The 55,540-nt window shown below is 69.0% G+C and carries 55 protein-coding genes and 1 tRNA gene (2 of these 56 cut by a window edge); 33 read left to right on the plus strand and 23 right to left on the minus strand.

Going from position 1 to position 55,540, the window contains the following annotated elements:
• Both ACT4MF_RS06490 and ACT4MF_RS06495 read right to left on the minus strand, forming a co-directional pair.
• Positions 1–280, minus strand: partial view of a metal-dependent transcriptional regulator gene (locus tag ACT4MF_RS06490; protein WP_444682140.1) — the 5' portion only. It extends 161 nt beyond the left edge of the window; the window shows 280 of its 441 coding nt (coding positions 1–280); its start codon is at positions 278–280; its stop codon lies off the left edge, out of view.
• A 109-nt stretch (positions 281–389) separates the two neighbouring features.
• Positions 390–1,304, minus strand: a complete 915-nt coding sequence (locus ACT4MF_RS06495; protein ID WP_444682139.1) for an RIO1 family regulatory kinase/ATPase domain-containing protein — start codon at positions 1,302–1,304, stop codon at positions 390–392.
• Between the two features lie 239 nt (positions 1,305–1,543).
• Here ACT4MF_RS06495 and ACT4MF_RS06500 point away from each other — a divergent pair, with 239 nt between their 5' ends.
• On the plus strand, positions 1,544–2,413 hold the full coding sequence (locus tag ACT4MF_RS06500) for a lipoate--protein ligase family protein (RefSeq protein WP_444682138.1): 870 nt from the start codon (positions 1,544–1,546) through the stop codon (positions 2,411–2,413).
• 8 nt (positions 2,414–2,421) lie between these two features.
• Here the strand turns inward: ACT4MF_RS06500 and ACT4MF_RS06505 are convergent, their stop codons facing one another.
• Entirely contained in the window at positions 2,422–2,955 is a 534-nt protein-coding gene (locus ACT4MF_RS06505; RefSeq protein WP_444682137.1) for a peroxiredoxin family protein, read from the minus strand.
• 78 nt (positions 2,956–3,033) lie between these two features.
• Between ACT4MF_RS06505 and ACT4MF_RS06510 the strand changes: the two genes are divergently transcribed.
• The 4 genes from ACT4MF_RS06510 (at position 3,034) to ACT4MF_RS06525 (ending at position 6,255) form a co-directional block, all read left to right on the plus strand.
• A complete protein-coding gene (locus tag ACT4MF_RS06510; RefSeq protein ID WP_444682136.1) occupies positions 3,034–3,909 on the plus strand; it encodes a deoxyribonuclease IV in 876 nt (291 codons plus the stop codon).
• A 176-nt stretch (positions 3,910–4,085) separates the two neighbouring features.
• Positions 4,086–4,580, plus strand: a complete 495-nt coding sequence (locus tag ACT4MF_RS06515; protein ID WP_444682135.1) for a hypothetical protein — start codon at positions 4,086–4,088, stop codon at positions 4,578–4,580.
• A 40-nt stretch (positions 4,581–4,620) separates the two neighbouring features.
• On the plus strand, positions 4,621–5,427 hold the full coding sequence (locus ACT4MF_RS06520; protein WP_444682134.1) for a class I SAM-dependent methyltransferase: 807 nt from the start codon (positions 4,621–4,623) through the stop codon (positions 5,425–5,427).
• 99 nt (positions 5,428–5,526) lie between these two features.
• A complete protein-coding gene (locus tag ACT4MF_RS06525) occupies positions 5,527–6,255 on the plus strand; it encodes a 3-oxoacyl-ACP reductase family protein (protein WP_444682133.1) in 729 nt (242 codons plus the stop codon).
• Between the two features lie 42 nt (positions 6,256–6,297).
• Here the strand turns inward: ACT4MF_RS06525 and ACT4MF_RS06530 are convergent, their stop codons facing one another.
• The 4 genes from ACT4MF_RS06530 to polX all read right to left on the minus strand — a co-directional run bounded on the left by ACT4MF_RS06530 (position 6,298) and on the right by polX (position 10,579).
• Entirely contained in the window at positions 6,298–7,452 is a 1,155-nt protein-coding gene (locus tag ACT4MF_RS06530; RefSeq protein ID WP_444682132.1) for a pyridoxal phosphate-dependent aminotransferase, read from the minus strand.
• Positions 7,453–7,533: 81 nt separating this feature from the next.
• The gene (locus tag ACT4MF_RS06535; protein ID WP_444682131.1) at positions 7,534–8,178 is read right to left on the minus strand and encodes a DUF7095 family protein; all 645 of its coding nucleotides are present in this window, start codon (positions 8,176–8,178) and stop codon (positions 7,534–7,536) included.
• Positions 8,179–8,228: 50 nt separating this feature from the next.
• On the minus strand, positions 8,229–8,783 hold the full coding sequence (locus ACT4MF_RS06540) for a Mut7-C RNAse domain-containing protein (protein ID WP_444682218.1): 555 nt from the start codon (positions 8,781–8,783) through the stop codon (positions 8,229–8,231).
• Positions 8,780–10,579 (minus strand): DNA polymerase/3'-5' exonuclease PolX, encoded by a 1,800-nt coding sequence (gene polX / locus ACT4MF_RS06545; RefSeq protein ID WP_444682130.1) that lies wholly within the window; start codon positions 10,577–10,579, stop codon positions 8,780–8,782. The genes ACT4MF_RS06540 and polX overlap by 4 nt, the downstream gene beginning before the upstream one ends.
• An 88-nt stretch (positions 10,580–10,667) precedes the next feature.
• Here polX and ACT4MF_RS06550 point away from each other — a divergent pair, with 88 nt between their 5' ends.
• The 5 genes from ACT4MF_RS06550 (at position 10,668) to metG (ending at position 15,856) form a co-directional block, all read left to right on the plus strand.
• On the plus strand, positions 10,668–11,420 hold the full coding sequence (locus tag ACT4MF_RS06550; RefSeq protein WP_444682129.1) for a YIP1 family protein: 753 nt from the start codon (positions 10,668–10,670) through the stop codon (positions 11,418–11,420).
• Positions 11,421–11,492: 72 nt separating this feature from the next.
• Positions 11,493–12,104, plus strand: coding sequence for a dCTP deaminase (dcd, locus tag ACT4MF_RS06555; RefSeq protein WP_099254083.1), 612 nt, complete (start codon positions 11,493–11,495; stop codon positions 12,102–12,104).
• The gene (locus ACT4MF_RS06560) at positions 12,101–13,000 is read left to right on the plus strand and encodes a thiamine-phosphate synthase family protein (RefSeq protein WP_444682128.1); all 900 of its coding nucleotides are present in this window, start codon (positions 12,101–12,103) and stop codon (positions 12,998–13,000) included. The genes dcd and ACT4MF_RS06560 overlap by 4 nt, the downstream gene beginning before the upstream one ends.
• A 78-nt stretch (positions 13,001–13,078) precedes the next feature.
• Positions 13,079–13,531, plus strand: coding sequence for a pyridoxamine 5'-phosphate oxidase family protein (locus ACT4MF_RS06565; RefSeq protein WP_099254085.1), 453 nt, complete (start codon positions 13,079–13,081; stop codon positions 13,529–13,531).
• Between the two features lie 156 nt (positions 13,532–13,687).
• Positions 13,688–15,856, plus strand: coding sequence for a methionine--tRNA ligase (metG, locus tag ACT4MF_RS06570; RefSeq protein WP_099254086.1), 2,169 nt, complete (start codon positions 13,688–13,690; stop codon positions 15,854–15,856).
• 21 nt (positions 15,857–15,877) lie between these two features.
• Here the strand turns inward: metG and ACT4MF_RS06575 are convergent, their stop codons facing one another.
• Positions 15,878–16,309 carry a VOC family protein gene (locus tag ACT4MF_RS06575; protein ID WP_444682127.1) on the minus strand — a complete coding sequence of 144 codons (432 nt, stop codon included), beginning with the start codon at positions 16,307–16,309 and terminating at the stop codon, positions 15,878–15,880.
• Between the two features lie 158 nt (positions 16,310–16,467).
• Between ACT4MF_RS06575 and ACT4MF_RS06580 the strand changes: the two genes are divergently transcribed.
• The 3 genes from ACT4MF_RS06580 (at position 16,468) to ACT4MF_RS06590 (ending at position 19,585) form a co-directional block, all read left to right on the plus strand.
• Entirely contained in the window at positions 16,468–17,694 is a 1,227-nt protein-coding gene (locus tag ACT4MF_RS06580) for an MFS transporter (protein WP_444682126.1), read from the plus strand.
• A gap of 56 nt (positions 17,695–17,750) precedes the next feature.
• Positions 17,751–18,425: a 2,5-diamino-6-(ribosylamino)-4(3H)-pyrimidinone 5'-phosphate reductase gene (locus tag ACT4MF_RS06585; protein WP_444682125.1), complete on the plus strand. Its 675-nt coding sequence runs from the start codon at positions 17,751–17,753 to the stop codon at positions 18,423–18,425.
• A 236-nt stretch (positions 18,426–18,661) separates the two neighbouring features.
• The gene (locus tag ACT4MF_RS06590; RefSeq protein WP_099254090.1) at positions 18,662–19,585 is read left to right on the plus strand and encodes a coiled-coil protein; all 924 of its coding nucleotides are present in this window, start codon (positions 18,662–18,664) and stop codon (positions 19,583–19,585) included.
• A gap of 148 nt (positions 19,586–19,733) precedes the next feature.
• Here the strand turns inward: ACT4MF_RS06590 and ACT4MF_RS06595 are convergent, their stop codons facing one another.
• Complete coding sequence (locus ACT4MF_RS06595) at positions 19,734–21,263, minus strand: uracil-xanthine permease family protein (RefSeq protein WP_099254091.1); 1,530 nt, start codon at positions 21,261–21,263, stop codon at positions 19,734–19,736.
• 163 nt (positions 21,264–21,426) lie between these two features.
• Between ACT4MF_RS06595 and sppA the strand changes: the two genes are divergently transcribed.
• The 3 genes from sppA to ACT4MF_RS06610 all read left to right on the plus strand — a co-directional run bounded on the left by sppA (position 21,427) and on the right by ACT4MF_RS06610 (position 24,485).
• Positions 21,427–22,362 (plus strand): signal peptide peptidase SppA, encoded by a 936-nt coding sequence (sppA, locus tag ACT4MF_RS06600; protein WP_099254092.1) that lies wholly within the window; start codon positions 21,427–21,429, stop codon positions 22,360–22,362.
• A 78-nt stretch (positions 22,363–22,440) separates the two neighbouring features.
• Positions 22,441–23,568 (plus strand): DUF373 family protein, encoded by a 1,128-nt coding sequence (locus ACT4MF_RS06605; protein ID WP_099254093.1) that lies wholly within the window; start codon positions 22,441–22,443, stop codon positions 23,566–23,568.
• A 92-nt stretch (positions 23,569–23,660) separates the two neighbouring features.
• Positions 23,661–24,485 carry a shikimate dehydrogenase gene (locus ACT4MF_RS06610; RefSeq protein WP_444682124.1) on the plus strand — a complete coding sequence of 275 codons (825 nt, stop codon included), beginning with the start codon at positions 23,661–23,663 and terminating at the stop codon, positions 24,483–24,485.
• A gap of 39 nt (positions 24,486–24,524) precedes the next feature.
• Here ACT4MF_RS06610 and ACT4MF_RS06615 read toward each other — a convergent pair whose 3' ends face one another.
• Complete coding sequence (locus ACT4MF_RS06615; protein WP_099254095.1) at positions 24,525–24,983, minus strand: transporter; 459 nt, start codon at positions 24,981–24,983, stop codon at positions 24,525–24,527.
• 141 nt (positions 24,984–25,124) lie between these two features.
• On the opposite strand from ACT4MF_RS06615, the gene ACT4MF_RS06620 reads away from it, so the two are divergent.
• The 4 genes from ACT4MF_RS06620 (at position 25,125) to ACT4MF_RS06635 (ending at position 28,961) form a co-directional block, all read left to right on the plus strand.
• Complete coding sequence (locus tag ACT4MF_RS06620; protein WP_099254096.1) at positions 25,125–25,646, plus strand: helix-hairpin-helix domain-containing protein; 522 nt, start codon at positions 25,125–25,127, stop codon at positions 25,644–25,646.
• Positions 25,647–25,715: 69 nt separating this feature from the next.
• Positions 25,716–27,395 carry an anthranilate synthase component I family protein gene (locus ACT4MF_RS06625; protein ID WP_444682123.1) on the plus strand — a complete coding sequence of 560 codons (1,680 nt, stop codon included), beginning with the start codon at positions 25,716–25,718 and terminating at the stop codon, positions 27,393–27,395.
• Positions 27,392–28,051, plus strand: coding sequence for an anthranilate synthase component II (locus tag ACT4MF_RS06630; RefSeq protein ID WP_099254098.1), 660 nt, complete (start codon positions 27,392–27,394; stop codon positions 28,049–28,051). Before ACT4MF_RS06625 ends, ACT4MF_RS06630 begins: the two co-directional genes overlap by 4 nt.
• A complete protein-coding gene (locus tag ACT4MF_RS06635) occupies positions 28,044–28,961 on the plus strand; it encodes an aminotransferase class IV (RefSeq protein ID WP_444682122.1) in 918 nt (305 codons plus the stop codon). Before ACT4MF_RS06630 ends, ACT4MF_RS06635 begins: the two co-directional genes overlap by 8 nt.
• Before the next feature lie 415 nt (positions 28,962–29,376).
• On the opposite strand, the gene kdgK1 is transcribed toward ACT4MF_RS06635, so the two are convergent.
• Together kdgK1 and ACT4MF_RS06645 are read right to left on the minus strand one after the other, a co-directional pair.
• Positions 29,377–30,342: a bifunctional 2-dehydro-3-deoxygluconokinase/2-dehydro-3-deoxygalactonokinase gene (kdgK1, locus tag ACT4MF_RS06640; protein WP_444682121.1), complete on the minus strand. Its 966-nt coding sequence runs from the start codon at positions 30,340–30,342 to the stop codon at positions 29,377–29,379.
• Positions 30,343–30,483: 141 nt separating this feature from the next.
• On the minus strand, positions 30,484–31,530 hold the full coding sequence (locus tag ACT4MF_RS06645; protein WP_444682120.1) for an MBL fold metallo-hydrolase: 1,047 nt from the start codon (positions 31,528–31,530) through the stop codon (positions 30,484–30,486).
• Between the two features lie 224 nt (positions 31,531–31,754).
• On the opposite strand from ACT4MF_RS06645, the gene ACT4MF_RS06650 reads away from it, so the two are divergent.
• From ACT4MF_RS06650 to ACT4MF_RS06660, 3 genes are all read left to right on the plus strand, one after another.
• The gene (locus ACT4MF_RS06650; RefSeq protein ID WP_099255126.1) at positions 31,755–32,132 is read left to right on the plus strand and encodes a hypothetical protein; all 378 of its coding nucleotides are present in this window, start codon (positions 31,755–31,757) and stop codon (positions 32,130–32,132) included.
• Between the two features lie 424 nt (positions 32,133–32,556).
• Positions 32,557–34,812, plus strand: coding sequence for a phosphoribosylformylglycinamidine synthase subunit PurL (purL, locus tag ACT4MF_RS06655; protein WP_444682119.1), 2,256 nt, complete (start codon positions 32,557–32,559; stop codon positions 34,810–34,812).
• A 151-nt stretch (positions 34,813–34,963) separates the two neighbouring features.
• Entirely contained in the window at positions 34,964–36,130 is a 1,167-nt protein-coding gene (locus tag ACT4MF_RS06660) for an ABC transporter ATP-binding protein (RefSeq protein ID WP_444682118.1), read from the plus strand.
• Positions 36,131–36,184: 54 nt separating this feature from the next.
• Here ACT4MF_RS06660 and ACT4MF_RS06665 read toward each other — a convergent pair whose 3' ends face one another.
• Positions 36,185–36,334 carry a DUF7550 family protein gene (locus ACT4MF_RS06665; RefSeq protein WP_180271757.1) on the minus strand — a complete coding sequence of 50 codons (150 nt, stop codon included), beginning with the start codon at positions 36,332–36,334 and terminating at the stop codon, positions 36,185–36,187.
• Between the two features lie 35 nt (positions 36,335–36,369).
• Here ACT4MF_RS06665 and ACT4MF_RS06670 point away from each other — a divergent pair, with 35 nt between their 5' ends.
• Entirely contained in the window at positions 36,370–36,546 is a 177-nt protein-coding gene (locus tag ACT4MF_RS06670) for a DUF8150 family protein (protein ID WP_512053244.1), read from the plus strand.
• Between the two features lie 19 nt (positions 36,547–36,565).
• Here the strand turns inward: ACT4MF_RS06670 and ACT4MF_RS06675 are convergent, their stop codons facing one another.
• The 4 genes from ACT4MF_RS06675 to ACT4MF_RS06690 all read right to left on the minus strand — a co-directional run bounded on the left by ACT4MF_RS06675 (position 36,566) and on the right by ACT4MF_RS06690 (position 39,167).
• Positions 36,566–37,087 carry a PIN domain-containing protein gene (locus tag ACT4MF_RS06675; protein WP_444682117.1) on the minus strand — a complete coding sequence of 174 codons (522 nt, stop codon included), beginning with the start codon at positions 37,085–37,087 and terminating at the stop codon, positions 36,566–36,568.
• Positions 37,084–37,374, minus strand: coding sequence for a UPF0175 family protein (locus ACT4MF_RS06680; RefSeq protein ID WP_099255122.1), 291 nt, complete (start codon positions 37,372–37,374; stop codon positions 37,084–37,086). The genes ACT4MF_RS06675 and ACT4MF_RS06680 overlap by 4 nt, the downstream gene beginning before the upstream one ends.
• 305 nt (positions 37,375–37,679) lie before the next feature.
• Positions 37,680–38,432: a hypothetical protein gene (locus ACT4MF_RS06685; RefSeq protein WP_444682116.1), complete on the minus strand. Its 753-nt coding sequence runs from the start codon at positions 38,430–38,432 to the stop codon at positions 37,680–37,682.
• Positions 38,433–38,585: 153 nt separating this feature from the next.
• Positions 38,586–39,167 carry a DUF7344 domain-containing protein gene (locus tag ACT4MF_RS06690; protein ID WP_444682115.1) on the minus strand — a complete coding sequence of 194 codons (582 nt, stop codon included), beginning with the start codon at positions 39,165–39,167 and terminating at the stop codon, positions 38,586–38,588.
• 465 nt (positions 39,168–39,632) lie between these two features.
• Here ACT4MF_RS06690 and ACT4MF_RS06695 point away from each other — a divergent pair, with 465 nt between their 5' ends.
• From ACT4MF_RS06695 to ACT4MF_RS06720, 6 genes are all read left to right on the plus strand, one after another.
• A complete protein-coding gene (locus ACT4MF_RS06695; protein ID WP_444682114.1) occupies positions 39,633–40,241 on the plus strand; it encodes a hypothetical protein in 609 nt (202 codons plus the stop codon).
• Positions 40,242–40,262: 21 nt separating this feature from the next.
• Complete coding sequence (locus ACT4MF_RS06700; RefSeq protein ID WP_512053241.1) at positions 40,263–40,877, plus strand: hypothetical protein; 615 nt, start codon at positions 40,263–40,265, stop codon at positions 40,875–40,877.
• 176 nt (positions 40,878–41,053) lie between these two features.
• Entirely contained in the window at positions 41,054–42,628 is a 1,575-nt protein-coding gene (locus ACT4MF_RS06705) for a CARDB domain-containing protein (RefSeq protein ID WP_444682112.1), read from the plus strand.
• Between the two features lie 48 nt (positions 42,629–42,676).
• Complete coding sequence (locus tag ACT4MF_RS06710) at positions 42,677–43,582, plus strand: hypothetical protein (protein WP_099255116.1); 906 nt, start codon at positions 42,677–42,679, stop codon at positions 43,580–43,582.
• Between the two features lie 188 nt (positions 43,583–43,770).
• Positions 43,771–44,934, plus strand: a complete 1,164-nt coding sequence (locus ACT4MF_RS06715; protein ID WP_444682111.1) for a signal peptidase I — start codon at positions 43,771–43,773, stop codon at positions 44,932–44,934.
• A 4-nt stretch (positions 44,935–44,938) separates the two neighbouring features.
• Complete coding sequence (locus ACT4MF_RS06720; RefSeq protein WP_444682110.1) at positions 44,939–46,231, plus strand: DUF5305 domain-containing protein; 1,293 nt, start codon at positions 44,939–44,941, stop codon at positions 46,229–46,231.
• Positions 46,232–46,308: 77 nt separating this feature from the next.
• Here the strand turns inward: ACT4MF_RS06720 and ACT4MF_RS06725 are convergent, their stop codons facing one another.
• Positions 46,309–47,211 (minus strand): NAD-dependent epimerase/dehydratase family protein, encoded by a 903-nt coding sequence (locus ACT4MF_RS06725; protein WP_444682109.1) that lies wholly within the window; start codon positions 47,209–47,211, stop codon positions 46,309–46,311.
• 113 nt (positions 47,212–47,324) lie between these two features.
• Between ACT4MF_RS06725 and ACT4MF_RS06730 the strand changes: the two genes are divergently transcribed.
• A tRNA-Gln gene (locus ACT4MF_RS06730) sits at positions 47,325–47,397 on the plus strand.
• A 320-nt stretch (positions 47,398–47,717) separates the two neighbouring features.
• Here ACT4MF_RS06730 and ACT4MF_RS06735 read toward each other — a convergent pair.
• Entirely contained in the window at positions 47,718–49,106 is a 1,389-nt protein-coding gene (locus tag ACT4MF_RS06735; RefSeq protein WP_144050403.1) for a hypothetical protein, read from the minus strand.
• Positions 49,042–51,720 carry an AAA family ATPase gene (locus tag ACT4MF_RS06740; protein ID WP_444682108.1) on the minus strand — a complete coding sequence of 893 codons (2,679 nt, stop codon included), beginning with the start codon at positions 51,718–51,720 and terminating at the stop codon, positions 49,042–49,044. The genes ACT4MF_RS06735 and ACT4MF_RS06740 overlap by 65 nt, the downstream gene beginning before the upstream one ends.
• Before the next feature lie 368 nt (positions 51,721–52,088).
• Between ACT4MF_RS06740 and ACT4MF_RS06745 the strand changes: the two genes are divergently transcribed.
• Positions 52,089–52,568: a hypothetical protein gene (locus ACT4MF_RS06745; RefSeq protein WP_099255111.1), complete on the plus strand. Its 480-nt coding sequence runs from the start codon at positions 52,089–52,091 to the stop codon at positions 52,566–52,568.
• A 38-nt stretch (positions 52,569–52,606) separates the two neighbouring features.
• On the opposite strand, the gene ACT4MF_RS06750 is transcribed toward ACT4MF_RS06745, so the two are convergent.
• The 3 genes from ACT4MF_RS06750 to ACT4MF_RS06760 all read right to left on the minus strand — a co-directional run bounded on the left by ACT4MF_RS06750 (position 52,607) and on the right by ACT4MF_RS06760 (position 54,855).
• Positions 52,607–53,662 carry an actin-like salactin gene (locus tag ACT4MF_RS06750; protein WP_099255110.1) on the minus strand — a complete coding sequence of 352 codons (1,056 nt, stop codon included), beginning with the start codon at positions 53,660–53,662 and terminating at the stop codon, positions 52,607–52,609.
• Positions 53,659–54,156, minus strand: a complete 498-nt coding sequence (locus tag ACT4MF_RS06755) for a FlaD/FlaE family flagellar protein (RefSeq protein WP_444682107.1) — start codon at positions 54,154–54,156, stop codon at positions 53,659–53,661. Before ACT4MF_RS06755 ends, ACT4MF_RS06750 begins: the two co-directional genes overlap by 4 nt.
• Before the next feature lie 171 nt (positions 54,157–54,327).
• Positions 54,328–54,855 (minus strand): DUF7575 domain-containing protein, encoded by a 528-nt coding sequence (locus ACT4MF_RS06760; RefSeq protein WP_444682106.1) that lies wholly within the window; start codon positions 54,853–54,855, stop codon positions 54,328–54,330.
• A gap of 138 nt (positions 54,856–54,993) precedes the next feature.
• On the opposite strand from ACT4MF_RS06760, the gene ACT4MF_RS06765 reads away from it, so the two are divergent.
• Positions 54,994–55,540: the 5' portion of a pantoate kinase gene (locus ACT4MF_RS06765; protein WP_444682105.1), read on the plus strand. Its footprint extends 362 nt past the window's final position; the window shows 547 of its 909 coding nt (coding positions 1–547); it begins with the start codon at positions 54,994–54,996; the stop codon falls past the right edge of the window.

The raw sequence follows: 55,540 nt of genomic DNA on the forward strand, positions 1-55,540 counted from the left end.
CGTCGCGGAAGAACCACGACAGGACGACGTACGTCTCGTGGAGCGCCTCCGCGCGGTCTCGACCGGCGTCGGTGAGCGTCGCTCCCTCGTACGGCTCACGCGCGACGAGCCCGTCGGCCGCGAGTCGTTGGAGCATCTCCGTCGTCGCCGCCGGAGAGCGGTCGAGCATCTCGGCGATCCGCCCGGGCCGGATCGGCGGCGACGACCGGTGTTCCGCGATGTACAGCGCGAGGAGGTACCGGGCCGTCCGCGTGGATCCCGGCTCGCCGACGTGCGCCATGCTTTTAGGCTAGCCTAAAATTATAAATCGGTTACGGATCCGGAACGCCGCGGCGGCGGAGAACGAGTCTGAGGGCGACCGCGATCGATTCGATATAGCTGAATGTGGTTTATTTCTCGCCGAACGCCCGAATCGTGGCAAACGACCCGTCGACGATCGCGTCCGCGATTCCCTCGATGTCGGCGTCACGGGGCACCTCGTGGGGGTACTTCCGTCCGAAGTAGCGCAGGAGGTTCCCCACGTCGCGTTCGAGGAACTCGCGGGCGTTCTCGTGGTCGACGGGGACCGCCTGCGGCCAGTCAAAGATGGTGACGCCGCTCGCCGCGACCGCGACGTTGTGCTCGGACATGTCCGCGTGGACCCAGCCGTGGTCGTAGGCCGTGACCAGTTCACGGAGGACGAGGTCGAGGACGCCGATCGCCTGCTCGGGATCGAGCTTCGCGCGCGCGAGTTCGACGCCCTCGAACTTGTCCATCACGATGGCGTGACGGTTGTGGTCGACCGGACGCGGCACCGACACGTCGGGGTACAGCGCCTCCATCGCCTCGTACTCGCGTTCGGCCGCCTTGCGCGCGGTGTACAGCCACGAGACGTGGTCGCGGTCGGCGGTGTACTCGCGTTCGCGGTTCACCTCGCGGAAGTTGGTGTACCCCTCGCGGTGGTACTTCAGGGCGAGCGGCTTGAACGACTGCGCCTCGTACACGTCTCCCTCCTTGCCGAACCCCAGGGGTGAGCCCACGCCGTCGATGGTCTCGCGCTCGGAGAACGTCCGGAGCGCTAAGGCGTCGTACCCCTCGAAGGTGAGCTGGTACCCCTCGTACTGGATCGTCTTCCGTTCGATCAGCTCGCGGTCGAGACACCGGTCGATCCGGTAGTCGACCTCCTCGCGCGTCAGGTCCGCGTAGTCGGGGATCTTGTCCCGGCGGACCCATTCGGAGAAGCGCATCCCCTGCTCGACGCCCGAGAGGAGATAGAAGTCCTCGGGGTCGAGCTCGGCCATGTCGCCCGCGACGTTTCGAACCATACGCGCCCCTACTCCGGCGATTCCTAAAAGGGACGCGCGTTCGATGAGCGGCGGCATAAACCGTATCGCGCGATAGTAAATCGACGAGCGGGCGACATCGGACTGACGGGCGGGCGGTGTCGACCGCTCGCGCCCCCGAACGCAACCGCTTTCGGCCGGGGCGCCGACGTGGGACGTATGTACGCGGAGGGAGCGCTGAGCGGGGGGAGTGGCCGAGCGCGGAGCGCGGGTGGGAGACGGTGACCGCGCCGACGGGCGACTGGCGACTGATCCGCGAGGAGCCGCGACCGGGCCCGATGCAGATGGCACTTGACGAGGTCGCGGCGGAGACGGCGGCCGCCGGCGGACCGGCCACCCTGCGGACGTATCGGTGGGCCCCGAGCTGTCTCACGCTCGGTTACCGACAGGACCCGGAGACGGTCGACTGGGCCTTCTGCGAGCGCGAGGGGATCGACGTGACCCGGCGCCAGACCGGCGGCGGCGGGATCTACCACGACACGCGCGGCGACATCGCCTACTCGGTCGCCGTCCCCGCCGGCGACGTGCCGGGCGAACTGCTCGACTGCTACCACCTCCTGTGCGAGCCCGTCCTCGACGCGTTCGATCGGCTGGGAATCGATGCGAGGTACGTCGAGGAGGACGTCCCGGAGCTGTACCACCCGGCCTGTTACCTGCGGGAGCTCCACCCGGCACACGACGTGGTCGCCGGCGGCGCCGACGACGGCGCCGACGGGCGGCGGAAGATCGCGGGCAACGCCCAGTACCGGAAGCGGGAGGCCGTCATTCAGCACGGCTCGCTCACCTTCTCGGTCGAGGCGGCACGCCACCTCGGAACGTTCGCGGACCCGCCGGTGACGGCCGACGCGTTCCGCGACCGGGTGGTCGGGATGGACGAGCTCGCCGATATCGATCGGGCGGACGCGGTGGCGGCGGTGGAGGCGGCGCTCGTCGCCTGGGTAACGGGGGGGACCGACAACCGGGAGGGCCTCACCCTCGACCGCGACGGGTCGTGGACCGACGCGGAGCTTCGGCGCGCGCGCGAGCTCGTCGAGACGAAGTACCGAGACGAGGAGTGGGTCCGGACGCGTCCCGGACGCGACGCGTCGTAACAGAGGGGTCAGAACCCGAACGTGTCGGGGCCGTCGACGTCGAGGCGCTCCCGGACCGCCTCGTAGATCTCGCCGACCGGGGGGACATCGCGCGTCGGGTCGAGCCAGTGGTGGCTGAGCCATCGGTACCGAACGACGCGGTCCGCGTCGAGGAGGAAACAGGACCGGCGCGAGCGCTTCGTGACCCCGAGCGCGCGGTAGACCACGTCGAAGGCGGCGGCGATCTCGAGATCGGAGTCCGAGAACATCGGGAAGGTGAGGCCGAGCCGGTCGATGAACCGTCGGTGGAGTCCGACGCCCGACTTGCTGACGCCGACGACCTGCACCGCGTCGCCGGAGGAGAACCAGTCGAAGTCGCGGAACGCGCACCACTGTTCGACGCAGTCCGGACTGAAGTCGGCGGTGTAGAAGCACAGCAGCACGGGACCGTCGGAGAGCAGATCGTCGAGGGCGACGGACTCGACGTCGCCGTCGGGCGTGACGAGATCCCCGGCGACGTTCGGAGCGCGCTCCCCGACTGCGAGGCCGGGATCGTCGGTCATGGCCGGTGAGATACCGCCGGCCGTGAAAAGTCGCGCGGTTTTCGAAGGGGCTTTTCCCGACGCTCTCGTGGAGACGGTATGAGTCTCAAGGTCGGCGCCCACGTCTCCATCTCCGGTTCGAGAGCGTCCAACGATCCCGAAACGCCGCCGTACGGAAACATCGCGAACGCGGTGTTCAGACAGAAGCAGTTCGGCGGCAACTGCGGACAGATATTCACCCACTCCCCGCAGGTGTGGCAGGACCCGGACATCGGCGACGAGGAGGCCGAGCAGTTCCGCGAGGGGACGGAGCGAGAGCTGGAGGGGCCGTGGGTGATCCACACCTCCTACCTCGTCAACCTCTGTACCCCGAAAGACGGGCTCCGCGAGAAGTCGCTCGACTCGATGCAGAAGGAGGTCGACGCGGCCGACAAGCTCGACATCCCGTACGTCAACGTCCACCTCGGCGCGCACACGGGGGCCGGCGTCGAGGGCGGCCTCGACAACGCCGCCTCGGTGATCGACGACATCGACGTGCCCGACGGCGTCACGATCCTGATCGAGAGCGACGCGGGAGCGGGGACGAAGCTCGGCGGCGAGTTCGAACACCTCGCGGGGGTCATCGACCGCACGGAGACCGATATCGACGTGTGCATCGACACGGCCCACGCGTTCGCGGCCGGGTACGACCTCTCGACGCCCGAGGCGGTCGACCAGACGATCGCGGAGTTCGACGACGTGGTCGGGTTGGAGCACCTCAAGTACGTCCACCTCAACGACTCGAAGCACGCCTGCGGCACCAACAAGGACGAGCACGCCCACATCGGGGAGGGGCTCATCGGCGAGGCCGGGATGGAGCGGCTCCTCAACCACCCGGACCTGGCGGACGTGCCGCTCGCGCTCGAGACGCCGACCGAGGACGGGAAGAGCTTCGCGTGGAACATCGATCGCGTCCGCGAGCTGCGGGCGGAGTGAGCGGTCCGAGCGGTCCGAGCGGTTCGAGCGGAGTGTTCCCCACCGGGAACCGATTTCGGGGCAGAGTGACTGCTTGACCGGAGTGAGTCGTCACGGGGGCGAAGCGGGGGAGGTTCGTCGGATCGGGTGAAAACGTCCGACGCGCTTTTATGTACTCGGGGACGCGATCCACGGATATGACCACCACGAAGGCGCTGCTCATCGGACAGCGGCGTCGGTTAGCCCTCACGATGGTCGGGGGGTTCGCCGGCCTCGTGGCGCTGACGCTGGCGGTCGCGATCGCCGCCGAGCTCGCGGACATCCAGACCGCGGCGGCGGTGACGGACCGACTCGTCCCGCTGTTGGTGTTCTACGCGCCGGCACCGATCGCGGCCGCCGGGGCGTACGCACGCTGCGGGGGGCCGGCGTGTCTGGCGGTGGGCGTCGTGCCCGCCTTCGTGTTCGCCGCGCTCGTGGTCGTCGGCACCGTGTTCGGCGTTCCCGGCGTGGGCGGCGGCAACGCGCCGCTGGGCGGGGTGACGATGTCGTTCGCGCTCGTCGGGCTGAGCGGGGCGTTCGTCGGCTACTGCGCCGGGGTCACCGCGGCGCTCCTCGCGGACCTGGCTGGGATCGGCGGCGGCGACGGTGAGGAGGCCAACGGCGAGGATGCCGGCGGCCGACAAGAAGGCTGAGTTCCGTACGTTTATTCTCCCCTGCGCCGAACGCGGGGGCGTGCGACGATTCTCCGCGGAGTACCTCGAACACACCCGTCGCGGGATGTGGGCCGACGGCCGGGAGGCCCTCGCGGACCTCGAGCTGGCGGGCCGCCGCCGCGTCCTCGACGTCGGCTGCGGCACGGGAGAGCTGACCCGCGTTCTCGACGCGGAGGCGCCGCCCGACGCGACCGTGATCGGCGTCGACGCGGACCCGGACCTCCTGCGAGTCGCCCGCGAGGAGACCGGGCTCCCGTACGTCGCCGGCGACGCGACGCGGCTTCCGGTCCCGGACGGCGCGGTCGATCTCGCGGTCTGTCAGGCCCTCCTCATCAACCTCCCCGAGCCGACCGCCGCGGTCCGGGAACTCGCGCGCGTCTCCTCGGATCTGGTGGCGGCGATCGAGCCGGACAACGCCGCCGTGACGGTGAGCTCCACCGTCGACGCAGAGGAGCGCCTGGAACGAGAGGCGCGTGAGGCGTACCTGCAGGGGGTCGACACCGACGTGGCGCTCGGCGACCGCGTCCGCGAGGCGTTCGCGGCGGCGGGGGTCGGCGAGATCCGGACCCGGCGGTACGTCCACGAGAAGCGGGTCGCGGCGCCGTACGCGGAGCCGGCGCTGACCGCCGCGGCGCGGAAGGCCTCGGGCGCGGGGCTGGCCGATCACCGCGAGGAGCTGATCGCGGCGACCTCCGAGAGCGCGTACGACGACCTCCGGCGCCGGTGGCGCGAGATGGGCCGCGAGGTGGTCGACGCCATCGGGGACGACGAGTACGAGCGCGTCGAGCGCGTCCCCTTCGACGTGACGGTGGGACGGGTGGAGTGAGCGCCGGGCCGCCCCCGTTCGTCCGCCTCGTCGGCGGCCGGCCGCACGCGGACCGCCGCGTCCCGAAAAGCGAAGTCGGCACAGAGCGAGCGAAGCGACATGCCGGCCGCACTCGTTACCGGTTCGTCGAGGGGTATCGGACGGGCGATCGCGCTGCGGTTCGCCCGGGACGGGTACGACATCGCCGTCAACTACCACACCAGCGACGAGGCCGCCGAGGCGGTCGCCGAAGCCGTCCGCGATCGGGGGCACGAGGCCGTCGTCGTCCGCGCTGACGTCTCGGACGCCGACGCGGCCGAGCGGCTCGTCGAGACCGCCGCCGACGCGTTCGGCGGGCTGGACCACGTCGTCAACAACGCCGGGATCGACCAGCACGTGTACACCGAATCCCTCGCCCCGGACGACTTCGATCGGGTCATGGACGTCAACGTCAACTCCGCGTTCAACGTGACGAAGGCGGCGCTCCCGCACCTCTCGGAGTCAGACGACGGCCCCTCGGTGACCAACGTCTCGTCGATCCTCGCGCACACCGGCGCGCCGATCGAGTGTCACTACGCCGCCTCCAAGGGCGCGCTCCTCTCGCTCACCCGGAGCCACGCGAGCGACTTCGCGCCCGACGTGCGGGTGAACGCGATCGCGCCCGGCCACGTCGAGACGGACATGACCGGCGACCGAACGCCGGCGGAGAAGCGCGAGGAGCTCGCGCGGATCCCCGTCGACCGGTACGGGAAACCCGAGGACATCGCCGACGCCGCCGCCTACCTCCGGGACGCGGCGTTCGTCACGGGCGAGACGCTGAACGTGAACGGCGGGGAGCTGATGCGGTAAGCGAGGGGAAACCGGCGGACGGCGAGTCGGGTCGCCGCTGCGTCAGTACTCGGCCAGCCCGGCCTCGATCCGGTCGAACCCCTCGTGGAGCCGGTCGACGGAGTTGGCGAACGAGAGCCGGAGCCGCCCGGGCGCCGTGTCGCCGAACCCGTCGCCCGGCGCGAGCACGACGCCGTGCTCTCGGAGGAGATACTTCGCGATGTCGATGGCGGGCGCGTCGATGCCGGGGTCGAGGAAAGCGTAGAACGCGCCCTCAGGGCGGGGACACGAGAGCCCGTCGATGTCGGCGACGCGGTCGACGACGAGGTCGCGCCGCTCCTCGAACGCTCGGTACATCTCCTCGAACGGCTCCTGCGGGCCGGTGAGCGCGGCGATCGCGGCGTGCTGGGCGACGCTGGACGCGCAGGCGGTGGTCGACTCGCGGACCGTCGTCACCTCGTCGATCACCTCCCGGTCGCCGGCGAGCCAGCCGAGCCGCCACCCCGTCATGGCGTACCGCTTCGAGCAGGAGCCGACCGTGAGCACGTGGTCCGGATGGCCGGTGTACGCGGCGATCCCTCGGGCCGGGCCGTCGTACGTCAGCCCGAGGTACACCTCGTCGGCGATCACGTAGGCGTCGTTGTCGGCGGCGGCCTCGACGACCGCCCGGCACTCGTCGGGGTCGAAGACGCGGCCGGTCGGGTTCGACGGCGTCGTGAGCACGACCGCCGCGGTGTCGTCGCTCATCGCGTCGATGACCCGGTCCGCGTCGAGCGCGAACCCCGTCTCGGCCGGCATCGGAACCTCGCGGAAGGTCCCGTCCGCGAGCGTCGCCTGCGTCTCGTAGTTCGGCCACGTCGGCCCCGGAACGAGCAGCTCCTCGCCCGGCGACACCGTCGCGAGGGTCGCCAGGTGGAGCGCTTCCATCCCGCCGACGGTGACGACGACCTCGTCGGGGTCGTGTTCGACGCCGTACTCGGCGGCGAGCGTGTCGCTGATGGCGCGCCGGCACTCGGGGAGCCCCGCGTTCGAGGTGTAGTGCGTCGCGCCGTCGCGGGCGGCGCTCGCGGCGGCGTCGATCACGTGTTCGGGCGTGTCGAAGTCGGGCTCCCCGACCTCCAGTCTGACGAGGTCGCCGTCGTGGCGCTGTGCGAGGTCGAACATCACGCGGATGCGCGAGCGCTCCGCGCGGCGGACGCGGTCGGTCGGCGTTGGCATACCGTCCACACGGCGAACTGCGCAAAAAGCCGTCGGGTGGCGGCCAAACGCGGCCGGCCGGGAGCGTCGCGCCGGGGGCGCCTACACCATGTCGCCGCGGACGGAGGCACCGGACTGTTCGGCGCGCGCTCGCTTGAGCACGTCCGCGGCCTCGCGGGCCACCTCCTCGTCCGCGCCGAGCATCCCGAGCGCGGCGGGGAGGGTCGGCATCGCGAGGGAGGCGTCGCGCAGCCGGTCGAACGCCTCCTCGTCGCGGGTGCCGTCGACCCACAGGCAGACGCCGCGCGGGTCGAGCACCTCCTCGTAGGCGTCGCGGGCGAGCGCCCCCTTCAGGCGCTGTCGCACGTTGTCCTCGAAGCTCGCGTTACACACTTCGAGGTGGATCGGCTCGTCGTCATTGACCAGTTCGGCGGCGAGACACCGCTCGGGCGCGGCGTACCCGTTGTCGCTCGCGCGGACGCGGTCCGGGTGCGCCTCGGCCCACGCGGCGCGGACGGAGGTGCCGACCCCCTTGACCCCGTACTCGGCCGCGAAGTCGGCGGCCGCCTCGGTGTCGCCGCCCATGATCACGTCTTTGGTGAGGTACACGTCGAGCCGCTCGACGGGGTCGAGCCCGAGCGCCACGTCGCCGAACGCCCACACCTCGCGGACGGGGACCGGCATGGTCTCGCGTTCGACGCGGTCGACGAGGGACTCCAGCCGGGCGACGGCCTGCTCGCGGTCCATGAGGTGGCCGTAGGCGGGTCGCCGGCAAACCGGTTTCGCTCGGGGAGCGGCTATATCGCGTCGAGGCGCGCGGCGATCGAGTCCCAGTGGCTCCCCTTCCAGAACCAGCGTCCGCAGTCGCGACAGCGCCACGCGGGCCGGGAGTCGTCGCTCTCGCCCTCGCCCTCCGCCGTCGCGACCGGCCCCACGTCGTCGGGGACGTAGTCGGGAGGATCGGGGACGTGTTCGAGCGAGTCCGCGCCGGCCGAGGGCGTCACCCGCTCGACGCGCCCGTTACAGGCCCCGCAGCGCGTCGGCTCGTCGGCGATCGCGACCGGGAGCCCCGCGGCGGCAACCTCCCGGAGCTGGTCGAGCACGTCGCGCTCGGTGAGGCAGACCGCGTCGTCGACCCGTGCGGCGAGCTCGCGGTCGCGGGTGATCAGGACGCGGTCCTCCGCGGCCGCCAGCGACGCGATCCGGTCGTCCGCCTCGACCCCGCGGTCGAGCGTGTAGGCGGCGTCGTAGCCGCAGATCCGGAGGTAGGTGGCGAGCTTGCCGCACATGGCGTCGACGAGGACGCGCGGCGGATCGTCCCCCTCGGCGGGCGAGCCGGCAGCGGACATCAGTCGTCGAGGAACGCCCGGAGCTCGTCCGGAGCGCGCGCGTTGAGCACGTCTCCCGCCTCGGCCCAGCCGCGTCGGGCGGTGTGGACCCCGTAGCGGGCGTTGTCGAGTTCGCGGGGGGAGTGCGCGTCGGTGTTGACGGCGATCGTCGCGCCCGCGTCGAGCGCGATCCGGACCGCATCGCCGTCGGCGTCGAGCCGGGCCGGGTTCGCGTTCACCTCGATCGCGGTGCCGGCGGCCGCCGCCGCCTCGACCACGGCCTCGACGTCCGGCGCGATACCGGGGCGACTGTTGATGATCCGACCGGTCGGGTGGCCGAGCACGTCGACGTGCGGGTGTTCGACCGCCCGGATCAGCCGCTCCGTGGCGGCGTCGGAGTCCTGTCCCAGCGCGGAGTGCGGCGAGGCGACGACGATATCGAGGTCGGCGAGGGTGTCGTCGTCGGTGGTGATCGCCCCCTCCGCGTCGATGTTGGCCTCGATCCCGTGGAACACCTCGATGTCGGCGGCGGCCGAGTCGGCGGCAGCGTCGGCGGCGGCGACGGCGCCGTCGACCTCGCTCACCGCCGCCGCCACCGCCTCGGCCTGCTCCGCGATCTCGGCCTCGTCGAGCCCGGTGTTGCCGAAGATCCCCGGCCCGGCGGCGTGGTCGGTGACCGCGTGCACGTCGTATCCGCGCTCCGCCGCCGCCTCGATCATTTCGGCGATCGAGAACCCGCCGTCCGACCAGTCGGTGTGGGTGTGGAGGTCGCCGCGGATCGCCTCGGTCTCGACGAGGTCGGGGAGATCGCCCGCCGCGGCCGCCTCGACCTCACCGTTGTTCTCGCGGAGCTCCGGCGGGACGGGATCCATGTCGAGCGCCGCGTAGACGCCGTCCTCGGTCGCGCCCGCGACGCGCTCGCCGACCCGCTGGCCGGCGTCGGGGTCGTCGACGCCGCTCACGTCGAACAGCCCGTACTCGTTGAGCTTCAGGTCGCGGTCGATCGCGCGGTTGCGCACCGCGACGTTGTGGGCGCGCGAGCCGGTGAAGTACTGCAGCGCGGCGCCGAACTCCTCGCCGTCGACGATCCGGAGGTCGACGCGGGTGCCGCTGGCGCGGACGCTCGCCTTCCCGGTGCCGGCCTCGATCGTCGCGTCGGCCTCGGGCCAGTCGGTGAACGCCTCGACGACCGGCTCGCGCTCGTCGCTGGCGACGAGCAGGTCGACGTCGCCGATCGTGTCCTTCCAGCGCCGGATCGAGCCGCAGACCGCAGCCGATTCGACCGCGTCGAGGTCGTCGAGGTACGACAGGGCGTCGTCCGCGACCGGGCGGGCGTCGCCGAGGCGGGTGCGCTCTCGGGCCTCGCGCGCGAACGGGATGTTGTCGAGGATGTTCTCCTCGGTTTTGGCGCCGAAGCCGGAGACCTCCCGGATCTGTTCCGCCTCGGCCGCCGCCTCCAGTTCGTCGAGGGTGGTGATCTCCAGCGCCTCGTAGAGGCTCCCGACCGTCTTCGGGCCGACCCCCTCGACCGCGGTCAGCGCCTCGATGTCGGCGGGGAGCTCCGAGCGGAGCGCCTCCAGCTCCTCGATCGAGCCGGTCTCGAAGTACTCGACGATCTTCGCCGCGATCGCGTCGCCGACGCGGTCGATCTCGGCGACCGCGTCCGCGCCCTCGCCCGCGAGGTTCTCGATCGGCGCGGTGTGCTCGCGGACGTTCTCCGCGGCGCGGCGGTAGGCGGTCGGCTTGTACTCGACGCCGGTCGCTTCGAGCCGGTCGGCGAACTCCTCCAAGAGAGCGGCGACCTCGTCGTTGCGGCTCATTGCGTGCGGGTTGGGCCGGACGGTACTAATAAGTGAGAGCGATCGCCGGTGGACAAGGCACTTGTCCGATCGCCCGGATCCCCCGCGTATGCCCTCCCCGCTCGCCCCGCTCTCCGGAGTCGTCGGCAGCCTCCTCGATCGCTCGCGCGCCGGCTTCCGCCGGCTCAAGCCGGGCGGGAAGGCGCTCGCCGTCGGCGTCGTCGTGGTCGTCACCGTCGCGACCGCCGTCGGCGTCGTCGCGCTCGGGGCCGCCTTCGACGCGACGATCGACCGCGAGGTGACGGTCGACAACCCCGACCGCCCGCCGGAGTCGACGTGCGAGACGTTCGGCGAGGACGACGAGAGCTCCGTCTTCGCCGAGCAGTGCGACCAGCCCGAACGGATCGACGTGAACGTGGGCGAGGAGCTGCAGCGCGCGACGGGCGGATACGTCGGCTACGCGCTGATCGGGGTGCCGATCTGGTGGACGGTCTTCGCGCTCGTGCTCCACGGCGGGGCGCGCCTCGCGGGCGGCGCCGGCTCCATCGGCGACTCGTTCGTGATCGCGGCGTGGGCGATCGCCGCGGAGGTGGCCCGGCTGACCGCCGGACTCGCCGCGATCTGGTACGCGCTCGCGTCGGCGTCGGTCGACGGGACCACGGTCGAAGCGATCGCGAACGAGCTCGTCGCCGCCATCTCCGCGATGGAGGGGCCGCTTCTGGTCGCTTCCGCGGCCGTGGTCGCGGTCCAGTGGGTCGTCGTCGGCGGCGGGCTGGAGGCGTACCACGACCTCGACCGGGGCGTCGCCGGGACGGTCGCGGGCGCCCTCGCACTGTGCGGGCTCCTGCTCGCGATGGTGTGACGGCCGGGAGCGATCGCGCCGACAGTCCGCGGATTCGGGAGTTTTTAACCCAGTCGGAGCCCCTCTCCCGATATGATCCTGTCGGACGCGGACATCCTCGACCGCCTCGCAGACGGGGACCTGGTGGTCGACCCCCTCGACGACGTCGACCAGCAGGTCCAGCCCGCGAGCGTCGACCTGCGGCTCGGCGAGCGCTTCCTGGAGTTCCAGCGCACGAACATCCCCTGTATCCACCCGACCGAGGCCGACGAGGTCGGCGAGTACGTCACGGAGACGCGGGTCCCCGAAGGCGAGGAGTTCATTCTCCACCCGGGCGACTTCGTGCTCGGCACCACCACGGAGCGGGTGGAGATTCCGCCGGACCTGCTCGCGACCGTGCAGGGCCGGTCCTCGCTCGGGCGGCTCGCGATCGTCATCCACGCCACCGCGGGGATCGTCGATCCGGGGTACAAGGGGCAGATCACGCTCGAACTGTCGAACCTCGGCACCGCGCCCGTCGCGCTCACGCCGGGAATGCGGGTCTCACAGCTCATCTTCACGGAGCTCAAGTCGCCCGCGGACCGCCCGTACGGGGTCGAGCGGGGCTCGAAGTACCAAGACCAAGACGGGCCGCAGGCCTCCCGGATCGGCTCCGACCCCGAGTTCGACGGCGACGGTGGTGAGGAACGGGGGGACCACGCATGAAGTTCATCGAGGAGGTCGTCGTCGACGAGTTCCTCCCGACGGTGCGCTCGATGCTGGCGGAGGACCTCCGCGAGCGCGGCTTCACCCAGCGCGAGGTGGCCGACGCGCTCGGCATCTCCCAGTCCGCCGTCTCGAAGTACGCCCACGGCGACGTGGCCCGCCACGACCGGATCGTCGCCGACGAGCGGGTCCGCGACCTCGTGGAGCGCGTGGGCGAGGGGCTCGCGGCGGGGGAGATGGCCCCGGTCGCGGCGCTCGTCGAGATCGAGGTGCTGATCCGCCGGCTGGAGGAGGGTGACCTCCTCGCGGACCTCCACGAGGAGGCGATGCCCGCGCTCGCCGACGCCGAGGTGGAGTTCGCCGTCCACGACCCGGACAGCGGGCTCCGCGAGCGCGAGCGCGTCCTCTCGTCGGTCCGCCGCGGGCTCCGGACCCTGACGAACGCCTCCGGCTTCGCCCGGCTCATCCCGAACGTCGGCGCCAACGTCGCCGAGTGCCTCGACGACGCCCGGACGATCGACGACGTGGCGGCCGTCCCCGGCCGGCTCGTCGACGTGAAGGGGCAGGCGATGGTCCCCGGCGAGCCCGAGTTCGGCGTGAGCGAGCACGTCGCGACGGTCCTGCTCGCCGCGCGCGAGGCGGGCGCGACCGCCCGCGGCGCGGTGAACGTCCGGTACGTCCCCGAGACCGTCGAGGCGCTCGCGGAGTCGTATCCGGCGCTGGAGTTCGACCCCGAGCGGCCGACCGACGAGGCCGTCGCCGACGCGGTCGCGGGCGCCGAGTCGACCGACGCGCTCGTGCTCTTCCAGACCGGCGCGGTCGGCATCGAGCCGATCGTCTACGTGCTCGCCCCGACGGCGTCCGAGGCGGCCGCGATCGTCCGCGACATCGTGTAAGCGGTCGCGGCGGTCCGGCGCGGTCCCCCTCCGCGGTCGGTGGCTGACATTCATTACCGTACCCGTCCAAGATCACGTATGACGGGGATTGACGCGGTTCAGATGGACGACGACGAGCGCGACGAGTTCCTCGGGCGATCGGGGACGGGCGTGATCTCCCTGCCGACGGCCGACGACGACCCCCCGCACTCGGTCCCGGTGTCGTACGGGTACGACCCGGTCGAGGAGGCGTTTTACTTCCGCCTCGCCGTCGGGGGATCGAGCGGGAAGGCGAACCCCACCGATCGCGGGATCACGTTCGTTACCTACGGCGAGCGCGACGGGCAGTGGAAGAGCGTGGTGGCGAGCGGTCGGCTGGTGTCGACCACCGACGAGTCGCTTTCGACGGAGTCGCTCGCCGGGCTCGAACGGACGGAGCGGATTCCGTTAGTCGACGTGTTCGGCGACCCGACGAGCCGCGTCGAGTTCGAGTTCTACCGGCTCGATCCCGACCGGTTCACCGCTCGCGCCGAACGGGTGACGGACGCCTGAACGGTCGCCGCTCGGGGTCCGGCCGAGCAGTCGCCCGCCGGCCGCCGTGTAACCCGCTGTGCGCGGCGTCTCACAGAGCCGGCTGACCCTCTCGATCGCACCCGAAAACCAGCGGGCTTTAGGCCCGTATCCACGACAACTCGATACACACACCACATGAGCCACGACGACTTCCCTACCGACGACCCGGCGGTGGTGACCTGTGGACTGCCGTACGCCAACGGCGACCTCCACATCGGTCACCTCCGCACCTACGTCGGCGGCGACGTGTACCGGCGCGCGCTCGAACGACTCGGGCAGGAGACCGCGTTCGTCTCCGGCTCCGACATGCACGGCACTCCCGTCGCGGTCAACGCCGAGCAGGAGGGCGTCTCCCCCGAGCAGTTCGCGCTCGACTGGCACGAGCAGTACGCCGCGACGTTCCCGAAGTTCAACGTCGAGTTCGACAACTACGGCCACACCCACGACGAGACGAACACTGCGGTCACCCAGCAGCTCGTCAGCGACCTGGAAGACGCGGGCCACGTCTACGAGAAGGAGATCATGGTCGCGTACGACCCCATCGACGACCAGTTCCTCCCCGACCGGTACGTGGAGGGGACCTGCCCCTACTGCGGCGCCCACGCCCGCGGCGACGAGTGCGACGAGGGGTGTCAGCGCCACCTCGAACCCGGCGAAGTCGAGGACCCCGAGTCGACGATCACGGGGAACCCCGCGGAGTACCGCGAACGCACCCACAAGTTCTTCGAGGTCTCGGAGTTCTCAGCGTACCTCTCCGACTTCCTCGATCGACTCGAGGGAACCTCGAACGCCCGGAACCAGCCCCGCGAGTGGATCGAGCAGGGGTTACAGGACTGGTGTATCACCCGCGACATGGACTGGGGGATCGACTACCCCGGCGGCGAGGCGACGGAGTCGCCCCAAGAGGGCGGTGAAACCGCCGAACAGGACCTCGTCTTATACGTCTGGGTCGACGCCCCGATCGAGTACATCTCCTCGACGAAGCAGTACTCCGAGCGCGTCGGCGCCGAGGCGTTCGACTGGGAGGCGGCGTGGAAGGAGGGCGCGAGCGACGCCCACCCCGAGGGCGGGGAGATCGTCCACGTGATCGGCCGCGACATCATCCAGCACCACACGATCTTCTGGCCCGCGATGCTGGAGGCGACGGGTCACACCGAACCGCGCGCGGTGATGGCGTCCGGCTTCGTCACCCTCGGCGGCAAGGGGTTCTCGACGAGCCGCGACCGCGCGGTCTGGGCCGACGAGTACCTCGACGAGGGGTTCCATCCGGACCCCCTGCGCTACTACCTCGCCACCAACGGCGGGTTCCAGCAGGACGTCGACTTCTCGTGGGAGAAGTTCCGCGACCGCGTCAACACCGAGCTGGTGGGGACGGTCGGCAACTTCCTCTACCGCTCCCTCCTGTTCGCCCACCGGAACTACGACGACGCGCCGATCGCGGACGGGACGAGCGACGAGGTGGACGCGCGGATCGAGGAGGCGATCGAGGCGTTCGCGGCCGCGGTCAACGACTACTCCGTGCGCGCGGTCGGCGGCGCCGTCACCGACCTCGCGCGGTTCGGCAACGAGTACATCCAGCGCAGCGAGCCGTGGAAGCTCGTGGACGACGACCCCGCGGAGGCCGCGCAGGTCATCCACGACTGCGTCGCGATCGCGAAGGCGATCGCGGTCCTGTTCGAACCGATCGCCCCGGAGAAGGCCGAGCGCCTCTGGGACCAGCTCGGCGAGGACGGCTCGGTCCACGAGACCACCGTGGAGGCGGCCCGCGAGGGCCCCGCCGGCGACCTCGCGGAGCCGACGGAGCTGTTCGAGCAGATCGAAGACGAGCGCGTCGAGGCCCTGAACGAGAAGCTCGAGGCGCGCGTCGCCGAGGCGGCGGACGGCGACGGCGAGGAGAGCGGAGAGGAAGACGAAACCGACACCAGCGACGAGTCCGACGACACCGACGACACCAGCGACATGACCGACATCGAACCCCTCAGCGACGACCGCATCGGCTTCGACGACTTCCAGGAGCTGGACATCCGGATCGGCCGGATCGAGGAGGCCGAGGGCATCGAGGGCGCCGACGACCTCCTGAAGCTCCGCGTCGATCTGGGCGCGGAGACCCGGACGATCGTCGCGGGGCTCAAACAGCTCCACGACGTGGAGGACCTTCCCGAGACGAAGGTCGTCGTGCTCGCGAACATGGAGAAGGCGGAGCTGTTCGGCGTCGAGTCGAACGGCATGGTGCTGGCCGCCGGCGAGGACGCCGACCTCCTCACCACCTACGAGGACGCCGGGCCGGGCACGAAGGTGAAGTGAGGCGGCGCGGGGTCGTCCCGCTCAGGCGTCGAGCACTTCGATCAGGTTCCCCTCCGGGTCCCTGACGAACAGGATCGTCGTCCCGCTCTCCGTCGTTCGCGGCGGACTCAGCGTCTCCACGTCGTCGTCGAGGGCGGCGTAGAATTCCTCCACGTCGTCGACGGAGAGACCGAGATGGGTCGCGCCGGCGCGGTTCAGTTCGGGGTCGGCCTCCGGGCCGTCGGTCGGTTCGGCGGCGGGGTCGTACGCCACGAGTTCGACGATCGCGCCGTCCGCGTCGAGGTGCGCGAACTCGGCCGACGCGCCGTCGACGGCGACCGCCTCGGCGAAGGCGTCGCCGCCGACCGCGAACTCGGTCAGGAGGTCGAGGTCGAACGTCTCGGTGTAGAACTCGACGGCGCGGTCCAGGTCGGCGACGGTGATCCCGACGTGGTGAGCGGTTGGATCGGACACGACGGGTGGATCGCCGGTGGGCGAGAAAACGGTGTCGACCCCGGTGCGCGAGTGCCCCGGGCGACCACCTCGCGAACGCCGGAACCGCGGCGGTCGGCGACCGGCGGCATTCGTGCGGTTCCGTTCGCTTTTAACCGTCAGCGGGGAATCCACGGGCGATGAGTCTCGCCCGGGCCCGGGAGTACGACGTGCTCGTGCTCGCGGCCCTGATCTGGTTTCTCGGGAAGTTCGTGCGGTACGCGTTCCCGCCCCTGTTCGGGCCCCTGCAGGCGAGCTACGGGGTGAGCAACGCCGCCGTCGGGGCGGCGTTCTCGGGCTTCATGGCCGTCTACGCCGCGCTCCAGTTCCCGAGCGGGGCGATCGCCGACCGGGTCGGCGCGGTCCGGGTGATCGCGGCGGGCGCGGCGGTGGCGGGCGTCGGCGCCCTCTCGCTGATCGCCGACACCTCCTTCGCGGTGCTGGCGGGCGTGATGCTCGTCATCGGCGCGGGGACGGGCGCCCACAAGACGGTCGCGGTGCGGCTGCTCTCGCGGGTGTACCCGGTCCGGACCGGCCGCGCGCTGGGGGCCCACGACACCTTCGGCGCGCTCGGCGGCGTGGCCGCGCCCGCGGCGGTCACCCTCTTCGTCGCCGCGCCGCCGGCGCTCGCCGCGCTCCTCTCCCGGCTCCCGGGCGCGGACTGGCGCGGTCTGTTCGTCGTCACGGGCGTCGCCGCGCTCGCGTTGGCGGCGGCCTTCTCCCTCCGTGTTCCGGGTCGGCTCCCGGCCGACGCCGACCGCGGCCCGGATCGGGAGGGCCCGGATCCGGGCGCGCGAGACTACCTCTCGCTGTTCGAGGACCGCCGGGTGGCAGGGTTCGTCCTCGTGACGATCGCCTTCTCGTTTGCCTACAACGGGGCCGTCGCCTTCCTGCCGCTGTACCTCTCGCAGGCGGGCGGGCTGTCGACCGCGACCGCGAACCTGCTGTACTCCGGGCTGTTCGCGGTCACCTTCGTCCAGCTCGTCTCCGGCGACCTCTCCGACCGACTCGGTCGGTTCCCCGTGATGGTCGCGGCGCTGGGGCTGGCGGCGGCGGCCCTCGTCGGCGTCGTCGCCGTCGCGGAGACGGGACCGGTCGTCCTCGGCGCCCTCGTCGTCGCGTTCGGACTCGGGTCGCACGGGTTCCGGCCGGTCCGGGGCGCGTACCTGATCGAGGCGCTCCCCGAGCGGCTGGCCGGCGGCGGGCTCGGCGTGGTCCGCACACTGCTGATGGCGGCCGGCGCGCTCGCCCCCGCGACCGTAGGCGCCGTCGCCGACGCCTCCGGATTCCGGGCGGCGTTCGGGCTGCTCGCCGGGGCCCTCGCGCTCGCGGCGGGCGTGGCGGCGGGGCTGTGGCTCACCGAGTGAGAGGTCGCCCCGCCGGCGACCGAAACGACCATTCCCCGCCCGCGTGAGGCTCGCGTATGCACGTCGTCGTCAACGCGGCACAGAGCGTCGACGGGAAGCTCGCGACGCGGCGCCGGGAGCAGCTCCGGATCTCGGGGACCGAGGACTTCGACCGCGTCGACCGCGTCAGGGCGGCCGCGGACGCGGTGCTGGTCGGGGTCGGGACCGTCATCGCGGACGACCCCCACCTCACCCTCGACGAGGAGGATCGGCGCGTCGAGCGCCTCCGGAACGGCCGCCCCGGCAACCCCGCCCGCGTCGTCGTCGACTCGACCGGGCGGACGCCGACCGACGCCCGAATTCTCGACGACGCGGCCGCGACCTACCTGCTCGTCGCCGCGTCGACGCCCGCTGCCCGCCGCGAAGCCCTCGAGGCCGCCGGCGCGGAAGTCGTCGCGGTCGAGGGCGACGGAGAGCACGTCGACCTCGGCGCGGGGATCGGCGCGCTGGCGGAGCGAGGCGTCGACCGGCTGATGGTCGAGGGGGGCGGCGAGATCATCTACTCGTGTTTCGACGCCGGCGTCGTCGACGAGCTCCACGTGTACGTGGGGTCGATGGTGATCGGGGGGCGCGACGCGCCGACGCTCGCCGACGGCGAGGGGTTCACCGAGTCGTTCCCGCGGCTCGATCTGACCGGCACCGAGCGCCTCGACGACGGGATCGTGCTCTCGTACGAGGTCGGGAGCGACTGAGACGGAGCGGTCGGTGTGTGATCGATAATCACGGATCAGGGAGTACACGGCCCATGCTACCGGGTTACACCCGAATCACCGAAGTATTTATATGTCGGCCCGCGGTACGATCTGGTACCAGAACGCCTCCGGCGCTGGTGGGATCGCACGCTGAAATGAACGGGAGCTCTTGTGTACGGCTCGACGCACGACGGCGAGCGCTCGCCATCCCCGGAGCGGTGATGGAGAGATAAAAAATGGTAACGAAAGAAGAAGTCATCGAACAGTACGAGATCGAGGCAATGGACGAGGCGGACAACGTGGACCTTTCTGAGGACGACCTTGAGAACGGGTCGAAAGGACAGCTCATCAAACGCGCCGGTCAGCTGCGCGACCGACGCAACGAGCTGAACCAGATGGCCTCCGAGCGCGCTTCCAAGCGCGACGACCTCAACGCGAAGACGCGCGAGAAGGTCGACGAGGCCCAGGAACACCGCGAGAAGCGAGACGAGCTCAACGAGCAGGTCCAGGAACACAAGGACAAGCGCAACGAGCTCAACGCCGAGGCCAACGAGCTGTTCGACGAGGTCGAGGAGCTCAAACAGGATATGGAGCTCGGCTCCGGCAAGTCCATCGAGGAGCTCAAAGAGGAGATCGAGGATCTCGAGTTCCGTCAGCAGACGGAGGTCCTCGACGCCGAGGACGAGCGCGAGCTCATCGAGAAGATCGACGAGAAGCGCGAGAAGCTCGCCGAGAAGAAGGAGAAGGTCGACGACACCAGCGAGCTCGACGACCTCGTCGAGGAGGCCGAGGAGGTTCGCTCCGAAGCGTCCCAGCACCACCAGAAGGTGACGGAGCTCGCCGACAAGGCCCAGGAGCACCACAACCAGATGATCGAGGCCTACCGCGAGGCCGACGACATCCGCGACGAGGCCGACGAGATGCACGAGCTGTTCGTCGAGGCCCAGGAGGCCGCCGACCAGCACCACGAGGACTTCGTACGCGTCCAGAAGCGCCTGCGCGAGCTCGACAAGGAAGAGGAGGAGGAGCGCAAGGACGAGCGCGCCGAGAAGCGCGAGGAAGAGAAGGAGGAGGCCGAGGAGATCTACCAGAAGTTCAAGGAGGGCGAGACGCTCGACACCGAGGACCTGATGAAGCTCCAGAAGACCGGCCTGCTGTAGTTCGGTCGAAGGCGACGTTTCTGCGGTTCTTTTGCGACGTGCCGAGCGGTAGCGCCGCGAGCGGTCGAGCGGTCGCGTTCAGCGGCTCGGGTGCGAGCCGTGAGCGAGACGTGTCGGATTCCGTCGGGCCGCTCCGCGTTGACGGGGATCAGTCGGTGCGAGGCGGCTGGTCCTCGGAGACGAAGCGGTCGTACGCGGACGTGAACTCCTCGTCTTCTTCGGCCGCTTCCTCCCACGCGGTGAGCCCGCGTTCCACGGCCGTCCCCGCGATCGAGTTGTCGAGCAGAAACGCGACGATCCCCCCGACGGCCATGCCCGTCGATCCGATGACGTAGAGGGTGTTCGCGACGACGTCGGCGCCGAGGAGCTGGCCGAGCAGGAAGCTGTCGGCCAACCCCTGCTGTAAGGCGTCCGCGGTTCCGACGTTGCGCATGTACTCCGGAACGGCCAGTCCGGAGAAGAGCGCGATTCCGATGATGAAGATGTTGCGCGACGAGTCGAGATCCACGTACTTGAGATTTGAGAGGCCGACGCCGACGATCTGAGCGAACATGGCGATGTAGAGGCCGCCGATGATCGGGCTCGGAATGGTGGCGACGAGCTGGCCGAAGTAGCCGACGAACCCGACGAGGATCATGAGCGCGGCGCCGATCTGGACGACGTACCTCGAGGCCACACCGGTGAGGCCGATGGCGCCGACGTTTTCGGAGTACGAGGTCGACCCGCCGGTGCCCATCACCCCGGAGAAGACGTTCATGAGGCCCTCCATGCCGATGCCGTGAGTCATCCGTTCGCTGCTGGGAGCGCCCATGCCGGAGAGGCGGGCGACGGCGTGGTAGTCGCCGATGGACTCGACGATCGAGGCGGCGACGCCGGCGAGCATGCCGATGACGAACGCGGGCGTAACCCTCGGAACCCCCCACTGAAGCGGATAGATGGGGTGGATCGGGTCGGCCGCGGCGACGCTCGCCAGATCGATGTATCCGGGCGTGCCCGGCGCGAAGACGCCGGAGACGGAGAGGGCGGCGGCGAGTAGCCACGCGACGGCGATCCCGAGGAGGACCGGAAACAGCTGGAAGATCTTCGACCTGCCACCGAGGTACTGTGAGAAGAGAACGATGGTGACCAGCGTCAGCGCGACGAGCCACCAGTTCTGAGTCGCGGTGGTGATCTCGGGGGCGTTGAACAGCGACAGGCCGATGAGCACGATGACCGGCACGATGACGACCGGGGAGAGGTGTTTCCGCAATCGCCCGACGAGTCCGAGATAGCCGATCGCGACCTCGGCGAGCGCGGCGACGATGATCGCGCCTTGGAGCTGGAGGAGCGCGGCCCGCCAGGCGACGATCCCCTCCGGCGGGTTCGCCGTCACGACGCCGATGACCGCGAGCGCGGGTGCGAGCATCGAAAAGGGCGCCCCCTGCACGATCGGGTAGCGGTTGCCGAACGTCGTCTGCGCGAGCGTCGCGATCCCCGAGACGACGAAGAACGTGCCGACGAACCGCGGAATGACCGCGTCGGGCATCCCCATCGCGCCGGCGAGAATGAGGGGCACGGCGATGTTCGCGCCCACCATCGTGAGGTAGTGCTGAGCGCCCAAGAGGAGCGACTTCCCGAGCGGTGGTTTGTCGTCGATGCCGTACTGGACGAACGAGCTCTCGTCCTCGTTGCCTGCCATCCCTGTGGCGTCCAACTACGCAACGCTACAAAAGGTCGGCCTTTGCGGCGTCCCACCCGACGGACCGCGGTCTCGGCGCGCTCGAGCGCCGTCGATGCAGCGGCGACGTGCGGATTCTGTCGCCGACGGCAGCATATAAACGGCGTCGCGCCCTACCGGCGGTATGGCAAGCGACGCGCGTTCGACCGGACGGAACCTCCTCGCAGCAGCCGTCGTCGGCGCGACCGCGACGATAGCCGGCAAGCGGCTCATCGCTCGGCTCACCCGCGGTCGGTTCGGCGAGACGGAAGAGTACAACGCGGCGAAGGTGACGGTGTCGGGGCCGATCACTCGCGACACCGGCCGGCCGTCGCCGCTCTCGGGGCCGGGCGGAGCGATCGCCGACGACGTGGTCGAGCAGATCGAGGCGGCCGACGAGGACGAGGACGTGGAGGCGCTCGTCGTCGAGCTCAACACCCCCGGCGGCGAGGTGCTCCCGAGCGACGACATCCGGCGCGCGGCGGCCGCGTTCGACGGTCCCACGGTGGCGTACGCCACCGACACCTGCGCGTCAGGCGGCTACTGGATCGCGAGCGGCTGCGACGAGCTGTGGGCGCGCGACGCGAGCCTCGTCGGCTCGATCGGCGTCGTCGGCTCGCGACCGAACGCCGCGGGGCTCGCCGACAAGCTCGGCATCTCCTACGAGCAGTTCACCGCCGGCGAGTACAAGGACGCCGGCGTTCCGCTGCGAGAGATCGAGGAGGACGAGCGCGAGTACTTACAGGGGATCATCGACGGCTACTACGAGCAGTTCGTCGAGACCGTAAGCGAGGGGCGAGAGATGGATCCGGAGGCGATCCGCGAGACCGAGGCGCGGGTCTACCTCGGCAGCGACGCCGCGGAGATCGGGCTCGTCGACGAGCTCGGCACCGAGGACGACGTGGAAGACCGGCTCGAGACGCTGATCGGCGCGGAGCCCGAGATCCGCGAGTTCACGCCCGAACGCGGGCTCGCAGAGCGGCTCGGCATCGGGGCCGAGCGCGTCGCGTTCGCGGCCGGGAGCGGCGTCGCGAGCGCGTTCACGAACGAGGGCGGCGACGTCGACGTGGAGCTCCGGTAGGCCGCCACCGGCGGGAGGGGCCGCGCCGATCCCCCGGGGACGGGGAGCTTTTTATCCGGGCGGATCGACTGTCGGAACGTGACGACGCTGGTCATCTGCATCGACCGATCCGGAGCGATCGGACGGGCCACCAACGTCCCCATGCCCGTCGCCGGCTGGGAGGCGGTCCGATCGCTCGTCACGGACGCCGGGCTGAGCGACCCGGAGGACGCCAGCGTCAACTGCCTGCTCGAATCGCTACGCGTCGCCCGCGACCTCCGCGACGAGCGCGAGGAGGCGGTCGTCGCGGTCGTCTCGGCCGAGAGCGACAGCGCGGTCGGCGCCGACCGCTCCATCGCCGCGCAGCTCGACGACCTCGTCGACCGGTACGACCCCCGGGCCGCGATCGCGGTCGTCGACTCCGCGGAGGACGAGCAGGTGCTCCCGATCGTCGAGTCGCGGATCCCGGTCGACTCCGTCGACCGCGTGGTGGTCCGGCAGGCCCGCGACATCGAGTCGACCTACTACCTGCTCAAGCAGTTCCTCGCCGACGAGCAGCTCCGGTCGACGATTCTCGTCCCGTTCGGGATCGCGCTGCTGCTGCTGCCCGCGCTGTTCTACTGGTTCTCCGCCGGCGAGGCGGTCGCGGGCGTCGCCGGGCTGCTCGGGGCCGCGCTCCTGTACAAGGGCCTCGCGATCGACCGGTTCGTCGCGGGGATGCCGGAGCGGATCCGGGAGGCGCTGTACGCCGGCCAGGTGTCGATCGTGACCTACGTCGTCGCCGGCGGGTTAGCGCTTGTCGGCGGCTTCTTCGGCGTGCTCTCCGCGTCGGAGCTGAGCGGCGTGCCGGCGCTCGTGGAGGCGGTGGAGTTCACCTACGCCGCCGTCCCCTGGTTCGCGGTCGCGGGCGTGACCGCGGCGGTCGGCCGGCTGCTCGACGAGCTGATCCGCGACGAGGGGATCCGGACGCCGTACCTCAACCTCCCGTTCGTCATCGCCGCCGTCGCCCTGGTGGTCCGCGGGTTCGCCGGCTACTTCCTCGCGCAGGAGGCGATCCTCGCCCCCTTCGGGATGTGGGGGGTCACCGTCAGCCCGGTCCAACAGCTCGCGGCGTTCATCGTCGGCGGCATCGTGGTCTCGCTCGTGGGGGTCAAGCTCGCGAGCGACGTTGGCACGGAGACGCTGGAGGACGTGATCGACGCGGACCGGGAGACGGACGGGGAGTAACCGGCTCGCGTCTCGGGGGCGTCGGGTCGACCGGGTTCCGTTTCGTCGGGTCGACCGCGCCGCTTTTGTCGGTCGCGCCCGCCTCAGCGGGCATGGACGTGTACGGACTGATCGGGAACCCGGTCGGCCACTCGCTGTCGCCGCCGATGCACGAGGCCGGCTACGGGTCGCTCGGCATCGACGCGCGCTACGTGACGTTCGAACCGGCCCCGGACGACGCCGCCGCGGCGATCGAGGGGGCCGGCGCGCTCGGGGTCGCCGGGCTCAACGTCACGGTCCCGTTCAAGCGGGATGCGCTGGCGGCGGTCGACCCGGCGCCCCTCGCGGAGCGGATCGGCGCGGTCAACACGGTCGACTTCGCCCCGGTCCGCGCCGGCGAGGCCGACCGCCCGCGCGGGCACAACACCGACGCCGCGGGCGTGAAACGCGCGTTCGCGCATCACGGCGTCGAACTGGACGGGCGGGACGCGGTCGTCGTCGGAGCGGGCGGCGCCGGGCGGGCGGCCGCGTTCGCGCTCGCCGACGCGGGCGCCGTGGTCCACGTCGCGAACCGCACCGCGGAGCGGGCGGCCGAGCTGGCCGAGGCGGTCCCCGGGGCGACCGGCGGGGGGCTCGACGACCTCGGCGACCGCGTCGCCGGCGCCGACGTGTTGGTCAACGCCACCAGCGTGGGGATGGACGAGCCCGAGGCGACGCCGGTGCCAGCGGACCACCTCCACGGCGACCTCGCCGTGCTCGACGCGGTGTACGCGCCGATCGAGACGCGCCTCCTGCGGGAGGCGGACGCCGCGGGCGCGACGACGATCGACGGGGCGTGGATGCTGCTGTTCCAGGGCGTCGAGGCGTTCGAGATCTGGACCGGCGCCGACGCGCCGGTCGAGACGATGAACGCGGCGCTACGGGCGGAGTTGGAGTGAGGCGACAGCGGGACAGAACCGAACCTACCCGCGACCGCCTTAGAACGGCGTCGGGCTCGCGAGCAGGCCGGCGGTGACGACGAGCGCCACGGAGAGCCCGGCGGCGCCGTAGAAGAACGGCTTCGCGTCGCGGGCGGGTTCGCGGAGCTTCCCGGCGTCGATGCCGTCGAGGAGCTTCCCGCTGCCGACCTCGACGAGGCCGGTGATCAGGAACCACAGGCCGATCATCGTCACCACGAGATATCCGCGGGCGCTTCCGGTGAGCGACGCGAAGGTGTAGAGCGTGCCGGCCATGTGGCCGCCGGTGGCGAGGAACACGAGCGCGGCGATTCGGGTGACCCAGCGGAGGCGGCCGACGATCGATCCGAGCGCGCCGCCGTCGATCTCGCCGCGGAGCGCGGGGGGAAGCACCGCCAACGCGACGAACAACACGCCGCCGGTCCACAGCACCGCGAAGGCGACGTGGACCGACCACATGATCGGGTTGAGAGCGTTCACACCTCCCGTACGCGCCGGTGATCCTTATAAACTGACGAGACGCGGTCGGCGGCGCGGAGGGGGCCGCTGGCGGCGACGGCGGTCGGTGAGACGCCCCCTCGGCGACGGCTTTTAAATATCCGACGTTCGTATCTGCCGACGATGGCCCTACTGCAGAAGCTCAAAGAGAAGCTCGGCTTCGGGAGCGCCCCCGCCGAACGCGAGGAAACGGACCCGGAAGTGACCGTCGAGCACGAACCGGAACCGGAATCAGAACCAGAGGCCGAGCCGGAACCGACGGCCGACGCAGATGACGCCGCGGACGAGGGAGCGGCCGACGACGAGCCGGGCGTCGACGAGCCGGTCGCCACCGAGACGGAGGCGGCCGCCTCGACCGAGTCGCTGGTCGACGAGGAGGGGGCCGCCGAGGACCCGTCCGAAGCCGCCGAGCCGGCGGAAGCCGCGGACACCGGCGAGGATGAGGTCGCGGTCGACGACGACGACACGGGCGCCCACGTCGAGGAGCTGAAGGGCATCGGGCCGGCCTACGCGGAGCGACTGGCGGCGATCGGGATCGAGAGCATTTCGGACCTCGCGGCCGCCGACGCCGAGGCCGTCGCCGACGGGGCGAGCGTCGGCGAGAAGCGGGCCGCGACGTGGATCGACCGCGCCAAGGAGTTCTGAGGCCGCTGACGGCGACCGTTTCGGACGGTCGACCGCAACTGTTTCGTCCGCCCCGTCGAACCGGGAGGCATGCAGCGATCGGTACACACCGACCGGGGCCGGTTCCGCGAGGTCGCCGCCGCGGCGCCCGCGGGAGCCCGCGTGCCGGTCGAGCGCCGCGTCACCGTCGAGGACCCATTCTCCGCCTACCGGCGCGCCCGCGACGGGCCGGGCGGCTTCTGTTACGAGACCACCGGGGGCCAGTCCGGCTGGGGGTACTTCGGCGTCGACCCGGTCGAGCGGCTCACCGTCTCCGGAGACGCGGCGGTCGCGGCGGGGGGCGCAGACGGGGAGACCCCCACCGGCGACTACCGACGCCCGAGTTCATCGCTCGCGGCGCTTGAGGGGCTGATCGAGGGCGAGGCTCTCGCTCGCGGCGACTGCGACGTGCCGTATCCGTGCGGCGCGTTCGGGTGGCTCTCGTACGACGTGGCCCGCGAGCTGGAGTCGTTCCCGGACCCCGCCCCGGCGGGCCCCGGCGCGGTCGACGACCGAGGGCTCCCGCGGCTCCGGATCGGCGTCTTCGACCGCGTTGCGGCGTGGGAGTGTCCGGTTCCGGCGGACGACGACGACGCGGGATCCGCAGTTCCCCTCCGCGTGACCGCCTGTCCGCGCGTCCCCGAGGGAGCCGACGACCCGGACGGCGACCGCGACGCGCTCGACGCGCTGTTCGACGACGGTGCGTCGCGGGCGGGGGCGCTGATCGACCGGATCGAGGCGGGTGACCCCGCGGTGGGGCCGGCGCCCGACCCGGACGCGTCGACGGCGACCTTCGAGAGCGACGTGGGGCGGGAGGGGTACGCCGAGGCGGTCCGCCGGGTGAAAGAGTCCGTCCGCGACGGCGACACGTTTCAGGCGAACGTCTCCCAGCGGCTGCGCGCCCCGGCCGCGGTCCACCCCGTCGAGGCGTACGACGCGCTCCGGACGGTGAACCCGGCGCCGTACTCGGGGCTGATCGAGTTCTCGCGGGCGAGAGACGAAGGCGGGGACGACGACGGCGACGACGCCCCGTCCCGCGTCGACCTCGTGAGCGCGAGCCCGGAGCTGCTGTTGGAACGGGTGCCGGCCGAAGCCGACGACGCCGGCGCTCGCCTCGTCACGGAGCCGATCGCCGGCACCCGCCCGCGGGGGGGGAAGCCCGAGTCGGACGCCGCCATGGAGGCGGAGCTGACCGGCGACGCGAAGGAGCGCGCGGAACACGCGATGCTCGTGGATCTGGAGCGCAACGACCTCGGGAAGGTGTCGCGGTTCGGCACGGTCGACGTGGCGGAGTACCGGCGAGTCGACCGGTACAGCGAGGTGATGCACCTCGTGAGCCTGATCGAGGGAGAGGCGCGGGGCGACGTGGGGCTCGCCGACGCGATCGCGGCGTGTTTCCCCGGCGGGACGATCACGGGCGCGCCCAAGCCGCGGACGATGGAGATCATCGACGAACTGGAGGAGACGCGGCGGGGCCCCTACACCGGCTCGATGCTCGCGGCGGGCTTCGACGGGCGGGCGACGCTCAACATCGTCATCCGCACGCTGGTCCGGCGGGGCGACGAGTACCACCTGCGCGTCGGCGCGGGGATCGTCCACGACTCCGAGCCCGACGCGGAGTACGAGGAGACGCTCGCGAAGGCCCGCGCGCTCGTGACCGCGGTCGACGAGGCGCTCGCCGCGGGCGGGATGGCGGTCGAGGAGGAGGTCGAAGGGGGGGTCGACCGATGACCGCCGGGGAGTCGGACACCACGGGCGGCGAGGGAGACGAGAGCGACGCCGGCTGGCGCCCCGGCGCGGGCGAGTCCGACGCGCGGGTCCTCGTCGTCGACAACTACGACTCGTTCGCGTACAACCTCGTCCAGTACGTCGGCGAGGTCGCCGGCGCGGTCGCGGTGCGGCGCAACGACGCGGTCGATCTGGCCGGGATCCGCGCGCTCGACCCGGACGGCGTCGTCGTCTCTCCGGGACCGGGAACCCCCGCCGAGGCCGGCGTCTCGCTCGACGCCTTCGAGCTCGATCGCCCGGTGTTCGGGGTCTGTCTCGGCCATCAGGCGCTGTGCGCGAGCGGCGGGAGCCGAGTGGGTCACGCGCCGGAGGTGGTCCACGGGAAGCCGTCGACGATCACCCACGACGGCGCGGGCGTGTTCGCCGGGCTCCCCGACCGGCTCCGGGTCGGGCGGTACCACTCGCTGTGCGTCGAACGCGAGGCCCTCCCCGACGGGCTGGTCGAGACCGCGCGCACGGAGGACGAGCGCGAGGTCGTGATGGGCGTGCGTCACCGCGAGAAACCCCACGTGGGCGTGCAGTTCCACCCCGAAAGCATCCTGACGCCGCGGGGGAAAGCATTGGTGCGGAACTTCGTGGAGGTGTGCGAGGATGAGTGAGGAGTCCCGAGAGACGCTCCGCTACCACGTTGACGGCGAGATCGTGCCCGCGAGCGAGGCGACCGTCTCGGTCGAGGACCGCGGCTTCGCCTACGGCGACGCCGCCTTCGAGACCCTGCGCGCGTACGGCGGCGAGATATTCCGTTGGGCGGACCACGCGGCGCGGCTCGCGGACACCTGCGAGACGCTCGGGCTCGATCACGGCCTCGACGAGGCCGACCTGAAAGCCCGGATCGACGAGACGCTCGCGGCCAACGACCTCGCGGACGCGTACGTGAAGCTCTCCGTCACCCGCGGAGTCCAACCCGGGACGCTCGACCCGAAACCCGCGGTCGACCCCACCGTCGTCGTGATCGCGAAGCCGCTCCCCCGCGGCGGGGTCGGCTCGGAGCCGGTCCACGACGGCCCCGCCGCGCTCCAGACGACGAAGACGCGCAAACCCGCCTCGCGGGCGCTTCCGGCCGACGCGAAGACGCACAACTACCTCAACGGCATCCTCGCTCGGCTGGAGCTGCGCGTGACCGGCGCCGACGAGGCGCTGATGCTCGATCCGGCGGGGAACGTCGCCGAGGGCGCGACCTCGAACCTCTTTTTCGCCGACGGCACCGCCCTCAAGACGCCCTCGCTCGACGGGCCGATCCTCCCCGGCGTGACGCGTCGGGCCGTGATCGAGATCGCGGAGGAAGAGGGGATTCCGGTCGAGGAGGGGACGTACACGCCGGACGCGGTGCGCGAGGCCGACGAGGCGTTCCTCACCAACTCGACGTGGGAGATCCGGCCGGTCGAGACGGTTGACGGGTTGGCCGCCGACGGCGACGGCGACGGCGTCGAGGGACCGCTGACCGCGCTGCTCTCGCGGCTGTTCGACCGGCGGGTAGAGGAGCGGTACTACGACGGCGAGCGGTTATAGGGGATTTGCGCTCGCTTATAAGCGATCGTTGCTCTCGACGGGGAACACCTCCAAAGCCCCAGCCGCTCGGTCGTACGTGATCGACGATTCCGCGGTGAACTCCTCCAAAGCCCCAGCCGCTCGGTCGTACGTGATCGACGATTCCGCGGTGAACACCTCCAAAGCCCCGGCCGCGACGACTCGGGGGCCTTGCTGCGCGCCTCACTCGGTCGCTGACGCTCCCTCGTTGCGGTTCTTGCTGCGGCCACCTTCGTCCTCGCGGCCGCCCCTTTGAGTCCCGCCCCACACCACAACCGCAGCCTCACGCCTCCCCAGCCTCGTCGCTCACTTCGTTCGCGACTCCCTCGCACGCGCTCCTCGTGGCCTGTCGGCCACTCGGAGGCGCGCGCCACCGCACAGCGATTTGTAAAGAGTCCTACCGATTGATCCCGCCCGCGCCGTCGACGACGCTCGCAACGTCATCGGGCGTGATCACCGCGAGGTCGCCGTCGACGGTGCGTTTCAGCGCGGCGGCCGCGGCGGCCCACTCCAGCGCGTCGGCCACGTCGCCGCCGTGGATGCGCTTCGCGAGGTAGCCGGCGACGAAGGCGTCGCCGGTGCCGATCGCGTCGTAGGTGTCGGCCTCGAAGACCCCCTGCTCGTAGATCTCGCCGCGCCGGAGCGCGACAGCGCCCTCCGTGCCCCGGGTGACGACCACCGTCCCGAAGTCGAACTCCGAGGCGAGTCCGTGGGCGATCTCGATCGCGTCGCCCTCGCGGTCCAGTACCTCCCGGGCGTCACGGCGGGGGACGAACAGGGTGTCGATCTGTTCGAAGAGCTCCTCGTAGGCGGCGCGGGCGGTCTCGGGGTCCCAGAGCTTCGCCCGGTAGTTGAGGTCGAACGAGCGCGTCACGTCGGCCTCGCCGGCCGCGCGGAGCAGGGCCGTCGTCGTCTCCGCGGCCTGCTCCGAGAGCGCGGGCGTGATCCCGGTCGCGTGGAAGCGCTCGGCCGCCTCCAGCGCTCCGGTGGGGAGCTCCGCGGGCGTAACCGTCGTGATCGCCGCGTCGGCGCGGTCGTAGATCACGTTCGTCCCGCGGGGTTCGCCGCCGTGTTCGAGGTAGTACGTCCCGACCCGGCTCGTCTCGGGGTCGGCCCACGACACGCCCGTCCGGACGCCGTGGCTCCGAAGCTCGCCGATGATCCGGCGCCCGAGCGGCGACTCCGGGAGCTTCGAGAGCCAGACGGCGTCGGTGCCGAGCCGGGCGGCGCCGACCGCGACGTTGCTCTCCGCGCCGCCCGCCTGCACGCCGAGGGTCTCGGTGGTCTCCAGCCGCTCGCCGCGCGGCGGTGAGAGGCGGAGCATCGTCTCGCCGAACGTCACCAGATCCGTCACGCCGACCACCTCGCCGGGGCGTCCCCCGCGGTCGCCGGGGGCGCCGCAGTCGCTACGGTGTACATACCGGAGCGTCGGCGAGGGAGTACAAAAGGACCCGCGATCGGCGACGGACGGTGAGCGCGGCGTGACCGCGAGGGGGGCGTCCGGTCACCCCTCCGAGCCGTCGACCGCGTCGTCGAGGGCCGTGGTCGGGAACAGCGCGTCGACGTTCGGCTCCGGCTCGATCAGCCGGTAGGCGGTCCCGTCGGTCTCGACGACGCCCGCGTCGGCGAGGTGATCGAGGTGCGCGAACGCCTCGCCGGGGCCGTGGAGCACGTGGATCTCCGAGAGGTCGCCGAACAGCGCGGCCGAAACCTCCCACGCGGTCGCGGGGCCCGCGCCTTCGAGCACGTCGAGCACCCGCCGCGTGCGGTGGCGGTGGTGATCGAGGATCGTCGCGGCCCGCAGGCTCGGCTCGTCGATCCGTTCGCGGTGACCCGGGTGGGCCGCGTCGAAGTCGCGCGCCACGATCCGCGCGAGGCTCTCGGCGTACGCCGCCAGCGGCCCGTCGACCCGCACGTCCGCGCCGCCGACGTTCGGGGTGTACCGCGGGAGGAGCGCGTCGCCGGCGAACAGCTCCTCGCTCGCGTCCGCGCCGGCGACCGGCTCATGGTTGGGAACCGTCCGCGGGTCGAAGGCGAACCCGGTGAGCCCCGCGGTGTGACCCGGCAGGTGGACCGCTTCGAGGGTCACGCCGCCGGCGTCGATCACGTCGCCGTCGCCGAACGTCGTCACCTCGGCGGGGCGCCCGCTGAGGTTGGTGCTCACCGCGTCGAAGAACGCCGTCAGCCGGTTCCGATCGGAGTCGGGCATCCCCCACCGGTCGAACGTCTCGCGCTGGAGGTCGCGGTCGAGGAACAGCGGCGTCTCGGTGCCGTCGACGAGCGACGCGTCGGCCTCGTGGACGTACACGTCCGCGCCGCTCTCGGCCTGTATCTCCCCGGCCAACCCCGCGTGATCGGGGTGCCAGTGAGTGAGCGCGACCGCGTCCACGTCCGCGAACCCGACCCCGTGCTCGGCGAGGCCGGCCGCCAGCTCCTCGCGCACGTCGGGGAGCGCGACGCCGGTGTCGACGAGCGCGGTCGTCTCGCCGTCGAGCAGGTACACGTCGTTCTCGCCCTCGAAGACGGTGTTGCCGAGCTGGATCCGTTTCACGGGAGAAGGGTCGTCGGGAGCCCTTTTGAGGGTTGGCACCGCGGAACGGAGTTCCGCGTCGAGGCCGAGCCGAAGTGGAGACGGGGGGCGAGCCGAAGTGGAGACGGGGGGGGGCGAGCCGAAGTGGAGACTGGGGCGAACTGAAGCGAAGCCGAGGGCGGATCCGAACCGGAGCGCCCGTCCCGATCCGGGCCCTTTTCGACCGCCGCCCCCATGCGATCGGTATGGAGTATCAACCGGGCGTGTGCAACATCGGACCGGCCCAACAGCGACGGCGGCTCCTCCTCGGGGTCGGGTCGCTGCTGCTCGCGGTCGTCACCGTCGCCGCGATCGTCGCCGTGGAGTGGCCGCGCTGGACGCTCATCCTGTCGCTGTTCCCGCTGTACGGCGCTGCGATGGGGTACTTCCAGTACCGCGAGCGGTTCTGCGTCGGCTTCGCCGGGATCGGCGTCTTCGACGTCGACGGGGAGACCCGGCAGGTGCGAGACGAGGCCGCGCTCGCGGCGGACCGCCGGCGCGCGGTGCGGCTGAACCTGAAGTCGCTGGCCGTCGGCGCGCTCGGAGCGTCGGTGGTCTACGGCGCGTCGCTTGTACTGGTATAGCGATCGGTTATAAACGACTGCCGGCAGACCGACGGCGGGAAACACCACCAAATCCCCGGTCGCGACGATTCGCATGACTCGCTGCGCTCCTCACTCACTGCGCTCCTCACTCGGTCGCTCGTTTCACTCGCTCTCTTTGCGGTGCGTGCGTCGTCAGGCTTCGTCCTCGCGACTGCCCCTTCGAGTCCCCCCCGCCTCCCGCCCCGCACAGCACCGTCCCTCACACCTCCCCAGCCTCGCCGCTCGCGCTTGAAAGCGCTCGCGGCGTCCCTCGCGCGCGCTCCTCATGGCCGCCGAGGGCGGCCACTCGGCGGCGCGCGCCACCGCACAGCACCGCGGTCCGTGCTGCCTTCGCAGTCACCGGCAACCGCACGAACGTGCACATAGAAAAGCATTAGAACCGGCTCGATAACCACGTAAGTGAATGAGTCTGTCCGAGCCGGACCACGAGCTCGTCGTCGCAGAGCTCGGCCGGGAGCCGACGGCGGCCGAGGCCGCGCTGTTCGAGAACCTCTGGAGCGAGCACTGCGCGTACCGCTCCTCGCGGCCCCTGCTGTCGGCGTTCGAGAGCGAGGGCGATCAGGTCGTCGTCGGCCCCGGCGACGACGCGGCGGTCCTCGCGCTGCCGGACCCCGCCGCGGCGGACACGCCCCCGGCCGAGCGCGACGCCGACGACTACAGCGGTCAGTACGTCACCTTCGGCGTCGAGAGTCACAACCACCCCTCCTTCGTGGACCCGTTCGACGGCGCGGCCACCGGCGTCGGCGGCATCGTCCGCGACACCATGTCGATGGGCGCGTACCCGATCGCCCTGCTCGACTCGCTGTACTTCGGCGGCTTCGACCGCGAGCGCTCGCGCTACCTCTTCGGGGGGGTCGTCGAGGGGATCTCCCACTACGGCAACTGCATCGGGGTCCCCACCGTCGGCGGCAGCGTCGCCTTCCACGACGGCTACGAGGGGAACCCCCTCGTCAACGTCGCCTGCGTCGGCCTCACGAACGAGGACCGACTCGTGACCGCGACCGCCCAGGAGCCGGGGAACAAGCTCGTGCTCGTCGGGAACGGCACCGGGCGCGACGGCCTCGGCGGCGCCTCCTTCGCGAGCGAGGACCTCGCCGAGGACGCCGAGACCGAGGACCGCCCCGCGGTGCAGGTCGGCGACCCCTACGCCGAGAAGCGGCTGATCGAGTGCAACGAGGCGCTGGTCGACGAGGACCTGGTCCTGTCGGCCCGCGACCTCGGCGCGGCGGGCCTCGGCGGCGCCTCCTCGGAACTCGTCGCGAAGGGCGGGCTCGGCGCCCGGATCGACCTCGACAGCGTCCACCAGCGCGAGCCGAACATGAACGCGATGGAGATCCTGCTCGCCGAGAGCCAAGAGCGGATGTGTTACGAGGTCGCCCCCGAAGACGTGGCGCGCGTCGAGGCGCTCGCCGAGCGGTTCGACCTCGGCTGCTCGGTCATCGGCGAGGTGACCGACGGGAACTACGTCTGCGAGTTCGGCGGCGCGGGCGAGGGAGACGACGCGGAATCCGAAGTCGTCGTCGACGTGGACGCCGCGTACCTCGCCGACGGCGCCCCGATGAACGACCTTCCGAGCGAGACCCCGACTCAGCCGGATCGCGACCTCCCGGACCCCGAGCCGGCCCTCGAGGAGGCCGTCGAGTCGGTCGTCGCCGCTCCCTCCACCGCGAGCAAGCGCTGGGTGTACCGCCAGTACGACCACGAGGTCGGCGTCCGCACGGCGCTGAAACCCGGCGACGACGCCGCGATCATGGCGATCCGCGAGACGGAGTCGGAGTCCGAGCCGGCCGCCGAATCACCCGGCGTCGGCCTCGCGCTCTCCGCCGGAGCGAACCCGAACTGGACCGAGGCCGCGCCCTACGAGGGCGCTCGCGCCGTCGCCCTCGAAAACGCGACGAACCTCGCCGCGAAGGGCGCGGTCCCGCTCGCCGCGGTCGACTGCCTCAACGGCGGCAACCCGGAGAAGCCCGACGTGTACGGCGGCTTCAAGGGGATCGTCGACGGGCTCGCCGACGCCTGCGCCGATCTCGACACCCCCGTCGTCGGCGGCAACGTCTCGCTGTACAACGACAGCGTCGAGGGGCCCATCCCGCCGACGCCGACGCTCGCGCTGATCGGCACACGTACGGGGTACGACGCCCCGCCCGCCGCCCTCAACGCCGACCGCGCCGGCGACTCGGAGCTGCTGTTGGTCGGCGACGGCGGCGCCGACGGCGGCGCGCTCGGCGGCTCCGAGTACCTCGCGCAGGCGGGCGGGACCGACCGCTTCCCGACGCTCCCGGAGTCGGAGACGGACGGCCTCGCCGACCGGATCGCGTCGCTCGCGGCGGTCGCCCGCCACGAGTCGACGCTCGCGACCCACGACGTGAGCGACGGCGGGCTCGCGGTCGCGGTCGCGGAGCTGGTGACCGACGGCGCGGGCGCCGACGTGACTCTCCCCGACCGGGTCGCGGCGTTCGAGGAGACGCCCGGACGGCTGGTCGTCCAGACGACCGACCCCGAGGCGGTCGCCGACCGCGCCGGGGGGCTGCCGGTCCTCCGACTCGGCGACGTGACGACCGACGGGACGCTGTCGCTGTCGGTCGGCGACGACGAGACGACCCTCGACGCCGAGGCGATCCGGGACCTCCGCGGCGTCATCGAGCGCGAGCTCGCCTGAGTCGACGAGGACGACCCCGCCGCCACCGACTGAGACGGTTATACCGGACTCGCGTTATCGCGAAGGGAAAGCGAGCGATACGCTTTTAGGTGTTCCTAAAATACGTAGTGGCAGTTACGGGACGCCGGCCGGTCCGGCGCCCGACACACCGATGTCTCACACGCAATCAATCAAACGGACGCAGTCGGCCCAGGACGCGAGCGAGTCGCCCGCGGACACGAACGAAGCGCACGCCGACGCGGCCGGATCGAGCGCCGGCAGCGCGCCGGATCCCGTGTTGTCGCTGTCGGGTGTGACGAAGGATTTCGGCCCGGAGACCGCCGTCGACGGCGTCTCCCTCGACGTCAAGCCGGGAGAGCTGCTCACCTTCCTCGGACCCTCCGGTTGCGGGAAGACGACGACGCTCCGGACGATTGCCGGGTTAGAGGAACCCACCGAGGGGCGGATCACCCTCGGCGACGAGGCCGTCTCCGGCGACGGGGCGTTCGTCCCGCCCGAGGAGCGCGACGTGGGGATCGTCTTCCAGAACTTCGCGCTGTTCCCGCACCTCACCGTCCGGGAGAACATCGCGTTCGGCCTCGACGACGCGGGCGCGAGCTCGGCGCGCGTCGACGAACTGCTCGACCTCGTCGACCTCCCCGAGCACGGCGAGAAGACCCCGGACCAGCTCTCCGGCGGGCAGAAACAGCGCGTCGCGCTCGCGCGGTCGCTCGCGCCCGAGCCCGAGGTGCTTCTCTTAGACGAGCCGTTCTCGAACCTCGACGTGCGGCTCCGCGTCGAGATGCGCGAGGAGGTCCGCCGGATCCTGAAGCAGGCCGGCGTCACCGCCGTCTCCGTCACCCACGACCAAGAGGAGGCGCTCTCCATCTCCGACCGCGTCGCCGTGATGAACGACGGGCGGATCGAGCAGGTCGGTCGCCCCGAGTCCGTGTTCGAGCGCCCCGAGTCGAAGTTCGTCGCCTCCTTCCTCGGGCGCGCGTCGTTCCTCGAAGGCGAGCTCCGCGACGGGAAGGTCGAGACCGGGGTCGGTCGGTTCGACGCCGTCACGCTGGAGGGGTACGACACCGTCTACGACGGCGCGCCCGTCGACGTTCTGGTGCGGCCCGACGACCTCCGGGCGAGCCCCGCGAGCGCCGAGCTGGCCGACGGGACCATCGTCTCGCGGCAGTACGTCGGGCCATCGTTCATCTATCGGGTCGAGCTCGACTCCGGCGAGGTCGTCCACTGCCTCCACAACCACGTCGAGGAGTTCGACCTCGACGAGGCGGTGAGCCTGGAGCTCACCGCCGATCACCCGCTGGCCTGGTACCCGCGGTAGGCGCGTCGCTGTCGGGGCGCTCTCTCGTACAGAACCCGCGAGCGACCGCGTCGCTCAGAAGGTGAACAGGAAGGGGATGACGTACGCGACGAGCAGACCGACGAGGGTGACGGCAGCGCCGATACCGACCGCGCGGCTGTCGAACGACTGCATGGGAGCGGTCACGCGCTTGTCCGGGTCGGGCTCGTGGGAGTGATCGTCCATATCCGGCTGTCAGTGCGGGGGACACATAAGGGCATCTGAACGGGGCGGTCGAGCGGAGCAGACAGTCGGCTCGGAGGAACTCGAGACCACACCCACCTGAGGTGTGGAGCCCACAGCAGAACGCGGTGGTGACCGCGCAGATCGAGAGCGCGCAGGCGGTCGACGAGGAAACGGAGTCCGAGACCGAACGCCCGAGTCGCTCCGACACGTAATCGACGGAGTAGTCCTCGATCAGTCCCCGAGCGATTCCAACGTCCCGACGATCTTCGTGTACACGTCCGGCGCCACGTACCAGCCGTGATCGATCATCGCGTCGATGGCGTCACGTCCCTCCGGCGTGGACAGGTGCCCGTCCTGCACGGCGGCGAGGACGAGGTACGCGGTCCCCCGCGTCTCGACCTCCTCTACTTCGGCCGCGGAGCGTCCGGCCGACTCGTCCATCACGGCGACCGCGTCGCGGGCGGCCGCGCAGGTCAGGACCGCGGCGTCGGCGTCGCTCAACCCCGGATGGCGCGCGAGTCGCGTCGCGACCGGCGAGTCGTCGGTGTCGACCGCGACGACGTCGACGAGGCCCTCCTCCACGGCGCGCTCGATCCGACGCGCGTCGTCGTACCCCTGCTCGACGCCGGCCGTAACCACTTCGCGGTGGACGGCCTCCGGGACGACTCGCGGCTCGTCCAGCGTCTCGATCACGCCGAGCCGTTCCGCCTTCGCGAGGTAAATCAGCGGCGTCGCGTCGAAGACCCAGCTCACAGCTCGTCGAGGTCGGCTTCGAGGTGGTCACCGGACACCCACGCGTCGTCGGCCTCCTCGGCGAGGCGCGCGAACTCCCACACCGATACCTCCGCGAGTTCGGCGGCCTTTATGAGAGAAACGTCGCCGTCGGCGAAGCGTTCGAGCGCGCGCTCGCGTCGCCACGCTTCGAGCCCTTCCGAGAGGAGCTTGCGGACCGCCGTACTCCGGTCGAGGCGCTCCTCGTCGAGGTAGGCTTCGAGTTCGGCTTCGAGGTCGTCGGGGACTCGCGTGGAGATGGTGGGCATGGTGTATGCTATGTGTGCTATGTATTCATAGGTTTTGGGCCAGCAAGTCCGCATTTATTCCAGAATGAGGACCCATCATCTAGATGATTATTCTAGTGGTTTAAATCGGGACGCGAGACGCGTTGCTCAGAAGACGAACAGGAAGGGGACGCCACACCACCCGCAGTCTGTCTCCGTGACACTCCGGTTCCCACCCGACATGACCGGTGAGTTCGCCGCTCGACCTCCAAGGCGGCGAGAACACCTGACAGACCAGTAATGGCCCGCGTTGATGTGACGGTTGAACGACGGTCGTCAGCTGACAGTCAGTTAACGAGACACTGGTCAAAGAAGCCGCTGGCAGCCTCTTCGGTAACTTCCACGTCGCCCCCACTGCTATTCGGAACCTCACAGTCGTCGAAATCCTGATGCACGAACACCCCGTCTGAACCACCGACAGCGACACCAACGATCTCCCCACCGTTGCTCGGTCCATCGAAATTCTGATTCAATTTGAGCGTCTCTTCCATCGGGACGTTACAGGTTTTCGACTGCTCAACGCCAGAGCCGCCCTTACTCTCGTAATAGACCGACGCATCCGTCGTAGCACCGTTCCCGTTGATCACTATTCCGGAGTTCCCCGGTTTGAACGTCACGCCGGAAACGACCGAATCGGTCTCCGATTCGCAATCGATTTCGAACGATCGCACTTTGTCTACTGAGGCACCGTTCGTCTGCCCCTCGAACCTCAGTTTGAACGACGCTGCTCCCGTCTGACTACAGGTCACTGCTATCACTGCGTCCTTTCCGGGACCGAGCCCCAGCGAGAATCCGTTGTCGGGAGCTTCGCCGCCCACGGCGATCTCGTCGATAACCGCGTCTCTTTGTTCAATGGTAATATCAAGAGAGAGCCGGTCGGCGAAGCTGTTCGTGATCGTTGCGACATCTGTTAGTTTACCGACCGTCACGGCCTCGTCTTCGACATCGAGCCCTAGATACGCATTCTTGTCGTCGACGACGTTCACCTCCACGCCGCGCTCGGCCTCGACGCTGCTGAACGCGCCGGTGCCGATGCTCATCGCGCCGGAGCTCGCACCGCCGAGCAGGAGGATGGCATGTCGTCGTTTCATGATGAGCGCGAAGTCACACTTCGTGCATTTCGTGTCACGTGTTCCGACCCTAAGGTTATGCGCTCCCGGAACCGCCGAAAGCGCCGCTTGAAACCCGGCGCCCTACGTCAATTCCGGGGGTTCCTCGGGTTCGCCGACCTTCATCTCCGCGGTGTAGTACTTGTGCGTGATCGCGGAGAAGGCAAACGCCACGACGATCGCGATCATCCACGCCATGTCGGACAGGAGAACGAACGGCCACGCGTCGAGCCACACCGCGCCGGTGAGCGCGACGGCCACCCCGGAGATCCCCAGATAGTACGTGCTCCAGGGGATCTCCCTCCCCTCGACGACGTCCATGTAGAGGTCGACGTTCTGCAGCGCGGGCGTCGGTTCGACGACCCCGCGGTCCTTGTTGAAGTCGACGACGCCCACGTTGTCCATCTTCGGCAGGTGCGACTGCTGGAGCGCGGTGTACACGCGCTTGCGCTCGGCCCCGGTGATCTCCGCCGTTTCGATCCCGTTCTCCCAAGCCGCGATCTGCTCGGCCATGTCCCCGATCGCGATCGAGTCGGGCTCCTCGCGCTTCAACAGATGGACCGCGAAGCGCCTGCGCTGATTCGCCAACACCTCGAACAGCTCGTCCTCGGACACCTCCGTCGCCGGTTCAGACCCTCCCCCGTCTACCTGTTGTACCGACGCCATATCTGTCTGACAAATATGAACACGCCAACATAAATCCAGTGGTTATGATACTCAGACAAACTTTCTCGCCGTTGAGACGGAGGCCGATTCGGACGCGTTTGTGGCCGTATTCCGGCGGAAGAGGGCGTGATAACGCAGTATAGTTCTCACCACTCAAGATATCACGTTCGCCGTGCTTCGGTAGTTATCACGTATGGAACATTCTCTCTCAGCAATCGTTGCCGGTTCAAGCCCCTCCTGAACAGGGGTTCTGGAGGTCTCAGGCTACACCTGAAGCGTTCGGATCGTGGTTCAGGCAAGGGCGGAACCCACCCGCCGACTGTTCAGCCGCTCCCAGAAGTGTTTCTGGAAATTCATAACGATATGGGATAGGCCCCATGGGTGTCATAGAGCGACCCCGGGTGACGCGGGATGTCCCACGTCGGCGGGCCGCGGGTCGTGTGCGGACAACGAGGTTACACAACTATGGCAAACCGACGCAAGTTCATCGCCGGTCTGGGTGCATTGGCTACGGGTAGTGCAGCTGCAGTGGGTACAGGCGCGTTTACGAGTGTTCAAGCGGAGCGTGACCTGAAGGTCGAAACTGCTGGCGACGCGAATGCACTTCTCGGTATTTCGCCGTACGACGGTCCTAACGGGCAGTATGCGAATGTTCAAGCCGACAGCACCGTCGATATTGATTTCACTTCGAATGATAATGCGACCGACGTCGGTCTAAACAAGAACGCAAATACCAATATCGAAAATGTGCTCCAGATCACGAATAATGGAACACAGGATGTCCGTGTGAATGTCGCAATCGAAGACGAGGACGGAAATATCGGCGGTGATGTGGCCTCGGGGCTGGAGATTGGAATCTCTGGAGACAAAGGTGGCGGCCCAACTTCTCCTGACTTCGCGCGCCTGGGGCCGGACTACGACGGTGAACTTCTCGGAGCCGGCGAGTCGGCAGGTCTCGGATTCTTCTTCTTCTTGAACGACTCGACGAATGTGGATGAAGTGATCAACGACGTTGAACAGATGTACATTGTGGCCGCAGCTGACGGAGAACTTCCGGATCCGGAGGATCTCTAAGCCGCTTTCACACCCATACTGGTGACGCACGGCGGTTCGATTCCGCCGGTGGGTTTCTGGCACAACAAAGCAATGAACCGACGTAAATTCTTCACCACACTTGGTGTGGCTGCGACAGGTATTTCGGCCGCTGTGGGAACTGGTGCATTCACCAGCGTAGAGGCGAGTCGTAGGATTGAGGTTGAGACCGCAAACGACAACAACGCATTCCTCCGACTCGAAGAACTGGGCGGCGGAAAGAGGAGCATCGAAGACGACGGTCAAGTCGAATTTAGTTTCCCCGGACTTGACGAGCGCATCGACAATCCCGAAATTGGGCTGGGTGTCGACTCGGTCTACGAGTTTGACCGGGATGCCGGCGAATCAGGTAGCTCGCCGACGACTGAGGGCCTGCTCCGGATCGAGAACCAGGGAACTCAGCCGGTGGAGGTCTACTCCGAGCACGAGACGGATTCGGAGCTGGAGATCGAGCTGTACGACGTCACTGGCGACAGCGAGATAGCGCTCAGGGACGACCCGCCCACGCTCGATGTTGGTGACAGCGTCGATGTCGGCTTCCGCATCCGAACGCACGGCGCCAGCGTGGGCGAGTTCGAAGAGACGATGACGATCGTCGCCGACCAGCCCGACGACTAATCCCGCACTTTTCATCACCGAAATCTGCCGGGTGAGCTTGACGCGCCGAGTGAAGGGACCCGATTTGCTACTGATACGTTTAAATTCGGATGAACCTCGGACTCAATCGGTCCCTTCGGCATCTTCACGCACAGCATAACCATACCCTAACATCCTATATGGTCAGTTAACAGCCCATGCCCACCGCCCGCCGCACCCTGATCCTCGCCCTCCTGCTCGTAGCGGCGGGCTCGCTGATCTTTACCACGGGCGCGGCGGTCATCGACGGCGACGCCGACACCTTCGCGGACGACGACATCGCGGTCCAACCGGCCGACGGCCCGAACGGGCAGTACGCGTATTTAAATGACGCCGACGAGATCGCGATCGACGTCTCGGCGTCGAACCCCAACATCCGGGATCCCTCCTTCGAGGGCGTCAACGTCGGTGCGACCGGGACGATCGACGACGTGTTCGAGATTACGTACACCGCCGACGAGTACGCGCACGTGTGGATCGAGTACGCGAGCGAGAACGTCACTTTCGTCGCCGACGGCGACTCGATCGAGGGCGAGGCGAACAACGTCACGCTCGCGCCCGACGAGAGCGTCGCGGTCGGCCTCGCGCTCGACACGCGCGGGAAGACTGCCGGGGCGCGACTGGGCGCCGACGAGTTCTCGATCGAGACGAAGATCGCGGAGCCGGACGAGGCGGGCGGGACGAGTGCGTCGACCCACCGGACGGGCGGCGGCCCGACGATAACGACCACCGCGCCGAGCGCGGAGCGCCGCGAGTTCGGCGCGAACGACATCGGATACGGCGACGCGGTCCGGTTCGAGGCCGACGGCATGCACCTCGACGGCTCGAACGTCACGCTCGACGGGCTCGACGTGGAGGGCGTCCGGAACGACCGCATCGAGATGAACGCGGCCGGGACCCCCGAACCCGTCGAGAACGGGAGCGCGCTGACGGCGCCGACGAACCCGCGGTCGATCGCGTACCTCGCCGTCGACCACGACTTCGACGCCGACGAGGTCGACGCGATGACGGTCCGGTTCAGCGCCTCTCGGGAGATGCTCGCCGACGCCGGGATCGACCCGCGAAACGTGACGTTCTACCGGCAGAGCGACGCCGGCGACTGGACCGAGAAGGGCGCCGGCGTCGTCGGCGAGGAAGCGGTCCGGAGGCGGGGGCTTCCCGAGGACCGGGTGCACTTCCGGGCGACGACCACGGAGTTCTCCACGTTCGCGGTCGCGGAGCGCGTCGCCCGCTTCAACGTGACCGAGACCGCCATCGACCCGCGGGCGATCGATCCGGGCGAGACGGCGACCGTCCGGGCGACCGTGCGGAACGGCGGCGGCGCGGCGGGCGAGCGGTCGGTGACGCTGACGGCCGACGGCGACCCGGTCGCGAACGAGACGGTCGCGCTGGCCCCGAACGAGACCGCGACCGTCGCGCTCACGGCCGCGTTCGAGACCCCGCGCGAGTACGACCTCGCGGTCGACGGGACCGACGCCGGGAGCCTGCTGGTGGGTGACCTCGCGGCGGGTGGTGGCACCGACGACGAGGCGGACGCGGGGACCGGAACCGGGCGAGACAACGACGCCGGCGCGGGTGACGGTACCGGGGGCGACGGCCCGGCGGGCGGGTCGGACGCCGGACCGACCGAGGAGCCCGGCGCCATCGATCTCGACGACCTCGGCGGGCTGGTCGTGTTCGTCGCGCTCATCGTCGTCGGGATCGCGCTCGCCCGTCGGATGCCCCGGTCGTGAGAGACGCTCGGCGACAGGTCTTAACCGCTGGTCCGCGACCGTCGGAGCGTGACGGCCTCTTCGAACGCGCGGGGCGACGGGACCGCGGCGGATCGGGACGCCGGCGACGCCGGGTTCCGCCGCGAGCTGATCGCCCGACTCCGGCTCGCGGACCTGTTGGTGCTCGCGGCGGTGCCCGCCGTCCTCGGCGCCGTCTTCGCGCTCCCCGAGTCGACGCGTCGGTCGCTGGTGTTCGCGTACACCGACCCGACGGTGCGGACCGCGTTCACCGCCCATTACGTCCACCTCGACGCGGGCCACCTCGCCGGCAACGTGGCGGGGTACTGCCTCCTCGTCGGCGTCGGATACGTGCTCGCGGTGTTGGCGGGGTATCGGCAGTTCTTCATGATCGCGTTCGTGACGTTCCTCGCTGCCTTCCCGATCGTCCTCTCGGCGCTGAATCTCGCCGTCCCCCGGAACGCGATCGGCTTCGGCTTCTCCGGGATCAACATGGCGCTCGCGGGGCTGCTCCCGCTCCTGCTCGGGGTGTACGCCCGCGAGCGGTTCTTCCCGGACGCGTCGATCCGCGCGCTCCCCGCGGTCTTCTTCCCGCTCGTCGGGTGGATGGCGCTGCTGGCGCTACCGGTCTCTGCGGGGGCGCTCGACGGCCCCGGACTCGCCGGAGTCGCGATCGGGATCGCTGGACTCCTACTCGGGTCGCTGTACGCGTCGACCGCCGGGATCCGAATTCGGGGGGCGGTTCGAGAGGGGATCCGCGCCGCAGTCTCGAACCCGGGCTACGGCGACCTGTTCGCGGTCGGCATCGCCGTGGTCGTCAGCTACCCGCTCGTCGGCTTTCCCGGCGATCCGACGGGGGCCGGCAGCGTGGTGAACCTGTACGTCCACCTGCTCGGCTTCTGTCTCGCGTTCATCGGGTCGTTCACGCTGCTCGCGGCCGGAGCGTTCGAGCGGTGACCGGCCGCCGGCGCCTCGGCCCGTCGCCGTCCGCCGCGGCACCTCACGATTTTCCGCCACCGCACTGCCCCGAACCACGTATTTATAACGCATCAATGACATTCTCGAGTCGACGACTGAGAGACCGGTACCGGTGACTGCGGGCCGCCGATGACACCCCACGCCGACTGACCCCCGAGAGACGATCCATGTCCCTCAAACGCACCATTTCGATAACGCTGCAGGTCACAGCCGTGCTGGTCGTCGCCTCGCTGATCGTCGGGCAGTACCTCGGCCAGCCGGTGCTTCTGAGCTACGTCGAGACGGGCAGCATGCAGCCGGTGCTCAACCCCGGCGACGGGTTCGTCGCGATCCCCGCGCCGCTCGCCGGCGGGGTCGGCGCCGGCGACGTGGTGACGTTCAACGCCCAGGAGATCCAAGGCGGCGGGCTGACGACCCACCGCGTCGTCGAGGAGACGGAGCGCGGGTACATCACGCGCGGGGACAACAACCCGTTCACCGATCAGGACGGCGGCGAGCCCGTCGTGCAGGAGGCCGACATCGTCGCGAAGGCGGCCACGGTCGGAGGGAGCGTGGTCGTCATCCCGCACCTCGGCACCGTGGCGATGGGGTTCCAGTCGGCGCTCAACGCCGCCCAGACGTGGCTGGCGGTCACGTTCGGAGTCCGGTCGCTGCAGGGCACGCAGGGGCTCGCGTACATCCTCTTCGCGCTCTCGTCGGTCGCGTACGCCGTCGACTGGTACCTCGACAGGGGGAGCCGCGAGACGCGGGAACGCGACCGCTCCCGCGACGACGGCACCTCGGTGTTCGCGATCGTCGGCGTGCTGGCGCTGGTGCTGATGGCGACCGCGACCGCGGCGATGGTCGTTCCGGCGGGGTCACAGGAGTACGGCGTCGTGAGCGCCGAGTTCGAGTCCGATAACCCGACCGTCATCGAGCGGGGCACGAGCAAAGAGCTGGAGTACGTCGTCCCCAACGCCGGGCTGGTCCCGGTGTACGCGTACGTCACTCCGCAGAGCCCGGGCGTCGACGTCGACCCCCGGCGCGTCACCGTGGGGAGCCGGGGCGAGGCGTCGACGACGGTGACGCTCAATGCGCCCGACGAGACGGGTTACTACCGGCTGTTCGTCACCGAACACCGGTACCTCGCCGTGTTGCCTTCGAGCGTGATCGACGAACTGTACGGCGTCCACCCGTGGGCTCCGCTGGTCGCGATAAACGGCCTCCTCGGCGGCGGGATCGTCGGGCTCGGCGTGCTGCTGCTCCGGGGCGAGCCCGCGCGGATCCGATCCCGGGAATCGCGCGCGAAACCACCGCTCCACCGCCGCATCCTCCGCGAGATATACAGGTGACCGAATGAGTCAGACAGCTCCCGACGAAACACGGCTCCGCCTTCGGGCGGTACTGAACGCACAGTTCACCCTGATCCTCGCCGTCTGTCTCGTCGCCGCGGCGGTCGGGGGCGGGCTCGTCTACACGACCCACGTCGACCCGGGGACCGAGACCGAGACGCGGACCGTCTCCTCGCTGACCGTCGAGAGCGAGTACGTCCACTCGGCCGAGGTGACGGAGCCGAACCCGGTGTTCGACACCGGAACGGTGCTCGACGGCCGGGACACCTACTTCACGCGGGTCGCGCCCGTGCTCGACGTCGGCGTGGAGACGAGCTACGCGGCGGACGCCGCGAGCGACGTGGCAGTCACCTTCGACTCGGTGCTCATCGTCCGGAACGTCGGCGACGAGGGCGAAACCGTGTACTGGGTCGAGCGGGAGCCGCTGGTGACCGAGACGGTCTCCGACGTCGAGCCCGGCGAGACGGCGACCGCGTCGTTCACGCTCAACAGCTCCGCGGTCGACGCGACGGCCAGCGAGATCGAGTCGGAGCTCGGCGCCTCGCCCGGCGAGACGGAGACGTTCGTCGCGACGGACGTGACCGTCGAGGGCAGCATCAACGGCGAGGCGACCTCGTACGCGCGGACGATCGAGATGACGCTGGATCACGGAGGGGACACGTACACGGTCACGGAGCCGGGACTCCAGTCGGACACGACCGAACGGACGGAGTCGATGACCGTCGAGCGGAGCTACGGCCCGCTCCGCTCCACGGGCGGCCCGCTGCTGTTCCTCGCGGGGCTCGCCGGCGCCGGTGGGGTGGTGTACGCCCGCCGCGAGATCGGCCTCACGCTCACGCCGGCCGAACGGGAGTACCTCTCGTACCGGGACGATCGCTCCGAGTTCGCGGAGTGGATCACCATGATCCGGCTCCCCGAGTCCGTCCACGAGCGTCCCGAGGCCGAGGCGTCGACGCTTCGGGACCTCGTCGACTTCGCGATCGACAACGACACCGGCGTCGTCGAGGACCCGGAGACCGACGCGTACCACGCCGTGACCGAGGAGTTCGTCTACACCTACACGCCGCCAACGCTCCCGGTCGAGAGCGGCGACGAGAACGAGACGGCCGAGGTGGAAGCGGCGGCAGACGGGATCGTCGCCGGCGAGGTGACGGGCGCCGCCGTTCTCGACGGGGCCACCGACGGAGACGGGGCGAGCGAGGACGACGGGCAGTCGACGCCGGCTCCCGACGGGCAGGACCACGACGAGCGCGACCCGGACGACGAGGGGTCACCCCCCTCCGACGGGGCGAACTGACGCCTCGCGGTACCGTTCCACTCGCGGTTACTCTTCCGTCTCGCTCAGCCTGCCCCTTCCGCGCGTCTCCCCCTCGACTACAGGAACTCCGGCCCCGCGACGGCGGCGTCTTCCGCCTCGCGCCACGAGTGCTCCGGCTCCCAGCCGAGCAGCCGCTTCGCCTTCGAGCAGTCGAAGGCGGCCTCGTCGCCTTCGATGTCGCAGTCGGCGGGGAGGTCGCCGTGGACCGCCTCGATCGTCGCGGCCGTGTCGCGCCCGAGGAAGTTCTCCGCCGCGGTCACGAGCACCGCCTCGTGGCCCTCGACCGGGGGTTTCGGAGCGTCCGGGGCGATCGCGGCCTCGACCGCGGCGATCAGATCGCGAACGTCGACGTACGACCACCAGTTCCCGCTCAGGTCGGCGGTCTCCGGATCGAACCCCTCCCGCGCGACGCGGGTCTTGTCCGCCCCCGGATACGTCACCCACGACGACCGCAGCGAGACGGCCGAGACGCCGTACCGGCGGGCGACGCGCGCCGCGATCTCCTCTCCGACGACCTTCGAGAGGCCGTAGGGGTCCTCCGGCTCGGTCGGCGTCTCCTCGTCGATCGGGAACGCGTCCGGGAGCCAGTCGGCGTCCGAGAAGACGGTCCCGTAGAGGCTCTCGCTCGACGCCCACGCGATTCGCGCGTTCGCCGCGCCCGCCGCGTCGAGGACGTTGTAGGTGCTGACGACGTTGTTCTCGAAGACGCGCGACCCGGCGTGGCTCTCCGGGTCCGGGATCGCCGCGAGGTGGACCGCGGCGTCCGGGTCGGCGGCCTCGATCAGCTGTTTCGTCTCGCCGTAGTCGGTCAGGTCCGCGGCCTTGAACTCGACGTTCTCGCGGGTGCCCGGCGGCGTTCGCAGGTCGACGCCGACGACCTCGTGGCCGGCGGCCGCGAAGTGGTCCACGGTCCAACTGCCGACGCCGCCGCAACTGCCCGTAACGAGGATAGTCGCCATGCGGGGAGGTCGGCGAGCGCCACACGTCACTCCGGCGATCCGCCAAACGGGTCGCGATCGACGACGGTCGGGAAAGTAACCTACTTGAGTGCGGGCGGGCAACCGTCGAGTGCAGTCCCGTGGTGTAGTGGCCAATCATAATGGCCTTTGGAGCCATTGACGGCGGTTCGAATCCGCCCGGGACTACTTACTCGGAGTTCAGAATCCTTCAGCATCGCCTGCCGATCTCGGGCAGACCAGGACCGGCGCCAGGGCTACGTCGGTGGGTGCTGCTCCCAAGCGGGTAAGCGACCGGTTCGAGGAGGATTGACGTTTAATACTCGTCTACCCGGCGTACTTGTTTCGTCATCGGGCCCGCCGGTCAAGATTGAATGCGATAAACACCGGTCAGGGTTGCGGGGAGCGTTCCAAGAGAACCCGTCAAAACCATCGGTGAGTCGATCAGTCGTTATTCCGATTATGATAGATGAATGTCAGGCGAATTTATCCGCCTGTAGTTTGTTTTATCATATTGACTCCGGGATCCAGTCTCTCGGGACGTTGCCGGTGAGGAAGTCCTGTGCAGAAATGTGAGTAACTTGCCCACCGGCTGGGGAGTCGTCGTTTACTTCGACGGCGTCCGTTATCAGTAGTCCAAGAACCTCTGTATTTTGCTCAGATAAATATCCGTAATCATCCTTCTGTGCGAACTCCATGTACTTCAGCAGCTCTTCGAGTCCCCGTGTGAACGTCTGCTGTCTGTCGCTGTACTTGATTTCGCCGAGAACGACCGCTTCAGGTGCTCCTTTAGCTTCCCCATCGTAGACTTCGATCACGAGATCAGGCCGCCCGTGGAACAGTGAGGGGGTAGTGCTATTGCCAAGAAACGCCTTGGTCAGCTGCTGGTGCTGGTTCTGGGCGTTTCTGACACGCTCGGCGTAGTCTGCCTCCACGCCATCGAGTTCGGATAGCGGAACGTGGAACGAGAGGCTGCCGGTTCGGTCGTGATAGACATTAACGGTGTGGTCCTTGTCCTGGAGGATGGCTAACTGACTGGCCCCCGTCTCGATGGGTTGGAGCTGGAACGCCTGCGAGCGAAGCCCGCGTAGCAGCCGGAACACGCAGAAGAGTTCGAAGAGCCGCGGGAGACGTTCAGGCACCACAAGTGTGTCCGATAGCAGCTGCGAGATGTCCGGGTCATCATACGCTCCAGACAGTAAGCGCCGGTACCTATCATAAAGGGTGAATGCGTCGGTGTACAGCGCCTGCCGCGACCGCCGGGCCGTGTTGAGCATTCGGGAGGTGACGCGGATATCAGCTCCGTCACGGATACGACTCAAGTGGACATTCCTGGCGTATGTTCGGTCGAATGCTGCGATCTGTTCGTCTGACCAGGCGTCCGCTCGCCAGTCGTACGCGATGGCAGCGATGTCCTCCTCCACCGTGGAGTGAATCGTCCAAAGCAGCTTCTTGAGGACCAGATTCTGGTCGATGTCGTACTCGGTATACGGCGTCTTGCAGGCAAACTTCGTCCGGTCACCGGACTGATCTGCGTATCTGAGCCGCGTTGTCGCCGGCCAATCGACTGCACCACGGACTTCCCCTCGCGTGACCTCGCGCTCGCGCTGGTTGGCGGTCTTAACACGGCGGAGTCGTTCCTGGAGCTGCGCTACGAACTTGACGACGCCGTCGCTGAGACAGAAATGGATCCGCTTGAGTCGATCGAGTTTTTCGATGTTCAGGTCGGTTATGTCGAGCCACTGTGCGACGGCCCGATCATTGACCGTCCCGTTCTGTAGATATGTGACCAACTCCTGTTGGACGCCATCAACCAGCGCTTGTCGCCCCAACTTACTCATCGGCGCGCGGTGGGAGGTCGAAGAAGTCCTCAGCCTTCCGCTCGAGGCGATCTCCATCCAAGGTGAGGTCAACCGGCCCCGCTTCAGTCTGAACGCTGGTTGCGGTCAAGGAGTCGACGAGACTGCGCTGTGCCTGTGGGGCCATCCCCTCGAGCTGCGGGAACACCAGCGCTACGACTGCGTCAGTGAGTGCCGGACCGGGGTCAGTGGATACGTCTGGGCCCGCTGCCGCGAGGTACCCAAGGAGATCGCGAACAATGGACGGGCCGATGGTCTGGTGTTGGTTCACTTTGTGCCAGACCACGGCAGTCTGTTTGTACGCTGTCTCTAGTACGTCTCGTAGCGACTCGTCGGCCTTGACCCACGCTGTGGCATAGTTCTCGTCTCCGTTCGGGTCCAACAGTGAGGTCCGAACTTTCCCGTCTTCTTCGAGCGGAGGAACCCCGACGTGGACGAAGTTGAAGCGGCGCATGAACGCGTACGAAAGCTCGTATAGCGACGTCTTGTCGTAGGTGTTCATCGTGGCTAGGAGACGCCACGAAGGAGTAACGGGGAAGATGTCCGGGGTTGTGACGATGGACTCCAGGCGTTCTGCCGAGGCGGACTCATCGAGTGAAGCGATTTCGACCGGGTCATCGCGTTCGTACGGGAGCTGCACCGAGTCGCCTGAGAGAACCGAAAACAGCTGCCCGAACGCCTTGTCGATATCGGAGCGGTTGATTTCGTCGATCACCAGCCACTCGTTCCTGATCTCTCCATCTCGCCGGAAACAGTCGAGGAAGATTCGTGGCTGGAATACCAGCTCATCCCCCTCTGCTGTTCGGTTCGGCACGTATCCACCAATGGTATCGAAGGTCGTCCATTCGGCTGTTGCCGTGGTAAACCGATACCCGTCCACGATTTCCCCTTGTGCAGCCGCAACGTGCTCGCAGACGTGTTTTGCTAACTTTGTCTTTCCCGTTCCGGGTGGTCCGGTGAAGATGATGTGCTTTCCAGAGTTTAGTGATGCCTGTATCTGCCGCTGGAGCTCGGCTTCCGAGTCGAAATAAAGCTCATCGGGCAGATGAACTGAGACTGATAGCTGGGATAACCGTCCTCGCAGGGATTCGATCTGGTCTTCGATCGGGTTTCGGTGCCGAAGCGCCTCGAACGCCTCCTCGGGGAGCGGGAAGATCGCTCCCCGCCCGTTCGTTCGGATAACCGCAGAATCAGCCATTTCCGGCACGGACTCGACCGTACTCCAGTCCAACGGCCCGACCGACCCATCGTAGCGAATGGTGACGCCTTCGACTGGTCCCTCGTAACCTTCGGGCTGCTCTGTGTGTAATCCCTCAACAACTGTTCCTTCGCCAACGAGGGCGCTCGTTGGCGATGACGCGTAGAACAGCACGCGATCACCTGCCCCGGCAGTTTCGAAGGCCTCCTGTTGGTTCCGGGGGCTCCCAGCTTTGCTAGTGGCGGTGTAAAAAACCTCCTCGCCTTTGCCCATCGACTGAACGTCCCACTGCCGATGGTTTGAGGTCACCCAGTAGTGGTTCGGCCCTCCCGCCTCAGCGAGGCGTAGTAGTGTGTTATAAGCATCCTCCGAAAGCTCGGTGACTACGTACGGGTTGTTTGATTCGACGACAGGGTTGCCTTCGAGTTGCGGGAGAGTTGTAATACTGTCCCACCCGACCCCTTCGAGTGAGCGGTCCCATGCGATCGTGATCCCTTCGGCTGGACCGTCGTATGATTCGACATACTCTTCGTGGAGTCCTTCTGTAACGTGCGCCTTTCCGACGATTGCTCTCCGTGGAGCATTTCGGTAGACAAGGACTTGATCGCCGGGCTGAGCTTGGTTGTAGGCCTCGATATTGCGTCGTTCCGTCCCGTCAGTCTGGGTGGTTTTGTAGAACGTCTCGCCGCCCTCCTGATACCATCCTGTGCTGGCGGAGTTAATCCAGAAGAACTGCGTTGTATCTGGCTTGTCTATCTGTTCCTTATTGAGCCAATAAAGGCACAGGCGTTCGATGCCCCACAAGTGAATCTCCTTCCCAGTGTGATCTTCAATAGTCTCGCGAATTTCCTCATTCAGTTCCCAGAATTCGACGTAGTCCTCAGCAAGGTCCCCACTCGGCTCCCATATATCGAGGTCCGATAGCGCATCACGGATCGATTTGTAGTATATTGGGAACGAATCAGGCTCCTGCAGTTGCCAAAAGTACGAGAGAAAATACGGAATTGAGCCAGCATGCGGTGCTTTCTGGACGTTGTCTATGTTAGAACGGATAGCCTCGACCCGTTGCTCTAGTCTCCGAATTTTCTCACTGGCAGCGTTTGTATCCTCAGGTGCGATGAGAAGCTCTCTGAGTAGCGCCGGTAGTTCCGGCTCGTGGTCGGGTTCTGCCGTTGAAATGAGCATGTTCAGAAACATCCCGCCACTAGTACCGCTGAACCCCCATAGCCGGTTACTGGCCTCCGCACTCACCATTTCGCTCCGGAACGTTTCGAGGTCTATCTCACGGTCAAGAAACCGATGAAGAATGTCACGCCGAGTGGGAAGCTGCTCTCGGCGCTTCGAATTCTGTTCCCCGTGGTCGTGAATCGTTCCGTCAGTGCTTGCATAGCGAAATTCGGCGTCAGCGTACGAATCCCACACCCGGATTATCTCCTCGGGGTCGTCGAGGACCATACTCTGGAATACAGTAGTACCCTGATTAAATTGCGGGTGCCGATCATATTGTGGACAGCAGTTGCGGTAATCAGATACGTGTCGAGGAGCGGAATCTGAGTTTCCTCAGGGGGATGTGAGTTCAGCGACAAACGTTCTGCTTACGTAAACGAACAGCGGACCGAACTCCAGGCGGATTCGATTTAACATTTAAAATGTAGAATGTCACCGCCGAGGGTATTCTGCGACGAACGAACTCGCAAGGCGTTACTGTCACAGCGGTTCGACCCCGGAGCGCGAGGGAGGCGAGCGCTCGTTTCGGACTCGTTCGGCCCCCCGCCGTCTCCGGCATGTGTGTCATTTTTTACCATGGGGTTCGTGGGATCGTCATGGACTCGACCCAATACCGCGACGCGGTCGTCGAAAATCGGCGGAAACACGACTTCGAGGTGATCGACGAGTACACGAAGGGGTTCGACCCGGTGTGGGTGACTCACGACGACGACGACGCCTCGGTGGGCGATGTCGCCGTGTTCGCGACGCTGGTGAACCGACCGAATCCGGGGCCCGCTGACATCACCGCGGCCGCCGACGAGTTCCGGGAGGTGCTCGTCGACCGAGTCGACGAGCGGCGGGGGTCGACGACGCCGCTCGGCTACGTCACGTTCGCGGCGGCAGACCCCGATCAGTCCGTCATCGACGCGGCACGGTCGTACACGGTCGCCCGCCGCCGGACCAACGTGTTTCCGATCGTGTACGACTGCGAAGCGGAGACGCTACACCGACACGAGATCCCGCGCCTGAAGGGGCGGGGTATCTACCGTCGGCAGGCGGAAGACGTCGAACGGCTGTTCGAGGTCACAGAGTAAGGGCGCAGGCGAAACGCGGTCGGAGAGAAGGTCGCTGTTCAGATCAGGCGCTCGGCGATCCGACCGGCGCCCTCCGCGGCGGCGGTCGCGGGGTCGTCGGGGGAGACGACCTCGACGTCGCGGTCGAGTTCGGCGGCGAGCCGCTTCTCGAACTCCTCGGTGAGCCCGGGGATGCAGGCCATCCCGCCGGTCGCTGCGATGGGGCGGCCCAGCGCGAGCTGGTACGGTTTCATGTGGTCGTTCGCGAGCTCCGGCAGGAACTCGTTGGCGACGACATCGACCGCCTCGTCGATGTACCGGTCGACCGGCTCTCGCACGCCGCGGTCGACGGTGAACTCGTGGCTCCCGCCGCCGGGCTGCTGGATCACGTCCGTGAACGGCTCGAAGTCGTACACGTCGGCGTGCTCCTCCTTGTACTCCCGAGCGGTCGTCCGGTCGATGTGGACGCGGCCCTGGCTCTCCTCCTCGACGGCGGCGACGATCCGGCGGTCGACCTCGTTGCCCGTCACCGAGCCGGTCGAGAACGGGGAGAGCTGCTCGCCGCGCCGGTAGGCGCACGCCTCCAGCGTCGTCGACCCCATGTTGATCGAGACGAACACCTCGTCGATGGCGGAGAGGTCGTCGCCGTAGGCGGGGATCGCCCCGCAGAGCGACTCGGGGTAGCTCCGCGTCTCGACCTGCCCGATCGAGGAGCCCTCGATCACCGATTTGAGGTTGTTCACGCCCGCCTCGTTGTCGATGGTGGGGACCGCGTACACGACCGCGCTGTCCTCGGGCACGTCGTGGGCATCGACGAGCGCCTCGAAGAAGCGCTCGGCGTCGGCGACGCTCTCGTCGTCCTCGGGCAGCCCCGAGCGGAGCATAAAGCGCACCGTGTCGGGGTACTCGATCGCGGCCTCGTGCCCGAACAGGACCTGCTCCTCGCCCGTGATGGCGTCCTCGTAGGTCGCCAGACACGTCAGCGTCGAGTGTCGCTCGCGGCCGCCCCGCCCGTCGGGGAGGTCGAGCACCGTCCGGGTGCTACCGAGTTTTACGCCGACCGCTTCGGGACCGTCTGTACTGTTGATGTCCGTGGATTCGTCGTCGTCGCTCATGATTCACTCGCACACGAAGCGATCCGGACGATGGAGACGAGGCTGATCCGATGGTCCGCGGGGGTGAAAGGCCGGTCGTACCGCGAGGCGTCGAACCCCTCCAACCGGCGCCGGAGGGCCTCGACTGCGTCGGCGGCGACCCAGCCGAGCTCGGCGTAGTACGACAGCGCGTCCCGGCTCCGCACGTGGCCGCCGACGTCGACGAGGTAGCCGAGCCACTCGCCGATTTCGTGTTCCGCCTCCGGGGAGGCGGGAATCGCCGTCAGGTACGGCCGATCGCCGGCGCCGGAGCGGTCTCCGCCGCCGGACAGCCGCGCCCCCCGCTGACGCTGGAGCAGCTCGGTGAACGCGGCCGAGCGGGCGGCCTGCTCCGCTCGGTTCCGGTTCGGCTGACGAAGCGGCCGCTCCCGAGGCGCTTCGTCGGCGCCGTCCCGCGGTGCATCCGCGATCCGGCGCAGCTCCCGTACGTCGTATTGCCGTGGATTCAGACTCATATTCCGTCCGTCGTTCGCGTCCGTATCCGGTCCGTCGCAGCCCGGATATATGATAGTTGCCACGCAATTATCAGCGGTGAGAAACTACTGCGGTCGGACGCGCGGAACGCGGTACCGCGTCCCTCGGTGAGCGCTTCGCCCGTTTCGGAGCCACTCCGAGAACGGCCGGATTCACTCCGCGTCGGCCCACGGGAGGGGTTCGGTACACCAGTGGCAGAAGTCGAGGTCGGCGTCGGTCTGCTTGCCGCAGTGCGGACACTCGACCTTCGCCGGTCCCGCGTCGCTCTCGGCGACGGTCGCGTCGGAGGCCGGAGCGTTCGTCCCGCGGTGGTCGCCGTTCGTCTCGCCGTCCTCGCTCGCGGCGTGCCGCCGGATCGCCTCGGCGGTCGCGTCGGCGCGTCGCCGCTCAGCGATGTCGGCGCGCCCGACGAGGTAGGCGTCGACCGCGGAGAGGGCGTACAGGATGATGATCGGTAAGACCACGTCGGTCGGCAGCGCGGCCGCCGTCTCGGTGGCCTCCGTCAACGACATCGTCGATCCGACGGAGACGTCGTAAAGGGCGAACAGCGCCACGCTGCCGCCGACGATCGTCAGGTGCCACAGCAGCGCCCGACCCCACCGGCGCAGGATGAGGTGGCCGAGGCCTGGCAGCGCCATCGCCAGCACCGCGGCGAGCAGGGGACGCAACTGGTCTCGCATACCTCGCCGGTTCGGTTGGCCGGTATTTAGGCCTGCGGTGTCACCGGCCTCGGAGGCGGTCGGTTCCCGAGTCGCGCTCGGCGCCCCACCGACGCGCGGATAACAACCGTTAATCGACGGCCACCCCTCCGACTCGCCATGAGCAGGCAGCGGGCGAGCGCATTCGTTCCCGGTCACGTCACCGCCTTCTTCAGCGCGCACCCGGCCGAGCGCCCCGCGGCCGCCGGCTCGCGCGGTGCCGGAGTGACGCTCACCGACGGCGTCACGGTTCGGGTGTCGGCCGCGGGCGGGGCGGGCGAGCCGGACGCACCGGACGAGAGCGGCTCCCGCACCGTCAACGGCGAGGCGGGGACGATCGGCGCGGTCGAGGACGTGCTCGCGGAGCTGGGAACCGCCGATGTCGACGTGGCCGTCGAGACGGAGCTCCCGATCGGCGCCGGCTTCGGGGTCTCGGGGGCGGCCGCGCTCGGGGCGGCGCTCGCCGCGAACGACGCACTCGACCGCGGGCGCTCCGAGAACGACCTGGTCCGGATCGCTCACGAGGCGGAGGTGGGTCGCGGGACGGGGCTGGGCGACGTCGTCGCGCAGGCGCGCGGCGGGGTCCCGCTCCGGCTGGAGCCCGGCGCACCGGCGGTCGGCGAGCTCGACGGGATCCCGGCGACCGGTCGGGTGGAGTACGTCACGT

Source organism: Halorubrum sp. FL23 (genome assembly GCF_052439115.2).
Taxonomy (GTDB): Archaea; Halobacteriota; Halobacteria; order Halobacteriales; family Haloferacaceae; genus Halorubrum; species Halorubrum persicum.

Coding starts and splice junctions, on each gene's coding strand:
- ACT4MF_RS06565 (WP_099254085.1), top strand. CDS start 13,079: ATGACGGGGATTGACGCGGTTCAGATGGACGACGACGAGCGCGACGAG.
- ACT4MF_RS06495 (WP_444682139.1), bottom strand. CDS start 1,304: ATGGTTCGAAACGTCGCGGGCGACATGGCCGAGCTCGACCCCGAGGAC.
- ACT4MF_RS06585 (WP_444682125.1), top strand. CDS start 17,751: ATGCACGTCGTCGTCAACGCGGCACAGAGCGTCGACGGGAAGCTCGCG.
- purL (WP_444682119.1), top strand. CDS start 32,557: ATGAGTCTGTCCGAGCCGGACCACGAGCTCGTCGTCGCAGAGCTCGGC.
- ACT4MF_RS06705 (WP_444682112.1), top strand. CDS start 41,054: ATGCCCACCGCCCGCCGCACCCTGATCCTCGCCCTCCTGCTCGTAGCG.
- ACT4MF_RS06515 (WP_444682135.1), top strand. CDS start 4,086: ATGACCACCACGAAGGCGCTGCTCATCGGACAGCGGCGTCGGTTAGCC.
- ACT4MF_RS06760 (WP_444682106.1), bottom strand. CDS start 54,855: ATGCGAGACCAGTTGCGTCCCCTGCTCGCCGCGGTGCTGGCGATGGCG.
- ACT4MF_RS06635 (WP_444682122.1), top strand. CDS start 28,044: ATGAGTGAGGAGTCCCGAGAGACGCTCCGCTACCACGTTGACGGCGAG.
- metG (WP_099254086.1), top strand. CDS start 13,688: ATGAGCCACGACGACTTCCCTACCGACGACCCGGCGGTGGTGACCTGT.
- polX (WP_444682130.1), bottom strand. CDS start 10,579: ATGAGCCGCAACGACGAGGTCGCCGCTCTCTTGGAGGAGTTCGCCGAC.
- ACT4MF_RS06590 (WP_099254090.1), top strand. CDS start 18,662: ATGGTAACGAAAGAAGAAGTCATCGAACAGTACGAGATCGAGGCAATG.
- ACT4MF_RS06530 (WP_444682132.1), bottom strand. CDS start 7,452: ATGCCAACGCCGACCGACCGCGTCCGCCGCGCGGAGCGCTCGCGCATC.
- ACT4MF_RS06690 (WP_444682115.1), bottom strand. CDS start 39,167: ATGGCGTCGGTACAACAGGTAGACGGGGGAGGGTCTGAACCGGCGACG.
- ACT4MF_RS06550 (WP_444682129.1), top strand. CDS start 10,668: ATGCCCTCCCCGCTCGCCCCGCTCTCCGGAGTCGTCGGCAGCCTCCTC.
- ACT4MF_RS06525 (WP_444682133.1), top strand. CDS start 5,527: ATGCCGGCCGCACTCGTTACCGGTTCGTCGAGGGGTATCGGACGGGCG.
- ACT4MF_RS06620 (WP_099254096.1), top strand. CDS start 25,125: ATGGCCCTACTGCAGAAGCTCAAAGAGAAGCTCGGCTTCGGGAGCGCC.
- ACT4MF_RS06745 (WP_099255111.1), top strand. CDS start 52,089: ATGGACTCGACCCAATACCGCGACGCGGTCGTCGAAAATCGGCGGAAA.
- ACT4MF_RS06735 (WP_144050403.1), bottom strand. CDS start 49,106: ATGGAGATCGCCTCGAGCGGAAGGCTGAGGACTTCTTCGACCTCCCAC.
- ACT4MF_RS06685 (WP_444682116.1), bottom strand. CDS start 38,432: ATGAGCATCGGCACCGGCGCGTTCAGCAGCGTCGAGGCCGAGCGCGGC.
- ACT4MF_RS06535 (WP_444682131.1), bottom strand. CDS start 8,178: ATGGACCGCGAGCAGGCCGTCGCCCGGCTGGAGTCCCTCGTCGACCGC.
- ACT4MF_RS06665 (WP_180271757.1), bottom strand. CDS start 36,334: ATGGACGATCACTCCCACGAGCCCGACCCGGACAAGCGCGTGACCGCT.
- ACT4MF_RS06560 (WP_444682128.1), top strand. CDS start 12,101: ATGAAGTTCATCGAGGAGGTCGTCGTCGACGAGTTCCTCCCGACGGTG.
- ACT4MF_RS06695 (WP_444682114.1), top strand. CDS start 39,633: ATGGCAAACCGACGCAAGTTCATCGCCGGTCTGGGTGCATTGGCTACG.
- ACT4MF_RS06660 (WP_444682118.1), top strand. CDS start 34,964: ATGTCTCACACGCAATCAATCAAACGGACGCAGTCGGCCCAGGACGCG.
- ACT4MF_RS06505 (WP_444682137.1), bottom strand. CDS start 2,955: ATGACCGACGATCCCGGCCTCGCAGTCGGGGAGCGCGCTCCGAACGTC.
- ACT4MF_RS06580 (WP_444682126.1), top strand. CDS start 16,468: ATGAGTCTCGCCCGGGCCCGGGAGTACGACGTGCTCGTGCTCGCGGCC.
- ACT4MF_RS06625 (WP_444682123.1), top strand. CDS start 25,716: ATGCAGCGATCGGTACACACCGACCGGGGCCGGTTCCGCGAGGTCGCC.
- ACT4MF_RS06740 (WP_444682108.1), bottom strand. CDS start 51,720: ATGGTCCTCGACGACCCCGAGGAGATAATCCGGGTGTGGGATTCGTAC.
- ACT4MF_RS06715 (WP_444682111.1), top strand. CDS start 43,771: ATGTCCCTCAAACGCACCATTTCGATAACGCTGCAGGTCACAGCCGTG.
- ACT4MF_RS06725 (WP_444682109.1), bottom strand. CDS start 47,211: ATGGCGACTATCCTCGTTACGGGCAGTTGCGGCGGCGTCGGCAGTTGG.
- ACT4MF_RS06755 (WP_444682107.1), bottom strand. CDS start 54,156: ATGAGTCTGAATCCACGGCAATACGACGTACGGGAGCTGCGCCGGATC.
- ACT4MF_RS06595 (WP_099254091.1), bottom strand. CDS start 21,263: ATGGCAGGCAACGAGGACGAGAGCTCGTTCGTCCAGTACGGCATCGAC.
- ACT4MF_RS06750 (WP_099255110.1), bottom strand. CDS start 53,662: ATGAGCGACGACGACGAATCCACGGACATCAACAGTACAGACGGTCCC.
- sppA (WP_099254092.1), top strand. CDS start 21,427: ATGGCAAGCGACGCGCGTTCGACCGGACGGAACCTCCTCGCAGCAGCC.
- ACT4MF_RS06720 (WP_444682110.1), top strand. CDS start 44,939: ATGAGTCAGACAGCTCCCGACGAAACACGGCTCCGCCTTCGGGCGGTA.
- ACT4MF_RS06650 (WP_099255126.1), top strand. CDS start 31,755: ATGGAGTATCAACCGGGCGTGTGCAACATCGGACCGGCCCAACAGCGA.
- ACT4MF_RS06680 (WP_099255122.1), bottom strand. CDS start 37,374: ATGCCCACCATCTCCACGCGAGTCCCCGACGACCTCGAAGCCGAACTC.
- ACT4MF_RS06630 (WP_099254098.1), top strand. CDS start 27,392: ATGACCGCCGGGGAGTCGGACACCACGGGCGGCGAGGGAGACGAGAGC.
- ACT4MF_RS06610 (WP_444682124.1), top strand. CDS start 23,661: ATGGACGTGTACGGACTGATCGGGAACCCGGTCGGCCACTCGCTGTCG.
- dcd (WP_099254083.1), top strand. CDS start 11,493: ATGATCCTGTCGGACGCGGACATCCTCGACCGCCTCGCAGACGGGGAC.
- ACT4MF_RS06510 (WP_444682136.1), top strand. CDS start 3,034: ATGAGTCTCAAGGTCGGCGCCCACGTCTCCATCTCCGGTTCGAGAGCG.